Here is a 57,671-nt window from a genome sequence, read left to right on the forward strand (position 1 = left end):
ATTCACTGCTTTTCCATATAAAACAGCAGATGGACAATTTCCTTTGGATATAATTTCATCCATAGCTCAGGATAAGGAAGGAAACATCTGGATTGCAGGTAATAACCAAGGGCTTTTCAAGTTTGATTTTGAGGAAAAGATGCTTGAACTTCTTTCTCATGATCCTACTAAAAAAGGAAGTATTCCTGCGGGAAATGTTTCATCTGTGAAAGTAGATGATCAAAATGTGGTTTGGGTGGGTTTGATAGATAAAGGGGTAGGTAGATTCCTCGAAGAAAGCGAGACTTTTTCTATGTATATGGATGAGGAAGGCAAGCTAGCCCAAGACCAGGTTTTAGGCTTGCAGGATTGGGGAGATTTTATGCTGATCGGCACAAAAAATAGCGGTGTTAAAAAGCTAGAGAAAAGTAGTGGAAAGATTACAGATCTCCTCACTAAGGATGAAAATGGTAACCCGATATACGTTCGTGATATGTTCCAATTCAGCCAAAATGAACTAGGAATTGGAACTGAATCCGGGCTTTTCATTTTTGATTTTGTGACCAATACTTATCAAAACCTCAAAGAAAATTCGGACGACCCTTATTCCCTTTCCAACAATGCGATCTATTCCTTATGGAAAGATACAGAAGGTGGTATTTGGGTGGGAAGCTATTTTGGAGGAGTAGATTTCCTGCCTAATCAATCCGTCAAATTCGAAAAATACTACCCCATCACCAATGCCAATACGATTAGTGGGATGCGGGTTCGGGAAATGGTCGGGAACGGGGACGGAAGGATTTGGATTGGAACTGAAGACGCTGGTTTAAATCTATTTGATCCACAAACCGGTAAGTTTGAACAATTGCCTATAGGAGACTCGGATCGTGAGTTGCCCTACAGAAATGTCCATGGCTTAGCAAAACAAGGGGATAAACTTTGGATAGGGACATTTAATACTGGCGTAAATATTCTAGATACCTCTACCGGGAAAATCAAAAAAATCACGTCTAATACTCCAGGGTCAGGATTGACGAACGATGATCCTTTTGCAATTCTCTCCGATAGCCAAAATAGAATCTGGATAGGCACTCCCTCTGGGCTGTTTTTGTATGAAAGCCAAAATGATAAGTTTAGGGAAATAGAGCAGTTTAGAGATTACTTTGTTTACGATCTACTTGAAGATAAAAGCGGTACGATCTGGGCAGGGACATATAATGATGGTTTGTTCAGTTTTAAACCAAATACAGAAGAGCTAAGACAGTATCTCCCCGATCCATCCAAACCAGGAAGTATTCCACATCAGACAGTCATCGATTTGTATGAGGATTCTGAACGCACACTTTGGATCGCTACTGCAGGTGGTGGATTTGCAAAATTCAATGAGTCAGATCAATCATTTACATCCTTCACCATTGAAAAGGGATTTCCTGCAAATACCTATTTTAAGATTCTAGAAGATGATTTTGGAGCGCTTTGGCTCACGTCTAATAAAGGTCTGATCCAGTTTGATCCGGAGACAGAAGCTTTAAAATTATTTGATGAGAAAAGCGGACTGATCCCCAGTCCTTTTAACTACCGCTCTGGCTACAAGGCGGAAGATGGTACTTTATATTTTGGATCACAGGGAGGATTTATCTCCTTTCAACCTGACAAAATCGAATCAAGTAGCTCCCCTTCCAAACTTGTTTTCACCGGGATAGAGTTGTTCAATGAAGAAATCCCCATAGATCCAGTAGATGGAATTCTCAAAAAATCCATCTTATACACCGACAAAATCTCATTGATGTCTCATCAAAATTCGCTCACTTTTGAGGTGGCGTCCTTGGGCTACACGAATTCTCAGAATTGGAAGTTCCTCTACAGATTGAAAGGCCTGGAAAAAGACTGGAAGCAGATTTCTGATTCCCAGGCCATCTCTTACTCTTATTTGCCTCCTGGTAGCTACACGCTGCAGGTCAGGACTCCTCAGTCCCAAGGTTCGGATACTTATCAGGAAACGCAGCTAGAAATTGAGATTCTACCTCCTTTTTATAAGACGTCTTTAGCTTATGCCATTTACCTGTTGCTCATTATCCTGCTCGCATATTGGATTATTTCCTTGTATAAAAACCGGGTCAATAATCGTCATCAGGTTCAAATCAACTTGCTCGAAGCGGAGAAGGAAAAAGAGCTTTACGAAGCTAAAATCGAATTTTTCACGAATATCACTCATGAAATAAGAACACCGTTAACGCTGATAAAGGGGCCTTTGGAAGATATTCTCAGCAAGGATAGAAATACTGATCCTGAAGTAAAAAATGATTTGTTGATCATCGAGAAAAATACAAACCGCCTGATCGACCTCAGCAATCAGCTGCTTGACTTTCGGAAGACCGAGCAGCGGGGATTTAAGTTGAGTTTTCTCAAAACTGAAATAAGTGGCATTCTACAGGAACTTCATGACAGATTTAAGGTGACTGCAGTACAATCTGGCCTAAACTTCACCATGGAGAAGTCCACATCCACCCTGTTCGCAGATGTGGATAAGGAAGCCGTGATCAAAATTCTGAGCAATCTACTGATCAATGCCCTGAAGAATGCAGGGACTATGATTCATATTCGGTTAGCTTATGATCCTGCACATCCTTCAGTTTTCCAAATTGAGATATCCAATGACGGAAACCTTATTCCGGCTGAAATGGCAGAGAAAATCTTTGAGCCTTTCTTCCAAATTGCAGATACTAATGCCTCCAAAGCAAATCAAGGAACTGGGTTGGGATTGCCTTTGGCAAAATCACTGGCAGAAATGCACCATGGAAAATTGGCAATGGCTGATAATCGCGAGCTGAATCGATTCGTCTTGGAGCTTCCTGTCAAGCAGAAAGATGCCATTCATTTTGAAGAAGAGAATGACCTGGAAGCTGTAGTAAAAGAACGTGAAGAAGATCAAAATATACCTACCAAGTCGAAGAAGAAAGGCAGCCTTCCGGCTATTTTGTTGGTAGAGGATAATAAGGAGTTGCTTCAGTTTTTAGGTGAAAAGCTAAAAGGGAAATATGTGATACATAAGGCTGCAAACGGTATTTTGGCGCTGGAGATCCTAAAAAGGGAACCGATAGATCTGGTGATTTCGGACGTGATGATGCCAGAGATGGATGGCTATAAACTATGCGAGCACATCAAATCGGATCTTACCACCAGCCACATTCCTGTCGTGCTTCTGACCGCAAAAAATAACATCAACGCCAAAATCACTGGGCTGGAAATGGGAGCTGATGTGTATCTGGAAAAGCCTTTTTCTCTGGAGTTTCTTTACCTACAGATCAAGAATTTATTGCTGCATAGAGATCAGATCAAAAAAGCTTTTGCCAGCCTTCCGATGGTGAATTCGGATACCATCGCCCACTCCAAAGCAGATGAGGAATTTTTAAGGAAAATTAATGAGGCGATTTTGGAAAATATTGAAAACGAGCTTTTTGGAGTGACTGAACTTGCAGATCAGCTGCACATGAGTCAGTCCAGCTTGCTTCGCAAAATCAAAGGAATTTCTGAGCTGACCCCAAACGGCTATATACGACTGGTGCGATTGAAGAAATCTGCCGAACTGCTAAGCGATGGATTGCATAGCATTGCAGAGATCAGCGAGATGGTTGGCTTCAATAGTCCTTCTTACTTCACGAAATGTTTCCAGAAGCACTTCGGGGAGCTTCCTAAAGATTTTGTAAAGAAAGCGGATGTGCTGTAGAAATAGGCGCTTTAGGTGACTGGTGGCTGTTGCAGATTAAGCAAATCCAAGTTGTAAGAGAAGAAGCTGGAGACTGTATATTGATAGATTGAATTCCTTCTAAAGGATTTAACCAAACGTTAAATTCACACGTTTCCCTAGTCCAAACTCAAAAATTCTGTAAAGTGTAGAGAGTTGAATATCGCATTTCCCGTTTTCAAGGCGAGAAATATAACTTTTTTTAGTACCGACTTTATTAGCCAATTGTTCCTGTGTCATATTGGCTTCTTTACGGGCTTGTTTCAACATTTCACTAATCACAAAGTATTGAGCTTTTTCTTCAAATTCGTCTCTTTTCTCAGTGCCGATTTTTCCATACTGGATGTCTAACAACTCGTCAAAGTTTCTGGCATTTCTAATTTTTTGTTTATCCATTATTTTTTCGTGTTGAAATATTCTTCTTTCAATTTCAAAGCTTGGTCAATTTCCTTTTTTGGAGTCTTTTGTGATTTCTTTTGAAAACCGTTAAACAGAACGACTAAATTTCCTTTGTCAAAGCAGCAAAAGATTCTGTAAATATTGCTCTCAAATTCAATTCGTATTTCATAAAGTCCCTCAGTTCCACTCATATGAGAGAGGAATTTCTTAGGGATGTTTTGGACATTCATCAAAATTTTGAAAACATATGCAATTTTTTCCTGTACTTTTTCAGTCTGCTCCAAATAGAAGTCTGTGAAATAGTGCCTGTAAAAAATGATTTGCCTTTCAGAATTCATTCTTCGAAGTTAACTCGAAAGTTAACATCTTGGTTTCTTTTTAGCCAATAATTTTAACCTTGATTTTTTTTCTCCAAAATCATTTTAGCCTTTCCTAGCATAGGTGAAAATATAATACCCTGCTCTACTCCTAGAATTCTTTGTTCAGGGTGGTTAAATACCTCTTGAAATAACTTTGAATTGGTAATCAGTCTATTACAAAACACAGATCTTCCAAAAAGAAGGGAATTTGCTATTTTTTGAAGATTTGGGACTAATTGAAAAGTATGCCAATTGGTAGTTTTACTGCCCAAGTTGGATTAAAGTGAAGTCTTTGCTTCAACATCATTTTGATAAACCCCGATAAACCGAATTAATCATGCGATTAAGTAGAAACATCAATGTTCTATTCCTGATTCTTGCGACTTTTTTCTTAAGTCTCAATTTCTCCCCAATTGCCCTAGCATCTACTCCAAAGCCAGAACCTCGCCGCGCAGAAGTGCTTTTCTTAGGACATGTCAGCGAACATCACAATTCCCGTCTGTACGCACCTTGGCTTGCCACAGCGCTTTTTGCTAGTGGCATTAACATAACTTATACAGAGAAACTAGAGGATCTGAATAAGGAAAATCTCTCGAAATATGATGGTTTGGTTATTTATGCAAACCATGATGTTCTCTCCAAAGAGCAGGAAGCAGCGATGAAGAGTTTTGTAGAGGGAGGAAAAGGATTGATTCCACTTCACTCCGCTGCGGGATGTTTCAAAAACTCAGATTGGTATATAGAAACTATCGGTGGACAGTTTGCTTCACATGGCGAAGGGGATTTCACAGGAACTATTGTAGCTCCCAATAATGCAATTATGAAAGGATTAGAACCTTTTGAAACTTGGGACGAAACATATGTACATCAGCGCATCAACCCTGATATGACCGTGCTTATAGAGCGAGTTGATGGGGATCATAAGGAGCCTTACACTTGGACTAGAAATGTGGGAAAAGGCCGCGTTTTCTACACCGCTTATGGTCACGACGAACGGACGTGGAAGAACGCAGGCTTTTTAGCCTTGGTGGAAAACGGCATTTTCTGGGCAATGGGTGATGATGTCAAAGCCAGTGTAGCTGCCTTGAATATTCCTGATGTTTCGATTTACGGTGAAACAATTTCTGATTTTACCGCTAGATATGAGGTGCCGAAAATGCAGGATGCCTTGGCTCCTGAAGAATCCAAGAAGCTAATCCAAAAACCAGTTGATTTCTCCATTGAGCTATTTGCGTCTGAGCCGGATATTCAGAATCCCATCGCAATGGCTTGGGACGAAAGAGGCAGATTGTGGATTGTAGAATCTGTGGATTATCCGAATACCTTTAAAGAAACCGACGGACAGGCAAATGACCGAATCAAAATCTGTGAGGATACCGATGGCGATGGCAAAGCTGATAAGTTCACCGTGTTTGCAGACGGATTGAACATTCCTACCAGTATGGTATTTTCAAATGGGGGTATTGTCGTATCCATGGCTCCCGATTTTGTCTTTATGAAAGATACTGACGGGGATGACGTGGCAGATGTGAAAGAAGTCATCATGACGGGCTGGGGCAAGAACGATACGCACGCTGGCCCATCAAATCTGCAATACGGATTTGATAATAAAATCTGGGGAGTGACAGGCTACTCAGGTTTCAATGGTACAATCAATGGGGAGCAGATGAGCTTCCCGCAGGGAATCTATCGATTCGATCCAGACGGAAAGGACTTTGAATACCTGGCCGGTTCCAGTAATAACACTTGGGGATTAGGCTTCTCTGAGGACAACAACGTATTCATGTCCACGGCAAACAATACCCATGCTGGTTACTATTCCATTCCTGCGAAGTATTTACAACGTGTTTTCACTAAAGCTGGGGAAGGTGAAGTTGCTCCAGAATTTGAAATCCAACCGATCCAGAAAATCGATGGCCACTACGATGCGCATGCCATGACTCCAAACCTGAGACAGGTTGATGTGGTCGGAGGATTTACTTCTGCTGCGGGATTTAGATTATATACAGCTCGTGATTTCCCGAAAGAATATTGGAACCGAATCGCTTTTGTCAATGAGCCTACGATCCGATTGACGCATAATGCCATTGTAGAGCCAAATGGAGCAGGTTTTAGTGAGAAAGATGGCTGGAATTTCCTGGCAAGTTCTGACGAATGGTTCGGTCCTGTGCAGGCAGAAGTTGGGCCTGATGGTGCCGTTTGGATAGCTGACTGGTACAATTTCATCATCCAACATAATGTCTTCGTGGAGCGTCAGGCTCCATCCAGGATGATCTTGCCTTTCGAAGATCAGCCACATGGGCAAGGCAATGCCTTCCAGAGTAAGCTTCGCGATACCAACCATGGCAGAATCTACCGGGTAGTTTATAAAGATGGCAGCAGTGATAAACCAATTAAGCTTTCTAAGGAAGATTCAAAAGGTCTTATCGCAGCATTGAAAAATGACAACATGTTCTGGAGAATGACTGCTCAACGACTGCTTGTAGAGTCTGGAAACCAGAAAGTATTCGGCGATTTGTACAAGATTGTCAACGATAAATCTGTGGATGAAATTGGGCTGAATAGTCCGGCAGTTCATGCGCTCTGGGCAATTCATGGCTTGGGAGCTTTCGAATCGAATAATGCTGAGGCCATAAAAGTGGCTACTTCAGCGCTGTCACATCCTGCTGCCGGCGTAAGAAAAGCGGCTGTAGCTGTTTTACCGAATAGTCAGGCGACTACAAACGCAATCAAATTCGCTGGGCTGACTCAGGACAAAGATCTGAATGTAAGAATGCATGCAATCTTAAAGCTGGCAGAAGTTCCTGGAAGTGCAGAAGCTGGCGCAATGCTCTATCAGGCAAGTTTGGATGAAGCAAATGCCAAAGACGACTGGTTGCAAAAGGCGATTTTCGCGGCAGCGGCTGAGCAGGGTAAATTCTTCACAGATGCTATTGACTCTGACAAAACCGATCTTACCAACCGATTGATGACTTCTGTTGCAAACGAGAAGTATGACTTGGGAAGAAGAAGTACACTTCAATATTCTCCGGATGTAGAAGGCAAAGCAATTTCCATTTCTACCCAGATTTCCAAAAGGAGAGAAGAAGAACCATTCGGGGTGATCACTGCTCACGGTGATGTACAAAATGGCTATACTTTCTATCTCGAAGAAGGAAAGTTGCACTGGGTAGTGAAGCAAAACGGGAAATCTTTTGAAGCTGTAACGAGCTCAGCCTTGCCAGAAAGCTATGAGACCGAAGCCATCATTTCCCAGGATGGAAAAATGGAAATCTTGGTTGATGGAAAATCTGTGGCAACAGCCAAAGCAAACGGAGCTTTCACCGGAACACTTGCACCAAGTGTGCGATCTGGTCGTGATTTCGGAGGCAACAGAAATGTAGGTTCATACAAAGACGAATTTAGCTTTGAAGGCAACCTGAGAAATGTAGTATTAGAGTTAAAATAAGCATACCATGATTAAAGCAACCTTATTTCCCATGGCAGCTATACTGCTGCTAGGGAATTGGTTTTCTCCGATAGAGATGAAATCGTCTGAAGCGATTGCTCTTTGCGAAGCTAAACCAACTAGAAAAAACATAGACCAATCAACAAGTAACTTCCGATTTGAAAGAAACGCGGAAAAGCGGGAAACGACGATTTTATTAGAAATCGTACCGGAAATGATGAAGTTTGATCAGGAATCTTTCAAGGTAAAAGCCGGGGATAAAATCATCCTGGAAATTGACAATCTGGACGGCATGGAGCATAATCTGCTGATTGCCAAACCTGGAACTTTGGACAAGGTAGGTGCTGCGGCAGATGCGATGCTTAGGGATCCCAAGGCTTCGGAGAAATTCTATGTTCCTGAAATTCCGGAGGTGCTTTTCGCCACGAAAATGATCGGGCCGCAGGAATTGTACACCTTGACTTTTACTGCTCCAACCGTTCCCGGGAAGTATCCTTTTGCATGCACCTTTCCAGGTCATTGGAGAATGATGAATGGGATAATGGTGGTAGAATAAAGGCTGAATGTCAGATGTTGCCGTCTTCCATCTCCAGTCTTATTTCTGATATTTAATAAAACAACTTACAACCCAAAAATATGAACCTTAAAAAAACACTCATTCCTTTCTTAAGCCTGATGCTGGTTTTCGGAATCGGAACCAGCCTTTTGGCCAACGGAGCCCCCTTAAAAAAACCAATCAAAGTCTTGATGGTTGGCGGTGGATCTTCTCATGATTTTGACAAATGGTACAAAGGCGCGGACGTGGCTACGCTGGAAAAAGACGGCTTGGCAGAGGTGACTTACACCGACGATCCTTCCACTATTTTGCAATACTTGGATCAGACCGATGTGCTCTTTTTGGCTAATAATCAGCCGATTCCTGATGAAGATACGCGCAAGGCGATATTTGCTTTCGCCGATGCGGGAAAAGGAATTGTATTGGCTCACCCAGCACTTTGGTACAACTGGAACGACTGGCCAGAATACAATAAAACCATGGTCAGTGGAGGTTCCAGAGGCCATAATGCCTACGGAAATTTCAATGTAGATCTTACTGCCAAGCATCCCGTGACCAAAGGATTGCCGAAAAGTTTCTCTTTGGATGATGAGCTGTATTATTTCAAAGTGGATCCTGCTGGACCGGGAGTGGAAATCCTTGCGCAGGCAAGCAATGCTGAAACGGATCCTTTTCCTTCCATTTTCATCGTGAAAAATCCCAAAGCCAAAATCGTCGGCATTGCACTTGGACATGATGCGGCTTCCCATGAACTGGAAGCCTACCAAACACTGATTCGAAACGCAGTTAAATGGGCTGCGAAATAATGCGCTCAACCTATTAAACCTATCTTTTTCAACAATAAAATCAAAACCTAAAGCATATACTAATGAGTCAAAAGCAAATCACTGTAGTTATAGTCGGACTGGGTTTCGGCAAGGAGTTTATCCCAATTTATCAAGCGCATCCAAATATCAAGGCAGTTGGTATCTGTACCAGAAATCCAAAGACCATTGATGAGTTGGCGACCAAATTCAACCTGGACAGAAATCTTTGCTTCACCAACTGGGAAGATGTTCCTAAGCGTGAGGATGTGGACGCTATTCATATCGTAACGCCTGTTCCTGATCACGCCAGAATGACCTTGGCTTCTCTGAATGCCAACAAACACACGGCTTGCACCATTCCAATGGCGATGACCAAAGAAGATTGTGCTGCTATCGTGGACGCAAAGAGAAAGTCTGGGAAAGTCTATATGATGATGGAGACTGCACTTTACACCCGTGAGTTTTTGTACGGATTGAAGTTGGCAGAAACAGGACAGCTAGGAAGAATCCAGATGGTAAGAGGTTCGCATATTCAGGATATGAGCATGCCGGGCTGGGATGAATACTGGAAAGGTTTCCCGCCAATGCTGAACGGTACGCATGCGATTTCTCCGCTTTTGAGAATCAACAATACAAAAGCTGAGACGGTAGTTTGTCACGGTTCAGGACGTTTGAGCGAAGATTTGGCAAGCCGTTATGGTTCTCCATTCGCAATGGAAACGGCAACTTTCACGCTTAAAAACTCAGACGTTATAGCAGAAGCGACTCGTTCTCTTTTTGATGTAGTTCGACAGTATCGTGAGTCATACGACGTCTATAGCACCAAGATGTCCTTCGAATGGGAACAGCTGGAAGATGAAAGTCATGTGATCTTTGATGGGGGAGAAAATGCGCGAAGAATCGATGTGCCGGATACTGATGAGTTGCTGATCGAGCCGATCAAGCATTTCACCAAAAGACAAACTATAGATGATCCTAATCACGTGTCATTCCTACAGGGAGCTGGACATGGCGGATCTCACCCGCATTTGGTGCAGGAATTCGTTGCCGCCATCGTAGAAGGAAGAGACTCTGCTGTAGATGCTGCCATGGCTGCAAACTATACCTGCGCAGGTATTTGCGCACATGAATCTGCAATGAAGGGTGGAGAGAGAATTCAAATTCCAACTTTTGACTAAGATGAAGTTTGGAGTAAGTACATTTTTATGGGTATCGCCTTTCGATACCCATTCTTTTGACCTTGTGCATAAAGTGAAGGAGATGGGCTTTGATATCATCGAAGTTCCAGTGGAGGACAAAGATTTGGTGGATTGGGATGCGTTGAAAAAGCTGACTGATGAATTGGGTTTGAAAGTAAGTATAAGCGGAGCTTTTGGAGCAGATCGGGATATCTCGAGTGAGGATCCTGCTATCCGTGCAAATGGACTGAAATATATAGAGGACTCCATTAAAATCGCTGCGAAAATGGGAAGCCCATTATTCGGTGGGCCACTTTATTCTGCTGTCGGTAAGCTTCGTTCTATTTCGGCTGAGCAAAAAAAGCAAGAGTTTGACTGGTGTGTGGATAACCTAAAGAAAGCCTGCAAAACAGCCGAGGAATATGGGGTTACTTTGGGGTTGGAACCGCTTAACCGCTTTGAAAGTGACATGGTGAATACTGTGAATCAAGCACTTGAAATCGTCAAAGCGGTGGGTTCTCCTTGGTTAAAAATCCAGTTGGACACCTTTCATAATAATATAGAAGAGAAAAATATTGCGGCTTCTATCCGGAAAGTTGGAAAAGACTTACTTTGCCATGTGCAGGGGAATGAAAGTGATAGAGGTACTCCTGGTACTGGAAATCTGGCTTGGGATGAGATCAAGGGAGCATTGGCAGATATTGGATACGAAGGAGCGATAGTGATTGAAACTTTTGGTGCAGTATCTAAAGAAATGGCCAAAGCTACCTGCATCTGGAGACCTTTGGCCGAAAGTCCTGATGTTTTGGCTAGCGAAGGCCTTGCTTTTTATAAGAGTCAGTTTGTTAACTAGATTTTAAAACCAGTCTCCGTGGTCTGTGTCCTCACAGACCGAGGCGCAGGAGTCCTTCTAACTATTCCAAAGTTCGAAACTTTGGAATAGTTTTTTAACAGAATAATCCATCAAACCATGAACCTTACCCATATCCTTATTACCACATTTTTGATTAGTCTAAGCTTTTTTTCAGCGACTGAGAAAAGTCCTATTCTTCTTGCCGACCCAACTATTTTCTATCACGATGGTACATACTACCTCTATGGTACCAGCGGAAATGATAAGAATCTGGGTTTCGAAGTCTATGTTTCCAAAAACCTAAAATCCTGGAAACGCTCGGATAAAAACGATGGCTATGCACTCAAAAAGGGCGATTCCTATGGGGATATGGGATTTTGGGCACCTCAGGTTTTCGAGTATGAAGGCAAATTTTACATGGCTTACACGGCCAATGAACACATCGCCATTGCGTCTTCAGATAGCCCTTTAGGACCTTTTACCCAAGCGGTAAAGAAGGATTTAAAAGCGCCTGTGAAGCAAATTGATCCTTATATTTTCATAGATGATGATGGGAAAAAGTATATGTATCACGTGCGTTTGACTGAAGGAAACCGACTGTTTGTGGCAGAAATGGAAGATGATTTCTCGGGAATTAAAGCCGAAACTTTGACCTATTGTTTCCATGCGGAAGAGCCATGGGAAAATACTCAAAATGTGGATTGGACAGTTTCTGAAGGCCCCGCAATCATCAAGAAGGATGGTTTGTATTACTTTATTTATTCCGCCAACGACTTCCGAAATCCGGATTATGCTGTCGGCTATGCAGTAAGTGAAAGCCCGATGGGTCCTTGGACGAAAAGTCCGACCAACCCTATTTTTGACAAGGCTGACGCAGGGATTAACGGCTCAGGACATGGAGATTTTTTCTTTGATGCAAAAGGTAAACTTCAGTATGTGCTGCATACCCATAACTCGGATGAGAAGGTGTCTCCAAGGAAGACTGCGTTGATTGAATTGGAATTCAAGAAAGATGGAAACGAACCGGATTTTTTGGAAGTAAAGAAAGGGAGTTTTAAATTTCTAGAATTGAACTGAAATGGTGAAAGGGTCATTTCGAAGGAAGGATGACTGAGAAATCCAACGCCGTGGTCTGAGAGTCCAAACTAAAATTCATCGTAGTAAACAAAAGAATTAATTACACAAAGATTTCGGTCTGTGACACAGACCGAGGCATGATAATACTGTAAACCATGACCCAAAAACCTACCATCTTGATGCTAGGCTGTTTTGACACGAAGGGGGAAATCTTCTCTTTTCTTCGAGACTGTCTCCTAACACAGGGAGCTGAAGTGATTGCTGTAAATGTAGGAGTCATGGGATCGACAACGCTCTTTCCAATAGAAGTGGAGGCAAATAAAGTCTGTGAAACTGCCGACGAAAACCTTGACTCTCTTCGAAGTAAAAACGATCGCGGGCATGCCATGGAGGTCATGGGTCGTGGTGCAGCCAAAGTTTTAGCAAACCTTCAAGATCAGAAGAAATTTGATGGAGTGATCGGAATGGGAGGCGGAAGTGGAACTTACGTTACGTTAAAGTCCATGCAAGGACTTCCCTTAGGAATGCCGAAAATCTGTATTTCTACCTTGGCGAGCAAGGATCTTTCAGATCAGATTGGTGTGAAGGATATTGTGATGATGCCTTCTGTGGTGGATGTAGCAGCTCTGAATAGCATCATCAAACCAATTATCCAGCAGGCTGCCGCAGCAATTGTGGCTATGTGCGGTGTGCATATTCCTGAAAATGCAGCTACTTCTAAGCGCATTGCAATCAGCATGTTTGGGAATACGAGTGTCTGTGTAGATCACTGCACCTTGTTACTAGAGGCCGAAGGCTATGAAGTGATGACGTTCCATGCTAATGGTTTAGGGGGAAAAGCGATGGAAAGCCTTATCCTTGAGAACTGTTTTGCAGGGGTGTTAGATATTACTACAACAGAGCTTGCAGATGAACTTTGTGGGGGTGTCTGCAGTGCAGGGCCAAATCGGCTAGAAGCTGCAGCTCAACTAGGAATTCCACAAGTAGTTGTACCTGGTTGTATGGATATGGTCAATTTTGGCACCATGGAATCAGTGCCTAATAAATATAAAAAGCGTCATTTGTACAGTTGGGTGCCAACGGTAACACTGATGAGAACAAATGAAGATGAAAATAAAGCTTTAGGAGAGAGACTTGCCAATAAACTAAATCAAGGGCTAGGGCCGACAGCGGTTCTTTTTCCGCAAAAAGGACTTTCCCAAATAGATGCTGCCGGAAATGTATTTTATAATCCTGAATCAACTCAAGCACTTTCAAAATCTATTCAGGATAATTTGACATCTGAGATACCTTTTGTCAACTTGCCTTTTCATATCAATGATCAGGAATTTGCCAAGGCTGCAGTGGAGAAGTTGTTGGAAATGATGAAGTAGAAGTCAGTGCATGTTTCGTTCTGTGGAGACCTGCCTACCGGCAAGGCAGGCACAGACAGAGGCTGTGGAGATTAAGAGAATAAAATTGATGTCACGATTTCAATAACATATCCTGCTTCTCCAGAAGCAGGATAACTGGAGAATAAATTTTCAAAATCCGTGTACTCCGCGAATCCCGATAGCTATCGGGACTTTGCGGTCTCCGCGGTTAAAAAACGATAAAGTAGAAAATATGCCAAATCCATGGACAGGAAAGGGAAATCCCTACACCAGACAGGAAGTAAGAGATCGACTTAAAGCAACTTTAGCTCAGAAGAAAGCTATCATAGCAGCAGGCGCGGGCACCGGCATCTCAGCCAAATTCATAGAAAAAGGTGGTGCTGATTTGCTTATTATTTACAACTCTGGAAGATTTAGAATGTCGGGACACGGTTCCACAGCTGGATTGATGGCGTATGGCGATGCTAACGCTGTAGCTATGGAAATCGGTGAGTTTGAAGTGTTGCCTGTGGTAGAAGAGATTCCTGTCATTTGCGGGGTTCATGGTTCAGACCCGAGAAGACGCATTTGGCACCACTTATTAAAAGTGAAAGAAATGGGTTTCTCTGGAATCAATAATTTCCCTACCCATTCCATAGTCGATGGACATTTCCGTCAAGTCTTGGAAGAGACTGGCATGGGCTTCGAAAAGGAAGTCGAAATGGTACGAATTGCCGATAAGATGGACCTTTTTTCTATTGTCTATGTAGCCACGGCAGAAGAAGCTCGTCAAATGGCAGAAGCTGGTGCAGATGCGATTATTTCCCATGTCGGCACCACGGTAGGAGGATCTATTGGAGTTACTGGCGCGAGCTGCAGCATGGATGATGCGGTAGCGAGAACCAATGAAATTGTGGCTGCGGCCAAAGCGGTCAATCCTGATCTATTTTTCCTAGCTCATGGTGGCCCTATCAATACACCTGAAGATGTTCGCGAAGTCCTAGAGAAAGCTGATGTTCATGGTTTCGTTGGTGCTTCTTCTCTCGAGAGAATGGGAGTGGAAGAGTCTTTGACGAATTTGACCCGGGAGTTTAAAAAGTTGACGGTTAAGTAATTTTCTTGGAGCCAAGATTATTCTTTTGGGGAGGTAAAGTTGTTCAAATATAAAACTTTACCTCCCCATTTTTTATTCTAAAGACCTTTTGCCATTTATGGATTAAATCTATCGGGATGTAATTCTGAGTATTTTTTCTCCTCAGATAAACCCATGAAAACAGGATCCATCAGGGACATTTCCCATTCCTTGATTAGCTGTTCTATTGCTTTCACACGATCTTCCTGACTTACGGCTAAATTCACCTTTTCAGCAATGTCTTTTTGAATGTCAAAGAGATAGGTTGTTTCCCTCTCCATAATTTGCTTGCTGTCCAATGTTCTGATCGCAAACTTATTGGCATTATAGTTTCTCCAGTAGAGTTCTTGGTGAGGAACTCCTTTGTCCTCGCCAGTAAGGTATGGAATCAGGTTTACTCCATCAAGTTCGTTTTTTGGGGTCACCTTTGCCAAAGCTACCGCAGTAGAAAAAATATCCAATGAACTTACCGGGTAGTCGTAAGTTGCGCCAGCAGGGATCACGCCTTTCCACTGCACTGCAAAAGGGACTCGAATTCCTCCTTCAAAAAAATCACCTTTAAATCCTCTGAGCGGAGTATTATCGGAAGCATTATGGCTAGTTGGACCTCCATTGTCAGACAAGAAGAAGACTACGGTGTTTTCGTCAATATCCAATTCCTCCAATTTATCCAGCAATTCACCTACTCCATCATCCACTGCGCTGACCATGGCAGCGTAAGTGCGCCGTTTGAGATCTTTGTTGTGTAAAAATCTGTTGAGATATTCATCTGTGGCTTCCATTGGAGCATGGGGAGCATTGTATGCCAAATACATTAGAAAGGGCTCTTTCTGATGCCTCTCTACAAAATCAACTGCTTCACGGGACAAGGCATCTGTGAGATATTCTGTCTCTTCCACGCGCTCTGTGTTTCTAAGTAATTTTGTATTGTAAGCATCGTACTGCGATTTGGATTGCTCTATGTCTGCTAAGACAAAATCCTTTGGAAAGTACTTGTGTCCCCCGGATAAAAATCCATAAAACTCATCAAAACCCCTTTTATTTGGTCTCAAGCTTGGGTGAACACCCATGTGCCACTTTCCAAAAGCAACCGTGGAATATCCAGCTTTTTTCATGGCAGCTCCAATCGTCTCTTCGCTAGGCGGAAGTCCCATTAGGGAATCCTTGGGTGCCATCAGTGGATTTTTTGAGAAGCCAAACTTATCCTGGTATCTACCAGTCAGTAATCCCGCTCTACTAGGTCCACATACTGCATAGGTCACATAGCCTGAGGTAAAAACCACCCCGTTATTAGCGATGCGATCAATGTTAGGAGTAGGAATTTCGGTGCTTCCATTAAAGCCTACATCTGCATATCCCTGATCGTCCGTCAGGATGATAATCACATTTGGCTTCTCCGTTGTAGGTCTTTGCTGGGCAAATGAGGAAAAGGATAAGACAAAGAATAAGACTAGGGCAATATTTCTCATAGGTATAAATTCAAATTCCTTTAGATAATTGAAGGAGAGACGAATTTATATCTTTTGGCTGTCTAAGGTTATTCTATTTTATTAACAGCTATTGTTTGGTGATAATTGGGCTGATGGCCTAGAATGTAGTTTGTTTGGGGGGTATTTTTACTCTTTTATATTCTTCGAAGGTCACTTTATCTATTGAAAAGTTCTACTAAAAAATCTTCTGATAAACCTCCTCTAACTTGCTAACTGCCATCACCTCGATTTTGTATTTGGCTAAGTCAAGCCCTTTCACAGCATATTTTGACACGATTATTTTCTTAAAGCCTAATTTTTCAGCTTCTGCAATACGATTTTCTATGCGATGAACGGCACGTATTTCTCCACCCAAACCAACCTCTGCCGCAAAGCAAATTTGCTCGGATACCGGAGTGTCTTCGTAGCTGGAAATCAAGGATGCGCAGACAGCCAAATCCAATGCCGGGTCATCCACTCTTAACCCTCCAGCCACATTCAAAAACACATCCTGCTGACCTAGTCTCATTCCGCCCCGCTTTTCCAAAACTGCCAATAACATATTCAATCGCTTGGCATCATGTCCGGTGCTACTTCGCTGTGGCGTACCGTAAGTTGCTGGACTTACTAATGACTGGATTTCTATCAGCAATGGACGATTCCCTTCCATCATGGCTCCTATGGCTACTCCGTTCAGCACTTCTTCTCTTTGAGTTAATAAAATTTCTGATGGATTTGCGACTGGACGAAGACCTTCCACCCGCATCTCATAGATTCCAAGTTCGTGCGTGGACCCAAAACGGTTTTTGGAAGTTCTCAGGATTCTATAGCTCATATGCCTATCTCCTTCAAACTGCAAAACCGTGTCCACCATATGCTCCAGCACTTTTGGTCCGGCGATAGATCCGTCTTTGGTGATATGTCCGATCAGGAAAACTGGAGTTCCGGTTTCCTTGGCAAATTTCATGAGCTCGGCAGTGCACTCACGCACCTGAGAAACTGAGCCAGCGGCTGATTCTACATATTGAGAAGTAAGTGTTTGGATGGAATCTATTACCAGCAAATCAGGCTTCAGAGCTTCAATTTGCTGGAAAATCTGCTGAGTATTCGTCTCAGAAAGCACATAACAATCCGGATTTTTTGCAGACATACGATCTGCACGCATCTTGATCTGTGCTTCACTTTCTTCTCCCGAGACGTAGAGTATCTTTTTGCCTTCTAGGATCAGGGCAATCTGAAGCATCAAAGTGGACTTCCCGATTCCTGGCTCTCCACCAATCAGCACCAGTGATCCTGGCACGATTCCGCCACCGAGTACTCGATCAAGTTCATCATCACCCGTCACATATCTCGCTTGCTCCTCATAATTTACCTCCTGAATTTTCTTGGGAACACTGGCTTTTTTGGTGCCAGTTGTAGGTGTCTTCCAAGATCCTTTGCCAGATTCTTCCTTTTGAATTACTTCTTCTACGTAGGTATTCCATTCCCCACAAGCAGGGCATTTGCCAAGCCATTTCGGGCTTTGCGCCCCGCAGTTTTGACAGAAGAAAGTGGTTTTTAATTTAGCCATTTTTGATGCTATGAAAGTTTGCTTAATTCTCGTATTAAGTAATTCTGGAATTTCTCTTTTGTAGGAAGGTTAATCAAATATTGTTGGATGAAAAGATTTGGATCCATTCCTCCTGTAGCATATTTCACTAATGCATTATCTTTTTCCGCTACCAATAAAATCCCTATTGGAGGATTGTCACTTGACTCACTTATTTCTTGTTTGAAAAAGTTCACATAGGTGTTGAGCTGTCCAAGATCACCATGGTCAAAGGAACCGATTTTTAGTTCTACAAGGACATGACATTTCAATACTCTATGGTAAAACACTAGATCAATGAAATAATAGTTTTCACCAATTAGTATCCGCTTTTGCCTCGCTTCAAAGCAAAATCCATGACCCAGTTCTAAGATGAAATCCTGCAAATTATTGATTAAAGCTTGTTCTAGATCAGACTCTTCAATTATCTCCTGGCCATTTAAGTTCAGAAAATCAAATGCATATATATTCTTGATAATGTCGGTAGGAACTGCTGGGAGGTTTCCTTGCGAGACCTTATTCATTTTCCCTGGATCTGAGGCTAGTCCTGATCTTTCAAAGAGTAAACTGTTAATATTTCTTTTCAGCTCTCGTACGCTCCAGGTTCCCTTTATTGCTTCTATTTCGTAGAAAGTTCTCTTCATTTGATCTGTTATTGGCAAGAGAAGTTCTAGATGTGAATAGGAGAGCTTAGAAAGTAACTTTCCTCCGGGAAACAAGAGGTCTGACTGGAATTGTGGGGACAGCGTCCCCACAATCTGAGAAGAGTTTAATTGTGGGGACAGCGTCCCCACTTTTTCTAATCCTTCTATTTGCTGAATTACAGGGAGAAAAGGATTGGCTTTTTCCTTCAGAAAGTATCCGACCTGGGGGTAATAAAGATAAAATGTACGAAACCTGAATAAAGACCTCCTGTCCAGTCCCTTGATTGAAGAGATTCTTTTTACTATCTGATCAATAAGTCCCTCACCATAAACAGCACGGTCTTTACCCTCCAATTCAAATTCTACGATATAAAACCCTATTATCCAATTCCGAACAGTCAACGCTTGATTTACTGAGTTAGATGCATAGGACTGCATTTGTAAGTGAATCTCTCCTATTTGTGAAAGTAGATTTTCAAAATCTTTCATAAGTATAAAAATCCAATGTAGAACTTTTGTTAAAGACGCTTAGCCAATCAAGTGGATCCGTTCACAATTTTTCAATCTTGAAAATTTAATATGAATGTCAAATTTCGGGTGGTGAATATTGAAGTACTTGATACTTATGTCTTGTCTCAATACTTACTAGTGCGCCTGCAGCCAATCCGTTCCGGTTCCTACTTCTACCTCAACCGGTACGGACATTTTGATGGCATTTGACATCAGTCCAGGAACGTTGGCCTTTAGGATTTCCACTTCATCCTTATGCGCATCAAAGACCAATTCATCATGAACCTGTAGGATCATTTTTGATTTGAGTTTTTCCTTTTTCATCCACTTATGCACATCTATCATGGCCACTTTGATCAAGTCGGCAGCCGAACCCTGAATCGGTGCGTTGATCGCGTTTCGCTCCGCAAAGCCACGCATGGTAGCATTTCGACTATTGATATCTCGCAGGTATCTACGTCTCCCAAGAATAGTCTCCACGTATTCGTGTGTTTTGGCTTTTTCTATCGCTCCATCCATGTACTCTTTCACGGCTGGGAATTCTTTAAAATAGGAATCAATAATCTCCTTTGCTTCGCCTCTGGAAATCGATAATCTCTGAGAAAGTCCAAAAGCAGAAATGCCGTAAATAATCCCAAAATTGGCTGTTTTGGCTTTTCTACGCATATCTGAAGTCACTTCTTCCAATGGTACTTGGAAGATCTTAGCGGCAGTAGTAGCATGAATATCTCGACCTGTTCTGAAAGCTTCTATCATGGATTCATCACCTGAGAAAGCAGCCATAATGCGTAATTCAATCTGGGAATAATCCGCTGCCAGAAGAATGTGATTTTCATCTCTTGGGACAAAAGCCTTACGGATTTCACGCCCTCTTTGAGTCCGGATAGGGATATTCTGAAGGTTAGGATTGATGGAAGAAAGTCTTCCAGTCGCTGCCACAAACTGATTGTAAGTCGTATGAACCCGACCAGTTTTGGAATTGATCATAGTTGGAAGCGCATCCACATAAGTTGATTTCAACTTCACCATCTGGCGGAAATCAAGAATGTTCTGGATGATTTCATGTTCATGGGCAAGTTTGCTCAGCACTTCCTCTCCAGTTGCGTATTGACCTGTTTTAGTCTTTTTGGCTTTAGGATCCAGCTTTAATTTATCGAAAAGGACTTCTCCTAACTGCTTTGGCGAAGCCAGATTAAATCGAACTCCAGCCATCTCATAGACCGTGTTCTCGATCTCCTTACTTTCTTTTTCCAGCAAAAGAGACATCTCAGCAAGACTTTCCATGTCTATCCGCACTCCCTCAAATTCCATATCCGCGAGCACGTTGATCAGCGGATTTTCAACCTCATCAAAAAGTTTTTCCAGCTTGTTTTCCTTTAGCAAAGGATCAAATTCTGCCTTCAATCTCAGCGTAATATCTGCATCTTCAGAGGCATAAGCAGTCACTTCGTCCTCGTCCACGTCTCGCATACTTCCTTGATTTTTGCCTTTCTTGCCAATCAATTCAGTGATGGAAACAGGCTCGTAATTCAGGTATTGCTTTGCCAACCAATCCATGGAATGCTTCCCATCCGCATCGATCAGGTAATGCGCAAGCATGGTGTCATACAGGACTCCTTTGACTTCTACATCGTAATTCTTGAGTACCAAAATATCGTACTTGATGTTTTGGCCTATCTTAAGAATGGCTTCATTTTCAAAGACGGGCTTCAAAAGGGCCAAAATTTTCAATGTTTCTTCACGACTTTCTGGACAAGGAATATAGTAAGCTTCTCCTGTGACATAGGCGAATGAAATCCCGACTAATTCAGCTTCCATAGGATTGACTGAAGTAGTTTCTGTATCAAAGCAAAGCTCTTTTTGGATCTCTAAAAATTCGACGAGCTCAAGGATCTCAGCTTCTCCTTTGACTTTATGGTAATTCTGGATATTACTATGAATGGTATCAGGAGCTTTTTGCTCAGCCACATTCACAGATTCCTCTTCAAATTCAATTTGTGGACTTGTCGATGCAGTCGGAGCAGGAGCTTCACCAAAAAGTCCCAATTGATCATTTTTCTGAACAGCTGCTTTTTTATCTGTTCCCTTGAAAACTCTTGAGGCTAAGGTTCTAAACTCAAGTTCTGTAAAAATTGCCCGTACTTTTTCCTCATCAATTCCCTCGTATTTCAAGTCTTCTTTGACATATTCTATGGGCACATCGCATTTGATGGTTGCGAGTTCTTTGGAAAGAATCCCCTGCGCAGCAAAGTTTTCCACATTCTCTTTTTGCTTGCCTTTGAGATCTGCAGTATTCTTCACCAATTCCTCTACCGTACCATAAGTCTTCAGAAGTTTAACCGCGGTTTTTTGTCCTATTCCCGGGATTCCTGGGATGTTATCCACAGCATCTCCCATCAGCCCTAAAATGTCTCGAACTTGATCTACACGCTCAATATCCCATTTGGCACATATCTCTTTTGGCCCCATGATATCTACACCGTTACCCATGAAGGCCGGTTTGTAAAGGAAAATATGATCGTCCACGAGCTGACCGTAATCCTTGTCCGGAGTCATCATATACACCGTAAAATTTTCCTTCTCAGCCTGCTTGGCCAAAGTTCCGATCACATCATCCGCCTCGTAACCATCCAGTTCCAAAATCGGGATATTGAACGCCTTCACGATCTCCTTTACCCAAGGAATACCAACTGCAATATCTTCGGGCTGTTCCTGACGATTGGCTTTGTATGCTTCAAACTGCACATGGCGGAATGTTGGGGCATGTGTATCGAACGCCACCCCAATGTGGGTAGGTTTTTCCTTGTCTATTATCTCAAGCAGGGTATTGGTGAAGCCTAGCATGATGCCAGTATTCAATCCTTTGGAATTTATTCTCGGGTTTTTGCTGAAAGCAAAATGCGCTCTGTAGATAAGCGCCATGGCATCAAGTAAAAAAAGCTTACAAGGCTGTTTTTGGGACATTTGAGGAGAATTTATGGTAAAAAGGAAATCGAATTTTAGCTGCGTAAGTTACAAATTTTAGACTAGTGCCCGTCTAAAATTAGATGATATACTGTGTAGGCCGACAGAGTTTGGCGGTAATTTTGACTCCTAGGTTTACCTGACTTAAAACAAACAACCTTATGAAAAAATTATTCGCAATTCTTGCACTGGTATTTTCTGCGCACATGCTAGTTGCAGCGCCAACCAATGATAAGGACTCTAAAAAAGAGAAAACTGAATTAACGGAAGCTCAGAAAGAGCGTCTTGCTGAGATTGAAGCTAGAGTGGATGAAATCAAAGCGATGGATTTTGGCGCTATGAGTAAGGAAGAAAGAAAAGATGTACGCATGGAGCTGAAGGAAATGAAGGAAGAGGCCAAGCGTGCTGGTGGCGGAGTTTATATCTCAGTTGGTGCGATCATTATTATTCTTTTGATTTTGATTTTAGTAACCTAATCACCGGTTTTAAAGAAATTCTAGAGGAAAGCTTACCAAAGCTTTCCTCTTTTTATTTTTCGGTATTCTGGGCTAGGTAATTTTTAACCTGACAGCCTCTTAGAAAAACCAAAATCAGTGGAATTATCCACAGAATCTCATTAAATATCAATTGAAATACTGTTCGCTTGTTCCAGCCAAGTACCGGGATAAAGTCTAATCCAAACCAGATAGCCAAAATAATTTTTCCAGCAATCCCGGCAATAATCAGGTAAACCCAGCTGACCGGGTAAAAGGCACTAAAAAAAATCAGTAGTCCAACCAAAATCCCTAATCCTCCATAATAAGTAACCGGCAAGGAGGCACTGATAGTGGTTCCATCTGCAAGCCATCCTAAAATAGAACCTCCCATCAGCCTGAAAATAGCAGACCAGGCAATGGAATACATACCAGCAAGCAGTAGAATTCCACGAAAATGCATGGGGAATACAGGAAAGGGAGATTTTTGATCCATAGGTTGATTATCTTGGGTAATTGATCATGCACTTAGCATGCTTAGATTACATTATTACAAAACTATTCAATGGAATCAAAAAATACCCTTTCATCAAGAGCTTTTATACTCTTAGGAGCTACTTCTTGCTTGCTTCTAGGCTTTACACTCGGTCGTACTGCTGGAGAAATTACCCCAATTTCCATCGAGGGAGCCTCTGAGATCTTAGGATTGTCTTTTACGCCCGCAGAAAAAGACAGCATGATCGGCTCTTTGACTAGTCAGCGAAGCCGGTATGAGTCGCTGCGGGAAATAAAATTGGATAATTCAGTTTCCCCCTCCTTGGTTTTCAACCCTCTTCCTAAAGGTTTTCAGCCTGATCAGAACCAAAAGCCACTAGAATGGGGCTTGCCTTCAAACGTATCTCTTCCTGAGAAAGAATCTGATATAGCCTATTTACCAGCGAATGAATTGGCGGTTTTGATCAAATCAAAGAAACTTTCAAGCGAGCGGCTGACCAAAATCTATTTGGACAGAATCAAGACTTATTCAGATACGCTCCAATGCCTGATTACTTTACTTGAGGATTCTGCCTTGGAAAAAGCAAGGGCGATGGATGCAGAAATCGCAGCCGGAAAATATAGAGGTCCGTTACATGGAATTCCCTACGGAATCAAGGATCTCTTGGCGGTAAAAGGCACCAAAACCACTTGGGGAGCTATGCCCTTTAAAGACCAAGAAATCGATATGACAGCAACTGTGGTAAACAAATTGAATGATGCAGGAGGAGTTTTGGTGGGCAAATTCACCCTTGGAGCTTTGGCTATGGGAGATGTGTGGTACGGTGGGGTGACTAAGAACCCATGGAATCTGAAACAAGGATCAAGCGGCTCATCGGCTGGTTCGGCATCAGCTGTTAGCGCGGGATTAGTTCCTTTTGCCATTGGTACTGAAACCCTGGGATCGATTGTTTCTCCTTCCACCAGAAATGGCGTTACAGGACTTCGGCCAACTTACGGTCGGGTGAGCAAAAATGGCGCAATGGCTTTGAGCTGGTCTATGGACAAAATTGGGCCGATATCACGATCTGCCTTGGATGATGGGATAGTCTTGTCGATAATAAACGGCGAGGATGCAATGGACGCCAGTACGATCAAAGCTGCATTTAACTACTCTTCCAAAACTGATGTCAAAAAGCTAAAAGTTGGTTATTTCAACGCATTTTTTGAAGGAGATGGCTCAGGGATGCAAAACAACAAGGACGTATTAGACCTTTTGAGAAATCAAGGATTTGAACTTCATCCTGTAGAGTTGAAAACTTCTGTAAATCCTAGAGCAATACAAATTATGCTTTCTGTGGAAGGTGCCGCAGCATTTGACGAACTGACTAGGTTGGGTTGGGATGATCAGCTAGTGGCTCAGCATAAAAATGCCTGGCCAAATACCTTTCGTGCAGCGAGATTTATCCCGGCCGTAGAATATGTGCAGGCAGCCAGGCAACGCACCATCCTTATCGAAGAAATGCATGAACTCATGAAAGACTTTGATGTGATTGTTACGCCGAGCTTTGGTGGTGCCCAACTTCAGATCACCAATCTTACTGGACATCCAGCACTCTGCCTTCCCAATGGTTTTAACGATGAAGGTGGGCCTACTTCCATCACTTTACTAGCCAACCTTTTCGAAGAAGAAAAATTGGTAATGCTGGGTGATTTAATTCAAAAAAATAGCGATTGGCAAGCCAAGCGTCCTCCTATGTTTGACAAGTAATTCATTAAAAAAGGACTGAAGATATTATTCAGTCCTTAAATTTTTCATTCTAAATGCCCGTGCATTTACGGGACTATTTTCCCTTGAATTTTCATGTTATTCTCATCCAAAAACCAAATCTTCTGACTGGTCTGGATGGAGTAATGTTCCATCAATTTTGTAGAACTGTTAATGTGTATTTCTGCCAAAGTCGTAGATGCGTAAAACAAATTATCATCTGCTATCTTGATAGAAACGCTACTTACGGCACCATTTTCATAAGTGACCTTGATGTATTTGACTTTTTCTTTTGACTTAGGCAATGCCTCATGAACCAGAAGATCATCCGATTTCGAGGTTTTATAGGATTGAAGCATAGAAGCCTTATTGATATCAGCATCTTTGAAAATGCTAAGTTCCTCCTCCCAGTCTTTTTTAGAGTAAATCACCTCAACTTCTTTTTCTTCCCCTTGAATCTGAGATGTTTTGGTGACTTCTGCCTTATCAACTTTTTGGATATGCTCTTCAATAAATCCCTTCAGATCAAAATAGGGGTCTGTTTCCATGTTGTTTGAAATCTCATCCACGCAGGAAGAAAACCCGAACAAAACGATAAGGATGATCCCAAAGGAAAAACTTTTGTGATGCTTCATCACTTCAGGAGAACATTTCCAGTCATGTCCGCTGGTTTTTCTATGCCCATAAGTTGAAGGATAGTTGGAGCCAAATCTCCAAGTTTACCATCATTAATGGCAAGCTGGTCATTTTTGTCCACCATGATACATGGTACCAGGTTGGTGGTATGAGCTGTATTTGGCGTGCCATCTTCATTGATCATCATGTCACTATTTCCATGATCGGCAATGACGATTATCGTGTAATCATTTGCCAAAGCCGTAGTAATCACGCTGTCCGCACATGCATCTACTGCTTCACAGGCTTTCACTGCAGCATCGAAGTCTCCTGTGTGACCCACCATGTCTGCATTGGCAAAGTTTAGGCAGATGAAATCAGCACTTTTCTTTTTCAGCTCTCCGTTGATTTTGGATGCGATTTCAAAAGCGCTCATTTCTGGCTTTAGATCATAAGTTGCCACTTTTGGAGATGGGCAAAGTAGCCTGCTTTCGCCGATAAACTCCTGCTCTCTTCCTCCTGAAAAGAAGAAGGTCACGTGAGGATATTTCTCAGTTTCAGCAATTCTTATCTGCTTTTTATTGGCTCTTTCTAGAACTTCGCCAAGCGTATTATTCAGATTGTCTTTTTCGAAAAGAACTTCTACTCCTTTGAAAGTCGCATCATAATTCGTGAACGTGACATAGTCAACATTCAGTTTTTTCATGTTGAAATCATCGTAATCCCGCTGTGTGAGTGCCTGGGAGATTTCTCTACCGCGGTCAGTTCGGAAGTTAAAGCAAATGACCAAATCACCTTCTTCTATGGTTGCAAGCGGCTTGTTATCTGCACCAACATGGATGATTGGGCGTATAAATTCATCAGTTACACTGTTTTCATAGGATTTGCGCATGGCGGCGATGATGTCCTTGGATTTTTCCCCCTCACCTTTGACCATAGCATCGTAAGCAAGCTTCACCCGCTCCCAGCGATTGTCTCTATCCATTGCATAATATCTTCCTACCACGGAAGCTATTTTACCTGAAGAATGAGTCAAATGCTCCTGAAGATCTTCCAGATATCCAATCCCGCCTTTAGGATCTGTATCTCTACCATCTGTAAAGGCATGAATAAACACATCATTCATTCCATTGAATTTTGCCGCATCGCAAAGACCTTTCAAATGTGTGATATGCGCATGCACGCCACCGTCGGAAAGTAATCCCATGAAGTGAGCTTTCTTGTTTGCAGCTTTAGCTTTAGCAAATGCCTCTACCAAAACCGGGTGTGTGTTTAGCTCCTTATTTTCTACGGCAAGGTTGATTTTCACTAAATCCTGATAGACCACCCGGCCGGCACCGATGTTCATATGACCGACTTCAGAATTTCCCATTTGGCCTGCTGGTAAGCCTACTGCAAGACCAGAAGCTTCCAGTTTACCATGTGGATATTTAGTGTAAAGGCCATCTACAAAAGGGGTTTTTGCTTTGTCTATAGCAGAAACAGAAGGATTGGTGGCGATTCCCCAGCCATCCAAAATCATTAAAAGTACTTTCTTATCCATACCGCAAATATATTATAATTAAGAGTAAAGTAGTCCCGAAATTCCGATAACACCAAACTTCCAGAAATTGCCTTTCATAAACTCATAAATGCAGAACATGATTCCTTTTTTGGCTTAGTATTTGCCTAGCAAGGGCAATGACCTCAGTATTAAGTTTAATCGTTTCGATATTCCTGTTTTTCCAATCTCCCGTAAAGGAAATTGAAAACGCGAATTCAATAGAAACGGTTATTTCTGCTATTGAAAGTGGCTCCAGCAGCGATTTGGCAAAATATTTCGATTCCAGCATTTCCTTAAATGTCAACGGCTTGCAGGGAGATTATTCTAAAAATCAGGCAGAAGTTGTATTAAAAGATTTTTTCAAGAAAAACCCATCAATGGGATTTAGCCTTGTTTTTCGAAGTGAAAATAATCCAATTCTGAGCTCTTATATCGGTGATTACCAGACAGGTCAGGGGATGTTTAAGGTTTTTATAAAAGTATCCCAACAGGCTTCAGAGTTTAGGATTTACAGCCTCGAATTTGTTAAAGGATAGATGATTTGTTTTAACTGTTAAGTGTAAATAATTTTTCGATCAGTAAAAGAAATTTGAGCTATTGCGACTTTGCGGGAGCTTCAAATCCCTATTTTTGGGCATGAATCCATCCTATCTTACCGAAGAAGCCATTACGAACTTTATTGCAGCAGCTTTTGCAGAGGATATCGGCCCTGGTGATTACTCTTCACTTTCTTCTATTCCGGAGGGAAAAACTGGCCAAGCAAAACTATTAATCAAAGACGATGGTATCATCGCCGGTGTAGAATTGGCGGAAAAAATTTTTAAGGCTTTTGACTCAAATCTTGAGGTAGAGTTGCTGATTAAAGACGGTGATCAAGTTAAGTATGGTGACATAGGTTTGATCGTAAAAGGCGCTTCCGCTTCCATACTTTCCTCAGAGCGGCTAGTGCTTAATTGCATGCAGCGCATGTCAGGCATCGCAACTTTAACCCACCGATTGACTGAAAAAATCCTCCATACCAAAGCTCGTCTGATGGACACCCGCAAGACCACTCCTAATTTCCGATTGATGGAAAAATGGGCTGTTCACATCGGTGGAGGGGTAAACCATCGATTTGCATTGTATGATATGGTCATGCTGAAGGATAATCATGTGGATTTTGCCGGAGGCATTTCTCAAGCTATTGAAAGTTGCAATGATTACCTGAAAGCGAATAATCTGGATCTTAAAATAGAGATAGAAACGCGTAATCTGGATGAAGTCAAGCAAGTGCTGGAAGTAGGTGGAGTTGATCAGATTATGCTGGATAATATGGATTATGCCACGATGCGTGAAGCAGTAGCTATGATTGGAGACCGCTATAAAACGGAAGCTTCAGGGGGAATAACTGAGGAAACTCTTGTTGATGTTGCGGAATGTGGCGTGGATTATATTTCCATGGGAGCATTGACTCACTCGGTGAAAAGCCTGGATATCAGCTTGAAGGCATTCTAAACGGGAGGTACGGAACAATTTGGCACGATTTAGGTCTTATTAGTAGCAAATCACCCAATTATGAAAAACATATTCCTTGCTTTCACTCTTTTGATTTTAGCCTCCTGTAGCTCCAAATCTTACCCAGATTCTAAATGGGGGAACAAACAATGGACTCTTATTGAAATTATGGGAGTTCCTGTTCAGACTTCAGGATCTGTTCAAGACGCACATTTAGTCTTTGATGCTGACGATCAGCAAATCACAGGATCTGGAAGTTGCAATCGAATTTTTGGGCCTTACGAGATTGGGAAGAAAAACACCTTGAAATTTGGGGAAATAGGGGCAACAAGAATAGCCTGTCAGAATTCTGCTTTTGAGAACACGTTTTTGGAAACACTGAAATCTGTTCGATATTTTCAGCAGACAGGAGGGCAACTTTTACTGAAAAACGGGGAGAAGAAAGTAATACTGAAGCTTCAGTAAAACTGATGATTTCACAAACCGGCGAAACAGGTTTACTTCCATTCGCTCTTGAATGTATATTTCAATAAATATGGATTATTCTCCTCAGAGCCATTTTCAATTTCATCAAAGGCAAATTCACTGTTTGAATTCTTCAATAGTCTATCGATAGTCTGCAACCTCAACCTATTGGTAGGCCCTACAATTCCATCGCTCAAAAGAACTACTGAATATTCTGGCACATAGTCATACAGAATTTTATACTCCTCGGATTCTTTTTGGTAAAGAATAGTACCCAATTTACCTTTCAAAAAATACTGGGCAAAGATAAAGTCTTCGTTTTCATAGAAATTGCGTAATGAGCTAAAACTTTCTATTATTTTCCTTCCTTGCTCCATAATCTTTTCCTGTGGGTCATCTACCTTTATTCCACCATCATCTACGACGTAATCTCCAAAGTCCCATTGGTAATCAAATTCAAGCCCATCTAATCCAATGCGGTACACAGAATTATAAAAGGGAACGCAAAAAAATAAACCTTCAGGAGTATTTATTAGTGGGTTTTCTAGCATTGAAATAGTAACAGAGTTATTACTTTCAAAAACTGATTTTTCCGGTTGTTTCATTTTATTTAGGTGCCTTTTCTCAGATCTAGAATACAGCATGAGATTGTGATCCCGGTCATACCTACTAAAAAGTAAAATCACATCTTCGGAAAAATAATCGAATTGGGTTGCACTCACTATGTCCGGGAAGTCAAATGTCTCTACCCATTGAAAATTTTTATTATAGATAAAAAAGCTTCCATAGCCTGACAGCAGTTCAATATTACCTGTATAAGGATTGATAGAAACATCATAGATCAACTGATACTCACCAGGACCTTCACCTGATTTGTCCAGTTTTGATATGTAATTTCCATCTAAGTCAAATTTGTAAATAACCTGAGCTTTCTTATCAAATACTAAATAAGAGTCATCTTGAATTAGAATCTCATCTACCGCAGTAAGCATAGATTCTTCTGTGAATTCCAAGGGAATAACCTCCACTTCTTGGAATAAGTCCTCCCATCGAAGACTGTCTGTAATTTCCAGATCAATGAGTAATTTGTCAGATGCAACCTCTGTATTACTCTTACTAGAACAAGACCAGAAAGTAATAGCAAGCGGTGCTAATATAAAAAATAGCTTTTTCATAGCTTAATGATAAGCTTTTCAAGAAGTAATAAAGCTTTAGGGAAATATATTTTAACCAATTTTAAACTCCTAAAAGAAAAAGGAATCGACCTCAGGTTGATCTATAACCAGCCTTTCTTTCGAAAGAAAAGCAGCATTCCTATCACGGCAACAGTCATTCCGCCCATGACGATGAAATATCCATACTTGTAATGAAGCTCGGGCATATTGTCAAAGTTCATCCCATAGACGCCCGCCACAAAGCTCAGCGGAATAAAGATCGTGGAGATGATGGTCAGCACCTTCATGATGTTATTCATGCGGTTGGAAAGACTGTTCATATATAGATCCAGCACACCCGATGACATATCACGGAAGACTTCCATAGTTTCAATTACCTGGATAGTATTTTCATACAAATCCCGGATAAATGGTCTGGTTTCCGGGCTGATTTTGTCATCCGCATATTTGTCAAAAGATCCGATTACTTCACGAAGCGGATACACTGTTCTTCTCAAGTCCATCATCTCCCGTCTCTGACTATAAAGTGCATTCAGCGTTTCATTGCCTGGAGCAGTCATAGCTTGTGATTCCAGATTTTCGATCCGCTCCCCGATATTTTCCATCACGATGAAATAGTTGTCGATTACAGCATCAAGAAGTGCATACAACAGATAATCCGCTTTTCGCTGACGAATAGCCCGTTTTGTGTCTGCTAGTCGGTTCCTTACAAATTCAAAAACATCTCCTTTTTTCTCTTGAAAGGTCAGTAAAATTCCATCTTTCAAGAGAAAACTTATCTGCTCGTCATCAATCGGTGATTCTGGGGTTGGGCATTGAATCATCTTCATTGCTGCAAAGAGATAGTCCTCAAAAGCTTCCATTTTGGGGCGCTGATCCGTATTGACAATATCCTCCATGGTGAGTTTATGTATTCCGAAAAGCAACCCGATTTTCTCCAACAATTCTACATCATGCAGACCAATGATATCAATCCAAAGCACTTTCTTTTTCAGCTGTAAATGCGCTTCCAATTGATCTATAGAAATGGACTCCTCATATAAATCAACTTCATCATAGGTTATCAAGTTGATTAGTACTGTATCAAGTTTCTTTTCCCCAGTATATACTAAGGAGCCTGGAGGCAAGCCCAACTTAAAATTCTTCTTTTTCCTTTTCTTGGGCTTGAAAAGCTTCTGTACTGCTTTTAGGTTTGGAGCTTTAGGACTAATAGAACTCATAAAATCTCAGATGTGGTTAATTGGATTTCAGAAAATCGACATTTCTTTTCAGTCCAGCAAGTTTAGTGCGCTTTACTGCCGATTTTTTGAAAACCTTCCGGAAGGTTTCCTCTGTGATCTCCTGCCAATCTCTATTGGAAAATCCTGCTAGTTCAGGATGTGCTTGAAACCTGGGTTCTTGATGAGGTTTTGAAAAGCGATTCCAAGGGCATACATCTTGGCATATATCGCAGCCAAAAGCCCAGTTTTCCATTTGACCTTTGAATTGGTTGGGAATAGAATCTTTCAACTCGATTGTTAGATAAGAAATGCACCGGGATCCGTCAACTACCCCATTTTCCACTATTGCATTTGTGGGGCAGGCATCGACACAGGCGGTGCAGGTTCCACAGTAATCTTTTGCCAAAGGAATGTCCGGTGTCACCTCAAGGTCAATGATCAATTCGGCCAAGAAAAAGAAACTGCCCATTTCCCTATTAAGTAGCAGACTGTTCTTCCCGAGCCAACCAAGCCCTGCTTTTTGTGCCCATTGCCGCTCCATGACCGGAGCAGAATCCACAAAACCACGTCCGTCGATTTCACCGATTTCCTCCCGTAGGATTTCCAGAAACTCATTGAGTTTATCCCGGATTACAAAATGGTAATCCTCTCCGTAGGCGTATTTGGCAAGTTTTATGTCTGAGCTTTCAGAAGACAGCTTTTCCTCAGGATAGTAATTGTAAACGAGTGAAACCACCGTTTTGGCGCCTTCCACGAGTTTGGTAGGATCTAGCCGCTTGTCAAAGTGGTTCGCCAGATAGCCCATTTCGCCATTATAATTCCCATTCAGCCAGTCCTCTAATCTAGGCGCTTCCTCCTCCAAAAATCCTGCTTTAGCTACCCCGCAAAAGTCAAAGCCCAGCCGCTTGGCGGTGGATTTGATAAGGGAAGCGTTTGTTTCGGCGGGAGTCATTGGGTAAAGATACAAGTCTTTATTATTTCGAAGATTGCAATTGGATTTAAGGAAAATTACTCTTCAGAATTTTGATTTATCGGTCGAAATCAATAAACTAAAGAAGTTTTATAGACAGTCAACTAATTAAAATTTTATGAAAAACAATTTACGCCCCCCCTAAATGCAATTGTCTGAATAAGTCACTTGGTCGATTATTTTTGGCATTTCTTTTTACCCAAATAGTTTTTTCCTGTACGCAGGAACAGGATATGGAGATTCCCCAGGATGAGCTTCAGCTGATCCGTACATACATGGAAGGGGAATTGACTGGGAAAACTACCTTTGACAATCAACCTCTGGAGATGGATTGGGATAACGCGGTTTATTCTGAAGGGCATTATGAAATTCCATTGCTTAGTCCATTGAATGGCTTTGTTCCTAAATACCAAGATGTGGAAACGAGACTATTGGTTCCCTGCAGAAAAATGGAGGAATATTCTTTTATGACTTTAGATACTGAGGAGATTATTGATGGATTCCGCTTTAGCGAATTGAGTTCCGATACAGACGAAACGTCTCTGGATACTTACAGGTATATGAATTTTAGTAAAGATCTACAGCCTGGAGACTTTGTATATAAAAGAGCTACAGCTTCCGATCCCAACGCCTATATGCCTGTACAGTGTGAACCTGCAACGATAATTTATTATGAAAAGGACTGTACCTGGATTTCGAATCTATTGCAGAATTGTAGTGGTTGGAGAGAAGTGGGGCGGCAGGAAATTGAAATATGCGGAACGGATGGTATTATTGGGGGGAATTACAATGAATATTATATCGTTAAAAGAGACTCAACTTTTATAGACACAAAAGCCGATTGTATATATGAGAAGTTGAGAAACTCAAGCGAAGGATTTAAGAAAATGATACAGAAATTTGATTATACTTTTTCTGTAAGTGATTTATTATTTACACAAAACAATAACTTGCCTTCTGGAAATTATGGAAGGGTGTTGCCTCCACAAAATGGAAATATAACAGTTGAATTTAGTAATATGAATTTAGGCATGATTTCAGATCTCGGATCGGCAGTTTCATTCGCACATGAAATTATACATGCGGAAATTTATAGAAAAATGCTTTCTGCGGCAAAAACTGGGAGTCTTGATCCAAACAATATGAGCCCACAACAACAGATAGACTATGTAAATAACTTGAGGCAGAATTTTCCAGGATTGTATGATTATTATATTGACAGGTTTAAACCCACTTGGAATCATAATATGATGGCTCAACACTATATTCATAGCATTTCAAATATTATTAAAGAATTTGATAATAATCGACTACCTTCTCAGGTTTATGATGATATTTCCTGGGCTGGTCTTAAAATTTTAGAAGATGAAAGCGAATCAATTGCATGGAGTAATCTTTCAGGAACCGACCAAGATAGAATACTATTAAACTTAAATAATTATTTTCACAATGGGCCATCTACTTGTAATTAAACCATTTATACTATTTCTTATTTCTATGTTTATACCAATTTTGGTATGTTTTAGCCAAGCTAGTGAATATTATTCTTTATATAAAGGTGGAGATTCAATTAAAAAGAGAGAAGTGTGTTTAATACTTGATTTCAGTTCAGTTAATATCACTAATGATGGACAAATATTAATTATAAATTATCATAATAATACATTTCGGCATAATCCCTCAATCCATATATCAAAGGCTATTAAGAACGATTTCCAAGAAGATGGGGAGTGTGTTGGGATCTCGGAGTTATATAAAATTGAAGGAGCTGAATTAAAACGTGAATTGGACAAAGTAGAGATGGAGAAGGGTTTCCGCCCGCCTCCTCCAATCAGGCATGTGGTATTGAATGTTATTATAATATTGAAATTCGAAAATGAAAACCTTCTTTACGAAGTTGAATGGATATAAGATTTTAATTCTCCAAAAATCGCGCTTTTGCTATTCCACAAAAGTCAAACCCCAGCCGCTTAGCGGTGGATTTGATGATTGAGGCATTTTTCTCTGAGGGGGTCATGAGGTAAAGATACAGGTCTTTAGTTTTTTTGAAGACCATGTAAGGAATTAAGGAAAATTACAATTTCAGATTTTGATTTATCCTTGAAAATCAATAAAATAAAGAGTTTTTAAGACAGTCAACTAATTAAAATTTTATGAAAAACAATTTACGCCCTACCAAATTCAATTATCTAAAAAAGTCAGTTTGCCTTTTACTCTTAGTGTTGCCTTCGGGACTAAAGGGAACAAAGTGTAATTGAAACACCTATGAAAAAGATAAAATCATTCTTCCTTATTATTTGCTTGATGTTGTTTTCAGACTTATATGCGCAAGATCAAAACAGTGAAACTGATTTTAGAAGTATTGTTCAGAGACGTGTCAGTTGGTATCCACTATCCATTAATGACTGGGAACAGAATACTAATAAATATTTTGGCTACTATTTAAAATTAACCCTACAAGATAATGAGGTCATTGGAGCTGAATTCTCTAAAGAAACACCTACTAGAGTAATACAAGTAAATAAAGAGCTTTGTCAAAAGTTAAGTAACTACATTTTTGAAGAAAAATTAAGTAATATTCCAGATGGAACGCATGTTTTTCCAGTCATCTGCGAGATGATCACTATACCTAAAAAAGAGCTACAAAGTAATCTGGAAAGTCAATTGGAAAACATGATTCCCGAGCCAGAGATGATTCATAGTAATGAAGTTTTGTTCAATAAACCAATTCTTGTTAAGATTTATCCTCCAACGCGATAGTTAATGGATTGAATATTTGGAGGGTTTTCACTCGCCCATTGGCGCTTAGATTATTTTCTATTTTGAATCCATCGTTTTGGCGCCACCCGTGGCTTTGTTAGACTCCAGCCGCTTAGCAGTGCATTTGATAAAGGAAGCGTTTTCCTCGGCAGGAGTCATGGGGCAAAGATAGGGGAGTTTGGCTTTAAGGAAGAATCTTAAACCATTGTGGAACTTTTTTCCATAAAACACACGTATATTTAATCAAAACACGTGTAATCATGAAAACCAAACTCACGCTCACTGTAGAAAAGGAAATTGTAGAGAAAGCCAAGCTTAAAGCTGCCAGTAGGGGTATATCGCTTTCAAAAATGTTTGAGGAGATTTTTGAAAAGGAAAATCCGGAAGTAGAGAAAACCCCGGAACAGTTTGCTGCTGCACGATTTTTAGAAAGATTAAAAAGAGAGGCTCCAATCAAAGCCCTTGAAAAGTCTGACAAAGAATTAATCCGGGAACACCGAAATAAAAAGTATGTATAGGATATTTTTGGATTCGAATGTTGCACTCGATTTGGTGGCAAATCGGGAGCCATTTGTTGAGGACTCTAAGCCATTTATTTCTTTGGTAGCAGAAGGAGAAGCTCAACTTTTTATTTCTGAAGCTTCATTAGCACTCCTTATTTATATGTCTTTTGACCGCTACAAACTTGATAATGCCAAAGAAAAACTGATTCAATTCACTGAATTTTGTTCAGTGATTTCGGGAGGAAAAGTTGCTTTTTTAAACGCGCTGAATTCAGATTTCAAAGACAAAGAAGATGCCCTTCATTATTTTACTGCTGTCGCAAATAAAATGGATTTTGTGATTACGCGCGACATCAAGGATTTCAAAACAGCAGATCAAATTCCCGTTATGACTCCAAAAGAATTTTTCAAACCCTGAGATTATTTTTCTGCTTTTCAAGCTCGATTTCATCTTTTTTGCCTTTTTCCTCCCTTTATTAAACTACCACACCTGTCTTCTTGTTATGTCCCTGGTTGGAGCGTAAAGGATGACTATAAGTTGAACCAGACCTTTTCCCTATGTACTTTACTTCACCAAGATCGTTGACAAAGTCTTGTGTCTTGAATCTTGATACTAAAATCTCACAATGAAAGGATTTCGATTTACTCAGTTCGTACCCACTCAGGATCCTGAGAAGAATACGTTTGAGAATCTGCTGAATATATTTTTGCAACTCGTCACTATGACTGGCGGTGATGTAGCTGAAGCTTTGAGTTGGCTGACCAACTTGGACAATCGCTATGGAATGACCAATCCCAATTACGGAATTGGAGACTTTATCGAGGATTTAAAATCCAAAGGGTATCTAACCGAGGAAAACCAAAAAGGGGAATTTAAAATCACCGGAAAAGCAGAGCAGACCATTCGAAAGTCAGCTTTGGAGGAAATTTTTGGAAAGCTCAAACGTGGGAAGTCCGGGCAGCACAAAACCACACATTCCGGTCAGGGCGAAGAGCGGGGCACAGATCGTCGAGCCTATGAATTTGGGGATAATCTGGATCAGATCGCTTTGACAGATTCCTTGCGTAATGCACAGGCCAATCATGGTTTTTCTGGAGATTACCTATTGACCGAAGATGATCTTGAAGTGGTAGAAAATGAGTTTCGTTCCCAAACTTCCACTGTGCTGATGATTGATATTTCTCATTCAATGATTTTGTATGGAGAAGATAGAATTACTCCGGCGAAGAAAGTTGCCATGGCTTTGGCAGAACTCATCAAAACCCGCTACCCTAAGGACACGCTCGATATTATAGTATTCGGAAATGATGCCTGGCAGATTGAAATCAAGGATTTGCCTTATCTGCAAGTTGGTCCATATCACACGAATACTGTTGCTGGACTGGAATTAGCAATGGATTTACTTCGAAGAAGGAAGAATCCAAACAAGCAGATTTTCATGATCACCGATGGAAAACCGACTTGCTTGAAAGTGGGAATCAAGTACTACAAAAATGCTTTTGGCATTGACAGTAAGATCCTCAGCGAAACGCTGAAGCTGGCTGCACAATGCCGAAAATTGAAAATACCAGTGACTACCTTTATGATTGCTTCAGATCCGTATTTGAAGGAATTTGTAAAGGAATTTACCAAAGTGAATAATGGGAATGCCTACTACAGCAGTCTGAAAGGGCTCGGCGACCTGATTTTTGAAGATTATAGACGAAACAGAACGAAACGCTTTTAAGCCATATGGACTACCAAAAACTGACACCACAGGAACTCACACAGATAAAAACCCTCGGTCAACTCAAAGCCGCCGGATACCAATCCAAATCCATCAAAGAAGAACTTCGCGACAATTTGATCTTGAAGATCAAGCGGAAAGAGAATGTCTTTGAAGGAATTTGGGGTTATGAGGATACGGTGATTCCTGATATCGAGCGGGCGATTTTGTCCCGACACAACATCAATTTACTCGGTCTGAGAGGACAAGCGAAAACGAGGATTGCCCGAATGATGACCCAATTGCTGGATGAATATGTTCCGGTGGTTTTTGGTTCAGAGCTGAATGATGATCCGTTGGCTCCCTTGAGTACTTATGCAAAAGACAAAATCGAGGAGAAAGGGGATGATACACCAATCATTTGGTGGCATAGAAATGATAGATATACAGAAAAATTGGCTACTCCAGATGTTTCTGTGGCCGATTTGATAGGTGATGTTGATCCTATCAAGGCAGCCACGATGAAATTGAGTTATAATGATGAGCGAGTGATTCATTACGGACTGGTACCCAGATCACATCGTTCTATTTTCGTGATCAATGAATTACCGGATTTACAAGCCAGAATTCAGGTTGCCTTGTTCAATATCCTGCAGGAAGGCGACATTCAAATCCGTGGATTCAAATTGAGATTGCCACTGGATATCCAGTTTGTGTTTACTGCAAATCCGGAAGATTACACCAATCGAGGAAGTATAGTTACGCCGCTGAAGGATAGAATTGAAAGTCAGATCATCACGCATTATCCTAAGTCAATTGAGATCGGTAGAAGAATTACGGCTCAGGAAGCCAATCTGAAAGGCAAGCCTGTGGATAATATCTATGTGCCGGAACTGATGAAGGACTTGATTGAGCAGATTGCTATCGAGGCCAGAGGTTCTGAGTTTGTGGATGAGAAAAGCGGTGTTTCGGCACGATTGACGATCTCGGCTTATGAAAATCTGATTTCAGCCGCAGAGCGTCGAATGTATATGAATGGAGAAAAAAATACTAATGTTCGTATTGCTGATTTGATTGGGGTGATTCCCGCGATTACAGGAAAGGTAGAATTGGTCTATGAAGGCGAACAGGAAGGCGCAGGTTTAGTTGCATACAATTTAATTGGAAAAGCTATACGTTCTCAATTTGTAAACTATTTCCCTTCCCCTGAACAGAAGAAAAAATCGAAAGACGGAAATCCATACGTCATCCCTCTGGCATGGTTTGGAGAAGGAAATGAGCTGGATATTCTAGCCTCTCAAGCTGATAAGGACTATAAAACGGCACTTCATTCAGTACCTGGATTAGAGGAGGTAGTTACGCAGTTGGTGAAAGATTTACCAGAAAAAGAGAAGGAATTCTTTATGGAATTTGCGCTACATGGATTGGCGGAATTCTCTCAACTCAGCAAAAAAGTGCTTGATACTGGGTTGCAATTCAAAGACTTGTTCAGCTCCATGTTTGATATGGGACCTGGAGATGAGGACGATTTTGAGGAGGATGATTTGTAATTGAATTCCCGCAGATCAGCGCAGATAAAAGTCGCAGATAATCGCTGATTTGAAACAGTCAGCAATTATCTGCGAAATGATTAGCGTAAATCTGCGGGAAAAGCATTCCTTATTTTTATATCAAATGAAGTAAAATCAATGCAAGCAAAGCTGGTAATCCCTGTACCCAAAAGATTTTTTTGCTCGCTGTCACTGCTCCAAAGATTCCAGCGACCAATACACAGCTAAGAAAGAAAACTGCTACATAAAAAGACCAATTCGGATCTTCAATCAGCAAAGACCAAACTAATCCGGCCACCAAAAAACCATTGTAAAGCCCCTGGTTGGCAGCTAAACCCTTGGTTTTTGGAAATAATTCAGGAGGTAATGATTTGAAGGTTTTTCGCCCGATTGTCTCCCAGGCGAACATTTCGAAGTAAAGAAAATAGAGGTGCAGAGCGGCAATGGCAGCAATTAGAATATCAGCAAGGAGTTCCATAGTGTGAAATTTTCCAAATAAGATAAGCATTAGTAATCAGTGTACAGTCTCAGTAAGCAGATCCTGAAATAATCAGCCAAATTTACTTCACAATTAATCTGCTTAATTTACTATTACTGGGACTGATCACTGTTAGCTGATCTCTTATCTTTGCCCCATGCCAGAAACCAATCTTCCTAAGGACTTCGAGTCTCAGATGCTCGAATTACTCGGTCAAGCCGAATTTGAGCAATTTAAAGAAGCTATTAACAAGCCATCCCGAACTTCTATAAGATTAAATTCTGCGAAAACTTTTTCCACATCCTGGCCAAAATCTCCAATTCCATGGACTCGGAACGGTTTTTTTCTCGACGAACGACCTTCTTTTACCCTTGATCCTGCCATTCATGCCGGCGCATATTATGTGCAAGAGGCATCATCTATGTTTATTGAGCATATTCTGAATTCTGTGGAAATCCCTAAGGGGATTTATCTTGATTTGGCCGCAGCTCCTGGAGGTAAATCCACCTTGCTTTCTAGCTATTTGGGTGATGAAGGAATGCTGGTTGCCAATGAAGTGATACAGTCTAGAGCCCAGATTTTGAAGGAGAATATCATCAAATGGGGACTTGGGAACAGCATAGTGACAAATAATGATCCAGAGCATTTTGATCCGTTGGAAGGCTTTTTTGATCTGGTTTTAGTTGATGCTCCTTGTTCTGGAGAAGGCATGTTTCGGAAGGATCCTCAGGCTCGGGAAGAATGGTCTATTGACAATGTGCAACTTTGCTCCGCTCGGCAGAAACGTATTATGGACCAAGCTGGAGCTTTGGTGAAAGCTGATGGTTACTTGGTGTACAGCACCTGTACCTTCAATGAGCAGGAAAATGAAGATATGATCCGATTTATGACTGAAGAGTTTTCCTATGAGCCTGTTAGAATTTCGCTGGATGCGGATTGGAATATCAAGGAAACTGAGGTAGAAGCCGAAGGAAAGACTTATTACGGCTATCGATTTTTTCCACACTTGGTGGAGGGCGAAGGCTTTTTTATCACTGTTTTAAAAAGATCTGAAGAAGCTTACATTCAAGAACCAAAGCGTATTAAGGACTTCAAACATCCTTTTCTGAAGGAAGTATTCAATCGGGAATCAAGCGATCTGGATGAAGAATTGGGCTTCGATGGAATTGGGAAATATTACACACTGAATGATTCTTACTTCAGGATATCGAAGGATTGGAATCTGCATTTCCAGAAAATTTCGCACCATTTAAGCTTGAAGTATTTTGGAGTGGAGATTGGTAAAAAACAGAAAAATGACTGGATTCCAAATCATGAATGGGCCCTTTCAATTTTACCTAAAAAAGATTTTCCTTCACACGAGCTTACTGAAGCTGAATCCATCGAATTTTTGCGTAAAAATGACCTAGAACTTCCTGATTTACCCCTAGGCTGGGTGTTGATAACTTACAGAAATCTTCCCCTTGGCTGGATCAAAAATCTCGGAAACCGTGTGAACAACTACTACCCGAAAGAGTGGAGAATTAGAATGTAAAGTCTGAGGTAGGAAGCGTACTACTGTCTTCTGTCTCCCGTCTCCTGTCTTCCGTCCAGATCAACCCAGAGAATAAGTCTGATGGCATCCTTACCGATAATCACATAAATTTCACTACTTTCACGGCTGAAATAGTTCTTAACTTTATTTCTTAATCAACCGGAAGAGGTTTTACTTAGCTGTAGATTAATAGGGAATCGTGTGTAAATCACGAACTGTCGCGCAACTGTAAGTAGCACACCAAAGACGATCATCCTCGCATGTCCACTGTCTCCCACACCACGAGGGACGGGAAGGACGATGAAAGTCGCTACAAGTCAGGAGACCTGCCTATTCCGTTCTGACGATGCTTCCGCGAAATGAGGCCTTTTAGTCAAGTTTGATACGTTTTCTTATAGTTCTGTTTATCTGTGCCCTTCGGCTCAGACCATTCCTGCTATGCGCGTATTTCACTTTACTTTTTGCTCCATATCGCAGGCAAAGTGAAATCTAGCCAAAGAGCTTTTAACTCATTATTCATCATTAAAAGTTAAAAGAGATGCAAACGCATAATCTTGGCTATCCGCGAATTGGTAGCCGTCGAGAACTCAAAAAAGCCTGTGAACAGTATTGGTCAGGCAAAATCGCACTTTCTGACCTGCACACTGCTGGAGAAAGTATCCGCAAAGACAACTGGATTCTTCAAAAGGATGCTGGAATTGATTTGATCCCCTCCAATGATTTTTCCTACTATGACCAAGTCTTGGATATGTCCCTGACGGTCGGCGCCATTCCTGAGCGCTATCATGAGGTGATTCTCCAAAAAGGAGGCAATGAACTGGACTTGTATTTCGCTATGGCGCGGGGCTACCAGCAAAATGGCTTGGACATTACTGCCATGGAAATGACAAAATGGTTTGATACGAATTACCATTACATCGTCCCGGAATTCACCAAGAATCAAGAATTCAAGCTGTTCTCCACCAAAGTGATTAAGGAATTTTCCGAAGCAAAGGAGTTGGGAATTACGACCAAGCCAGTGTTGATCGGACCAGTTTCCTATTTGCTTTTGGGAAAGGAAAAAGAAGAAGGTTTTGAACGGATCGACCTGATCAAAAACCTGCTTCCGGTATATCTGGAAATCCTTAAAAAATTGGATGCGCTTCATATTGAATTTGTGCAGTTCGATGAGCCATTTCTAGCGATGGATTTGACTGAGAAAGAGCAAAAAGCCTTTTCATACGTTTACGCCGAGATCAAAAAAGCTTTCCCTTCGCTTAAAATCATTTTGGCTAATTACTTCGATTGCTTCGGAGAAAATCTGGAAATGGCTCTTTCTCTTCCTGTACACACACTTCACCTAGACTTAGTTAGATGCGCATCCCAGCTAGATGATATTCTGGATTTGGGGAAATTGAAAGCCAACGTCAACTTGTCTTTGGGAGTAGTAGATGGGAGAAATATCTGGAAAAATGACTTCAAGCACTCACTTTCTCTCATTAAAAAAGCGGCAGATAAAATCGGTAATGATCGTGTTTGGATAGCTCCCTCTTGCTCGCTGATCCATTCTCCATGTGATTTGGATTTGGAGGAAAATACAGCATCTCTTCCTGCTGAAGTGAAGCAATGGTTGGCTTTTGCGAAGCAGAAAATCGCAGAAGTTGTGACCTTGAAAAAGTTGGTAGAAAACGATAAAGATTTAGAGGTTTTGGAAGCTTTTTCGCTGAATGTGGTAGCAATCGCCAGCCGAAAATCCTCAACACTAATACATAATCTACAGGTCAAAGATCGGTTAAAAGCTATAGTAAAATCTGATGACCAGCGTAAAAGCGGGTTTTCAATTCGCCAATCCAAGCAAAAAGTGGCATTAAACCTCCCACATTTTCCCACTACTACAATTGGCTCCTTTCCACAGACTACCGAAGTACGCTCTTGGAGAGCAAGATTTAAGAAAGGTGATTTGACCCAAGAAGCTTATGAAAAACTCTTGGAAGATGAGACCAAAGATTCTATCCTGTGGCAGGAAGAAATCGGAATGGATGTGCTTGTACATGGGGAATTTGAGCGCAACGACATGGTGGAGTATTTCGGTGAGCAGTTGGCGGGATTTGCTTTCACCAAGTTTGGCTGGGTGCAGAGTTACGGTAGTCGATGCGTGAAGCCGCCGATTATTTACGGGGATGTACAACGTCCTCAGCCGATGACGGTTCGCTGGTCAGCTTTTGCGCAGTCGCTTACTGACAAACCTGTAAAAGGGATGCTTACTGGGCCGGTGACGATCTTGCAATGGAGCTTTGTGCGTAATGATCAGCCTAGGTCTCAAACGTGTACTCAGATTGCTTTGGCTATCCGTGACGAAGTAGTGGATCTGGAGAAGGCTGGAATCGGAGTGATCCAGATCGATGAGCCTGCGATCAGAGAAGGGCTTCCACTGCGAAAAGCGGACTGGAAGGCGTATCTGGAATGGGCAGTTCGCGCATTTAGGATTTCCGCCAGCGGGGTAAAAGATGAAACGCAGATCCATACACACATGTGTTATTCAGAGTTCAATGACATCATTCAGAACATCGCTGACATGGACGCGGATGTGATTACAATAGAATGCTCCAGATCCCAGATGGAGCTGTTGGATGCCTTCGCGGAGTTTAATTATCCAAATGAAATTGGTCCTGGTGTGTATGATATTCACTCTCCACGGGTGCCGTCTAAAGCCGAAATGATCGCATTGATGGAGAAAGCAAAGGCGGTAATCCCGGCAGCAAATCTATGGGTAAACCCGGATTGTGGCTTGAAAACCCGCCACTGGGAAGAAACCAAAAAAGCGCTGATCGAAATGGTGTCTGCAGCGAAGAAACTGCGTGAAGCGGTGACTGAGCCTGTGAGCTAAAAATAAGTTGCCTGGCGGAGTAAGATTCCGCTGGGCGATTTTTTAACAATTAGGATTTCATTTTTGAGGGATTTTGTCTAGAATCGAAAAAATCAGTTATATACAGCTCATCCTCTTCAATTCTATAAATTATTTTAATATTCATGTAAAAAATACGGCGATGATTTTTGCCCAAATGAGATAAGAATGGTTCCTTCTGACCCAGATAAGGATTTTCAACCAGCAGTTGCACTTTTTTTAATAATTCTCTAATAATTTTATCTACAATGAAAGCAGGGATATCAAGTTCAAAAAGATAGAAATCTGTTGTTTTATCTAGTGAATTCCAAGCTTCTTCTGTAAAATGGATTCTCATTTATTTAGTTTATTGGACATTCTTCTCTTTATTTCCTCAATATCCATTACTCTACCATATTTTATATCCTCCTCGCTTACCTGTGCAGAAGAATTTAATCTAGCCTCATAGTCTGCTCGATTGGCCAAAAATAGTTTGATTTCTTCAAGCCATTCTTCACTCTCCACATCTGCTATCATGGAATATATATCTGATCTTAATTTTTCCTTTTTCATAACCTGCTGATTTTGTCTCTCTAATTTAAGGCTTTTACCAATCAAATCTCCTCAATTACACTTTCTCCCTTTGAACGATCACCAGAGGTCCATTCCCAGGTTTCATGGAGGCGAATTTTTCCGTTTTCCAAAATTTCAGGCTTAGAATGGCAAATTCCCGTCATCAATTCGCCCTTGTTATTCACCTGATGATAGCGCATGTTGATGTTTCCGGACTCGTCCACCAAACCGATCAGATGACCCTTTAGAATTTTTCCGCCAGCATAGCCTGCCGTCAGGATATTGCCTTCCTGATGATAGTGGAAAATTGTTTCGGAAGAAGTCTCTCCATTTTCCGTGTTCTGTACCGCATGGAATTTGCGATTATTGTAATTGATCACCGCCTGTCCATTATGTTTATCCATGATTTGAATAGGTTCTTTTCACTAAAATTAAGTCCTTTCGTGGAAATGTATGCCTTTTCAATTGATCCTTCCAAGTATCTTGGGGCTTCAAATCCCAAATTTTGACTTACGTATGAGATCTCTATTACTTCCTGTTTGCCTTCTCTTTTGCCTAAGTGCTCAAGCACAAATGTTTCCTCATGGAGAGGAATTCACTCGTCAGGACACCCTTCGCGGCACGATCACTCCAGAGAGAGCTTGGTGGGATTTGCAGTATTATCATTTGGAAGTAAAAGTGGATCCTGATACCAAGTCACTTTCTGGGAAAAATACTGTCAAATACAAAGTCTTGGAAGATCCAAAACGCATGCAGATTGACTTGCAAGCGCCTATGAAACTCATAAAAGCTGAGCAAGACGGAGCTGAATTGGAAATTGAGCATGAGGGAAATGCACATTTCATCACCTTGAAAGCAGCCCAGCCAATTGGTGAAGAGAAGGAATTGGCGCTTACGTTTTCAGGAACTCCAGTGGAGGCAATTCGTCCTCCTTGGGATGGTGGCTTGACTTGGCAAAAAGACAGTAATGGCTTGCATTTTATTGCAAATTCCAATCAAGGTATAGGAGCTAGTATTTGGTGGCCAAACAAGGATCATGGCTACGATGAGCCGGATCAAGGCGTATTGATGTCAGTGACAGTTCCGGAAGATCTAATGGACGTGTCAAATGGCCGACTGATAGGAACTGATCATGACAAAGAAGCCAAGACCAAAACCTATCACTGGGAGGTGAAAAACCCAATCAATAATTACGGAATCAATATCAACGTAGGTGATTATGTTCATTTTGGCGAAAAATATAAAGGGGAAAAAGGCGAGCTGGACATGGATTATTATGTGCTTCGTGAAAACCTGAAAAAAGCCAAAAAGCAGTTTGAAGATGCTCCAAAAATGATGGAAGCATTCGAGCATTGGTTTGGCCCGTATCCATTTTATGAAGACAGCTACAAACTAGTGGAGGCTCCTTATTTAGGCATGGAGCATCAGAGTTCGGTGACTTACGGCAATGCTTATGCAAATGGCTATTTGGGACGAGATCTCAGTGGAACAGGCTGGGGTCTGAAGTTTGACTTTATCATTATCCATGAGTCGGGGCACGAGTGGTTTGCCAATAATATCACTTACCGAGATGTGGCGGATATGTGGATTCATGAGAGTTTCACTGCCTATTCCGAGAATCTCTTTCTGGACTATTTTTATGGAAAAGAAGCAAGCAAGGAATATGTCCTAGGTACCAGAATGGCCATCAGCAATGATATTCCGATCATCGGCACTTACAACGTAAACTCCGAAGGCTCTGGGGATATGTATTATAAGGGTGCCAATATGTTACATACCATTCGTCAGATTGTGAATGACGATGAGAAATGGAGAAGTATTCTGCGCGGATTGAATGAAGAGTTTTATCATAAAACAGTTTCTACCCGACAAATTGAAAGTTATATTTCACAAAAAGTTGGTATCAATCTTACACCCGTTTTTAATCAGTATTTAAGAGATATCCGCATTCCTATTTTCAGCTATAATATCATGGACGGCGAGCTATTTTACCGTTGGGAAAATGTAGTTGTAGGATTTGAGATGCCGGTGAAAATCTATGTTGATGGAAAAGAAATGAGTTTGAAGCCTACGCAGCGCTGGCAGCAAGTCGAGGTTTTGCAGGAAAATGCGAAAATCAGCGTAGATGAAAATTACTACGTGGGTTCGTTTAATATTTCGGGGAATTAATTTATCTGATTATCCGCAATGATGCCAGTAACCATATTTTCCGTGGTTTATTAGCTTGAAGACCGATGCTTCGACTTCTCTCAGCACAGGTGACGGATGATTCCCGCAGGAGCGGGACAGGCTGAAGTAGCCTCAATGCTAGGGTTGACCAAATCCTATGATGCTTTAGTCTCTTTACTGGCAGAAAAGCGGATATACAAATTAATTCAAAAATGGAATGAGTATTTCCTTGGCTTTTTCTTCGGTAAAAAGTACCAGACCGGTAAGACTATCCGGATATTTGAATACGATCATTTGATTGCCTAAGCATTTTACCTCAAAGCGGAGCGGAGGATCTAAATCATCGATGAATTCAAGGATACCTTCGGAGCTAAGTTTCCAATCCAGTTCATAAACCTCTCCTTTTTCTGTTTTGGAGGAGGTGCCATCTTCTCGAAAGGTATAATAACAGTCAATCTTTCTGGATTCGTCTAAACAATACCAAGGATTCGCAATTAACAATTCCCGGGTTATAACCTTCCCGAAAAAAATGATGTCAACGGATAACAGATTGATAAAGTCAAACATAGCAAAACAATTTACTAATTCGTTTCAACTTTATCGTAATAAATTCTCGAGCTTTTTTTTCTGAAAGTCTATTTGTTTTTCCCGCCGATATGCGCAGAAAAAGTAGCTGACCTGCTCTGATTCTGTAAATTACTATTATGCTTCTTTAATCTTCGTTTGTGAAGTTCTAGCTCAGGAACGTTTCTAAGGGAAACTATGCTAACCTTTGATTTTGTAGATTTTTCCTTCTGTTTTACTCATGATATAAACTTGCCCACTAGCATCCTGGCCAAACTTTAGATCTACCCGTTCTCCACCGCAAAGCTCCAAAAGACTGATTTCTTTGCCCTCATAGCTTACACCCCAGGTTTGCACTTCTGAATTTCCCGATTTTTCTAAATCGGCAAAAAACAATCTCCCCGATAAGATATCTCCAAAGATAAATTTGTCCTCAAGTGGGCCATAAGGCATGATATACCCGGCAATGATAGCGGCTAATTCATCATGATCTAGCTGAATGATCGGGTAGCTTATCCCAAAACTTGCATCATTCTCCTGAAGAGGGAAAATTTCATTGAATTTTCCATAAGGGTTGATTACAAATCGTCCTTCACGAATCGGCCAGCCGTAGAATTTACCTTTTTCTATTTTATTTAACTCTTCAATGGAGTGCTGACCAATGTCGGTGGCAAACATGTTTCCTTCTTCATCCCAGAAAACCCTGTTGGGATTTCGGAAACCGTAAGCATAGACTTCACCGGCTTTTCCTTCAATGCCTGAAAAGGGATTGCTCGCTGGTATTCCATATTTTCCGTTAGGGCTATCATTCCCTTGAGGATCTATACGAAGTATGCTGCTATAGACTTTAGCTCCTTTATTGTCCGAAAGATAGCCGAAGCGCTGTTCCGTGAGCCCGCCGTCTCCAAATCCTATGAAAAGCAATCCATAATCTTCATCTCCAGACTTTGCATTGGGATTGAAGGTCAGCTCCTGCATTCCGTGTGCTTGGGAGGGAATATCTATCCTGAGTAGTTCTCGGGAAGAGCCGGCAAAAGTAGCAGCAGCTGGATTCTCTGCTTTCCACTCCGTGACAATCCACTGCATAAATACGCGGATACTATCAGCATAGCCATAGTCAGGTGCCTGAGTGCCTCCAGGTTCGGTGTGGGCGGTATAGAAAAGACCATTCTCGGCGAACTCAGGATGGAAAGTGAAACTAGCCATTCCCGTAGCCCATCCGGGTTTGCTGACAAGCTCAGGTTTCAGTTCCTTGATTGGCAGGTAGAGCTTGGGTTTATTGTCCACAAGTTCATAAAGTCCTACCCGCTGATCATTGACAAAGAGTCGCTCAGTTCCTGGAGCTGTCTCCATTTTGGTCATCTTGGCCAAGGGGTGAGCAGAATCCGAAGCAGGTAATTGACTGTAAAGCTCTATTTCTAAGCGAATTCCAGAATCAGATAAGGTGTCAGGGATGGGATCTTCCAGCCCTAGGGGAGGAATGGAATCCGGCAGATTTTCATACGTGTGTAAATAGGCCAAGAGTGCATCCAGCTCAGGTTCTTCCAGTCCCGGAAATGGAGGCATATACGTTTTGTATTTTTCCAGGAGTTGAAGTGCTCTTGGGTCTTTTGCTTCGATGGTAGCTGAGGGGTTCTTTATAAAGTTCCTGATCCAGTCAGATTCTACCGAATGAGTAACTCCGCTCAGATTTGGCCCGATACCGTCATGGTCAAAGCCATGGCAGGTGCTACAGTTATTTTCAAAAAGCACTTTTCCAGCCTCTATTTGCTCTTTTTCAGTGCTTATTTCACTTCCGAATGGCTTTTTCTTGGAACAGGAAAAAATGATCAGTACTATCCCAAAACTAAGAATCACAGATTTTTTCATCAATGCTAAGATGTGGTTTTTTGTATATTATGCCAAATAAGATAGTATTAATGGCTTAGCTGTCCTGCGTTATCGTTGGATTTATCCATTTTTTCAGGATAAATATTGCGTCAGGAATTTAGCGTAATGCGGAAGGTAGTTCCCTCACCAAGTGTGCTCTCCACGGCTATAGTACCGCCAAGGGTTTTTACATGATTGTAAACTAAATATAGTCCGATTCCCTGGCTGTCTTCCCTATTATTGAATGTTTGCTGGAATCCAAAAATTTTATCCCCGATTTTTTCCATATCGAAGCCAAGTCCATTGTCAGAAAAACTAAGCTGAATCTTATCTTTTATCACTGTAGTAGTAATGGCAATCTCTGGAGGAATTCCGGGCTTTTTATACTTAATCGAATTGGTGATCAGGTTTAGAAAAATGCTCTCCAGGTAATTAGGGTTTGAATGGATCTTTCCTAGTTGGCTAAAATCACCTGTTATCCTTGCTTCGGATTTTTTTATCAGTGTACTGATTGATTTTGATACGTTTTCAACAATTCTATTCAGATCAACTTCCTCGCTTGGTATGTATAGGGATTGTTTGTCCCGAAGTTCTTTGGAGTAAAAATTCAATTTATCTCTTAAATCTTCACAGGACATCTTAAAGACCTCCATGAGATCCAAGGTCTCTTTGTCCGTAATTTTTGAAAAATCTATTAATTCATAAAGCGACAGCAAGTTATTCACAGGAGACCTGAGATCATGTGAAGTCATGTGTCCAATATGACGAAGATCTTTATTAATTTCAGTTAAGCTAGTCAAGAGTGTGTTTCTTTCAGCTTCGAGCTCTTTTTTTGGCGTGATATTCTTCGCTATTGCAAACACTAATTTGGCTTGCTCCATTGGTTGGGATGTCCAGGAAAGCCATACTAACTCTCCTGATTTTGTTACATATCTGTTTTCAAAATCAACAAGGGGTTCTGAATTGAGCAATGACTTCCTTACCATCGCAGTCTTTTCTTTATCCTCCTCGTACACAAAGTGGTTTACTGGCTTTGCATATAATTCTTCATAACTATAACCTAAAACATCTACAACTGCAGGATTTACTTTCTTGAAATACCCATCAAAACCAGCAATACAAATTAAGTCAGGAGTCAGTTCAAAGAAGGTATCGTACTGGGATATTTCCGAATTCATTCTATTAGGATTAGCTGGGTGTGCCGCTTAAAAGTTTAAGCGAGAATAATGAAAAAATTCAATAATTGGGAGAAAAAAATTAAACACCAATGAAAAAATGGCCATCAATCTGCTGATAGCCATTTTGTGTTTTATTCTTCGATGGAAAAGGTCTCATCTTCCAAGTAATGTGGATATATTTTTCGATGCTGTTTTTTTACCTCAGCGATCAATGTTTGACGAAACTCTTCCACATTCTGACCACTAGCCGCAGCCATAAATACCGGCGGAATTCCGGTTTTTTTCTGATAGGCTTCTGCGAGTGCATCGAAGTCTAGAAAATTGGCCTCCTCTAACTCCAGCTCAGTCATTTTCATGCTTTCTTCCTCACTAGGCATGGTTTCTACCAGGTCTATTTTGTTGAAAACAAGAAGAGTCGGTTTATCTCCCGCCTTGATTTCATTCAGTGTCTGAGTCACTACAGCGATATGCTCCTCAAAATGTGGATGTGAGATATCCACCACATGCACGAGCAAATCAGCTTCTCGGATCTCGTCCAAGGTAGATTTGAACGCTGCAATTAAGTGCGTTGGGAGTTTTCGAATGAACCCGACTGTGTCAGACAGTAAGAAAGGCACATTTTCCAATACTACTTTTCTTACCGTAGAATCAACGGTAGCGAAAAGTTTATTCTCAGCCAGAATGTTCGTCTTTGTGATGAGGTTCATCAAGGTGCTTTTTCCCACATTGGTGTAGCCGACTACTGCCACCCGGACAATTCCTTTTCTACCTTTTCTCTGGGTTTCACCCTGTTTTTCTATTTCCCGAAGCTTTTCTTTCAACAGCGTGATTCTTCCTCGGATATCCCGTTTATCGGTTTCTATTTCCTTCTCACCTGCTCCACCTCGCGTTGTCGTACCACCTCGCTGTCGCTCCAAGTGCGTCCACATATTAGTCAGGCGTGGCAATAAATATTGGAAACGAGCCAACTCAACCTGTGTTTTGGCTTGGGCAGTTTGCGCTCTTTTCAGAAATATATCTAGAATCAAAAGCGATCGATCATAGATCGTCACCTTCAGTTCATTCTCCAAATTCCTCATCTGAGAAGGAGAAAGATCATCATCGAAAATGACCATATCGACTTCAAAATGCTTGATGTATGCTGCGATTTCTTCCAATTTCCCTGTACCTACAAAAGTCTTGATATCAGGCTTTTCCATTTTCTGGGTGAAGCGATACACAGTTTTTGCACCTAAGGTCTCAGTCAAAAAAGCTAACTCATCCAGATATTCCTCCGTTTGTTGCTCTGTTTGGTATTGCCGGACGACACTTACTAAAATAGCAGTTTCCTCTTTTGGAGCTGTTTCGTAAAGTTTTTGAAGTTTGCGTGAATGTTTACTCATAAGTTGAATTCTATGTCAAAGCAATGCAGAAAACTGGAATATAGTTTCCTCAGGTTCGTAAAAGCCGGTAATTGAGGTGTTGTTTTTACGAATTGTAGCGTCAGATGCTACAAAGTTCGACATATTTCCTTAGAATTGATTAGGATAGTGTTTTCTCTCTTGGTTATTTTGCCCTTTAATGCCAGCATTAACAGTCACCTAATGGCCCAACTAATAAAAGCACCCTTAGCAGGCGTGTTAGAGATTTTTCCTAGAATTTTTGAAGATCAAAGAGGATATTTCTTTGAATCTTACCGAGAAGATTGGCTACAAGCTGAAGGGGTAGCTCACGGATGGGTGCAAGACAATCAGAGCTTTTCTCAAAAAGGAACAGTTCGTGGCTTACATTTCCAGCGAGGTGAGCATGCACAGGCAAAATTAGTGCGGGTCATTCAGGGAAAGGTGCTGGACGTGATCGTAGATTTGAGGAAAGGCTCAGCGACCTTTGGGGAGAAATATGAAACTATTCTCGATTCCCAAAGAAATAATTTGATGTATGTGCCAGCAGGTTTCGCACATGGTTTTTCGGTACTGGAAGACTCGATTTTCGCTTACAAATGCTCCAATTATTATAATAAAGCGAGCGAAGGTGGAATTCTTTGGAACGACCCCACCTTGGCGATTGATTGGCAAGTAGCTGTACCGATTACCTCAGAGAAAGATGCAGACTGGCCAACTTTAGAAGCATTTAAAATTAGTGAAGGAGGATTGTAATGGGGATTTTAGATCTATTTAAAAGAAAGCCGGAGGTGGTAGAAGACCTTGAACTTAGCTGGTTGGAGGTAGATATGCATTCGCATTTGATTCCTGGAATTGATGATGGATCCAAGACCATGGAGGAATCTCTCCAGCTGATCAAACGTCTATCAGATTACGGCTTGCGCAAAATAATTACCACTCCGCATATCATGTCAGAGTACTATCGCAATACTCCAGAGATAATCAGGATGGGATTGGAGGATTTGCGTAAAGCGGTGAAAAAGGAAGGGATTTCCATAGAAATAGACGCAGCCGCAGAGTACTACATGGATGAGATATTCCTCGAAAAAATAAAGGACGGTGAAGAAGTTCTCACGTTTGGAGATAATTATATTCTAGTTGAGACGGGCTTTATCAACAAGCCTCAAATGCTTCTGGAAATTATTTTCCAGCTCGAAATGGCAGGGTACAAACCTATCCTCGCACATCCAGAGCGCTATCAATACCTAATTTCTGACAAAGGACTACTACAGGATTTGACGGATAGAAACATTCTTTTTCAGGTGAATATGCTTTCACTGACGGGATTTTACTCCAAACCGGTAAAGGATTTTGGAGAAATGCTGGTAGAGACTGGACAGGTGAGATTTTTTGGAACAGACTGCCACAATCCACGTTACCTGGATATGATGGAGGCTTTACCAAAGTCAAAACTGTATCAAAAAATCAAGCAACTCGATTTGCTCAATTCCTCTCTTTGATTTGTGTAAAAGTCAATGAAAATTCTTATCACAGGTATTACAGGGTTGTTTGGAAGCTACTTGGCCAAGGAATTTGCAGGTCTGGGAGAGATCCATGGACTTCGTAGAATCAACTCTTCGACCAGACTGTTGGATGATGTGGGTTTTCCTATCACCTGGCATGAGGGGAAGCTTTCTGATATAGAATCTCTTGAGGAAGCTATGTCCGGTATCGATTTGGTGATACATGCTGCAGGCAAAGTTTCATTTGATTCAAGGGAAAAGGATAGCCTCTATAGAATCAATTCGGAGGGCACCAAAAATGTGGTGAATGCCATGCTGAACACGGGTGTAAAAAAGCTAGTGCATGTGAGCTCCGTGGCCGCGATAGGAAGAAGCCCTGAAGTGATGCAACTCGATGAGAACTTCAAATGGGTGGAAACACCACTCAATACGGATTATGGCGTTTCTAAGTATTTAGCAGAATTGGAGGTGTGGAGAGGAGAGCAGGAAGGGCTTGATCTGATCGTGGTGAATCCTTCCATTTTGCTAGGAAAAATCAGCGATGACCGAAGCTCCACAGATATTTACCATTACGTACTTGATGAGAACTCCTATTACCCAGCGGGAGATTTGAACTACATAGATGTGCGGGATGCTGCCACTCAGGTGCGGCAATTGGTAGAAAAAGAAGCTTGGGGAGAGCGATTTATCCTGAATAATGAAAGTATCTCGTATAAAGAGTTCTTTGAAAAGATGGCTTTGGCCTTTGGTAAAAAAACGCCCAATAAGGCGGTAAATCCAGTAATGCTCAAGGTTGTAGTATTCCTAAATACTGTTTTCAGAAAACTCGGATTAAGCAAAAGCCCTCTGAACAAGAAGACTGCAATGATTTCTCAGCAAAAAGTCTTTTTCGATAATAGCAAAGTGAATAAAGTACTTCAGACCTCTTATCACTCCCTGGAAGACACCTTTGAGTGGTCAAAGTAAACTTATTTTTGATCCTATTCGTTTGTTCCAAAAGCCTAGAGTAGAGATCACGCAATTTCTCTTCACTACAAAAATAAAATTTAACAAATCGAGATTTTGAGAGACCAAATTTATTGGTAACTTAAATAAACCATAACGCATCCTAATGACCGGAGATCACGATCACGATTGGGAAAATGACAAGAAGCTGGTAGAGCGATTTGAAAATTCCCTACAATCCAATCTGGACCTTTATTTCGAAGAGGAAGAATTGGAAGATATCATCCGATTTTACTTTGATCAGCAGAAGTTTCTGAAAGCGTTGCGCGCATCTGAATTTTCCCTGGAAAGATTTCCTTTCTCTGTGGAAATTAAGCTCTTGAAAGCCCAATGTTTGATTTTCAATGATGAATTGGAAGAAGGTCAAGAGATTCTGGAAAACATCAATAATATTTCGCCGAACAATGAAGAGATCATTCTTGCGTTGGCGAATGCCTATATTTTAAGTGGGACACCCAAAGATGGGATAGAATTATTGGAGAATTTCCTGCCCTTAGCAGAAGATAAAGCTGAGGTTTTTTATTCCTTAGGAAACCTATACCGTGTCCAGAACAACAATGAAAAGGCCAGCTACTATTTCAAAGAAGCCGTAAAAAACCGCATCAATCACGAAGACGCACTTTTTCAGTTGGCAATGATCACTGAGGAAGAAGGTTCTTTTGATGAGATACTGGATTTTTATCAGGAATTCATAGATCAGGATCCCTATAGCGCAGGAGCATGGTATAATTTAGGCGTGGTCTATAACAGACTTGGTAGATTTGAAGATGCTATCAAAGCCTATGATTATGCGATTATAATTGATGATTCCTTTGCCTCAGCCTATTTCAATCTTGGAAATGCGCTGATGAATACACAGCAATATGAGTTGGCGTTGGAAGCATACCAAAACACGATTAATTGTGAAGGTGCAAATGCTGAGAATTGCTGCTACATGGGTGCCGCCTATGAGAAGCTGGATAAAATTGATGAGGCTTTCAAGTATTTCAAGAAGTCCGCGAAGTTTGATGAGGAATACGACGATGCTTGGTTTGGCTTAGGAATGTGCATGCTAAAGAAGGAAAAATTCTTTGAGGCCATACATTATTTCAAAAAAGCGTTAAATCTCACAAAAGAAAATTCAAATTATTGGGTAGGTCTCGGTGATGCAGAATTCAATTTGGGAAATATGCAAGCCAGTTCCGAAGCCTACGAAGAAGCCATTAATCTAGAGCCAGGAATTTTGGAAACCTATGTGAATCTGGCACTTATATATTTTGAGCAGAACCGCTTTGAAGAAGCTATAGACGTCACTCGGGAAGGAATAGAAGAAATGCCGGAGGAAGCTGAGCTGTATTATCGCTTGGTAGTCTACCTGATCAAAATGGGCAATTACAAAGAGGCGTTTTCATTTTTGGAAAATGGGTTAACTTTGGACTTCGAAAAGCATACCATCATGTATGATTTGATGCCGGAGCTGAAACAGCAGAAGGCCTTATACAAGATTATTGCCCAATATCGAGAGGAAAACCTCGAGTCTTAACATTAAAACCTCGCTAATGAATTATGAGCTGAATAATATCCCTGTTCGGACTGAAAAGCCACGAACCAAAGGATTTACCATGGCCATGGACAAAGGCCTTAGCCTACGTGCCACAGAAGATTTTGTAGAAAGTTGTTCCGATTTTGTAGATATAGTTAAACTTGGGTGGGCTACTTCGTACGTAACCAAAAACCTGAATGAGAAACTAGCGATTTATAAGGAAGCTGGAATTCCAGTTTACTTGGGAGGGACTCTTTTTGAAGCTTTTATTGTAAGAGGCCAGTTTGACGATTACAGAAAAGTATTAGATAAATATGATCTTTCTTTCGCTGAGGTATCAGATGGGTCTATTTCTCTAAATCATGATAAAAAGTGTGAATACATAACTACACTAGCCAAGCAAGTTACGGTACTATCCGAAGTTGGATCCAAAGATGCTGCTAAGATCATTCCTCCTTATAAGTGGATTGAGCAGATGCAGACTGAACTGGATGCAGGTGCTTGGAAAGTAATTGGTGAAGCGAGAGAGGGCGGAAACGTAGGTCTTTTCAGAGATTCTGGAGAAGTAAGACAAGGCCTAGTCGAAGAAATTCTAACCCAGATTCCTGAAGAAAGAATCATCTGGGAGGCTCCAATCAAATCTCAGCAAGTTTGGTTTATCAAACTGATCGGCGCCAATGTGAACCTTGGAAATATCAGTCCTTCCGAAGTAATTCCTCTAGAGACAATTCGATTGGGCTTGAGAGGCGATACATTCGATCACTTTTTGGGAGAAATCAAATTGTAATACAACTCAACTCATTACAGGCTGATTGGAATATTCCGATCAGCCTTTATTTTTGACCAATGGATTTTATCAGAAAATATGTGCTCACTTACCTCAAAGGTATGGCTATGGGTGCAGCAGATATAGTACCAGGAGTTTCTGGCGGTTCGATAGCCTTGATTACGGGGATCTACGAGGAACTACTCGATAGTATAAATTCCTTCAATGGGGAGAATCTAAGGCTCTTGCTCAAGTTTGAGTTCAAAGCATTCTTTAAAGCGGTGAATGGAGCTTTTCTGCTTAGTTTACTCCTAGGAATTATGACCAGTATTTTCTCCTTATCCAAGCTTATCACCTATTTGATGGCCGAGCACCCCATTCCGCTCTGGTCATTTTTCTGCGGATTGATTTTGATCTCTGCTTTTCTGATCCTGAAAGACATTGAGAAATGGACTGTAGGAGTATTGCTTATGCTGATTATCGGTACTGTTGCGGCCTATTATATCACTGATTTGCCTCCTACAAGCAGTCCGGATGCGCTTTGGTTTACTTTTGTAGCTGGAGCCATAGCGATCTGTGCGATGATTTTGCCCGGAATTAGCGGGAGTTTTATTTTGCTGATTTTGGGGAAATACGAGCAGGTTTTGCAAGCAGTTTCAGAGCGTGATATAGTTACGTTGGCTGTTTTTGCCTTTGGCTGTGTGGTGGGACTTCTATCTTTTAGTAGAGTGATTTCTTGGTTGCTGAAGCGCTATTATTCTATTACCATCGGACTGCTTTCTGGCTTTATGCTGGGCTCTATCAATAAGCTTTGGCCTTGGAAAATCGTCACAGCCTGGCGAAATTCATCCAGTGGGGAAGAAAAGCCATTTTTGACCAAGAATCTCTTTCCAAGTGACTATTTAGAGCAGACCGGTTTTGAACCAAAACTACTTTTGGCTATAGTCGCTTTTCTCTTTGGGATAGTATTGGTGTTTGGACTTGATCGCCTTGCTGCATATTTAAAGAAATCATGAGGAAATTCGGACTGATAGGACATCCACTTACGCATTCTTTTTCGAAGAAATTCTTCACCGAGAAATTTGAAAAGGAAGGAATAGAAGGCTGTTCTTATGAATTATTTGACATTCCGAATGCTTTTGAGCTGGACGAAATTCTCAACGAAGATCCAGAAATCGAAGGCATCAATGTCACGATTCCGCACAAAGAAGATGTGATCGCATTGATGGATGATCTCGAAGAAGCCTGTGAGGAAATCGGAGCGGTTAATTGTATTCATATTCAGGATGGGATCCGCACTGGTTACAATACCGATTACATAGGATTCAAGAATTCACTATCTCCATGGCTAGGTGATGCGAAAGTAAAAGCCTTGATTTTAGGAACTGGAGGGGCATCCAAAGCAATTAAACAGGCTTTGATAGATTTGGATATTGATTTTCTGTATGTATCCAGAACGGAAGATGAGGAGCAAATTACTTACGATGACCT

General features: G+C 41.3%; 51 protein-coding genes and 1 riboswitch (2 of these 52 running past the window's edge). Of the genes, 31 read left to right on the forward strand and 20 right to left on the reverse strand.

Annotated features, from left to right (window positions below; all coding sequences use genetic code 11):
• On the forward strand, positions 1-3,706 hold the 3' portion of the coding sequence (locus BM386_RS17055; RefSeq protein WP_091696489.1) for a hybrid sensor histidine kinase/response regulator transcription factor. 365 nt of this gene lie to the left of the window's left edge; the window shows 3,706 of its 4,071 coding nt (coding positions 366-4,071); its start codon lies off the left edge, out of view; it ends in the stop codon at positions 3,704-3,706.
• A 108-nt stretch (positions 3,707-3,814) separates the two neighbouring features.
• On the opposite strand, the gene BM386_RS17060 is transcribed toward BM386_RS17055, so the two are convergent.
• Positions 3,815-4,120, reverse strand: a complete 306-nt coding sequence (locus tag BM386_RS17060) for a helix-turn-helix domain-containing protein (protein WP_091696491.1) — start codon at positions 4,118-4,120, stop codon at positions 3,815-3,817.
• Entirely contained in the window at positions 4,120-4,461 is a 342-nt protein-coding gene (locus BM386_RS17065; RefSeq protein ID WP_091696492.1) for a type II toxin-antitoxin system RelE/ParE family toxin, read from the reverse strand. The genes BM386_RS17060 and BM386_RS17065 overlap by 1 nt, the downstream gene beginning before the upstream one ends.
• Positions 4,462-4,855: 394 nt before the next feature.
• Between BM386_RS17065 and BM386_RS17075 the strand changes: the two genes are divergently transcribed.
• The 8 genes from BM386_RS17075 to BM386_RS17110 all read left to right on the forward strand — a co-directional run bounded on the left by BM386_RS17075 (position 4,856) and on the right by BM386_RS17110 (position 14,866).
• The gene (locus tag BM386_RS17075; RefSeq protein ID WP_091696755.1) at positions 4,856-7,930 is read left to right on the forward strand and encodes a PVC-type heme-binding CxxCH protein; all 3,075 of its coding nucleotides are present in this window, start codon (positions 4,856-4,858) and stop codon (positions 7,928-7,930) included.
• Between the two features lie 7 nt (positions 7,931-7,937).
• Positions 7,938-8,486, forward strand: a complete 549-nt coding sequence (locus tag BM386_RS17080) for a plastocyanin/azurin family copper-binding protein (protein ID WP_091696496.1) — start codon at positions 7,938-7,940, stop codon at positions 8,484-8,486.
• An 80-nt stretch (positions 8,487-8,566) separates the two neighbouring features.
• A complete protein-coding gene (locus BM386_RS17085; protein WP_091696498.1) occupies positions 8,567-9,292 on the forward strand; it encodes a ThuA domain-containing protein in 726 nt (241 codons plus the stop codon).
• A 62-nt stretch (positions 9,293-9,354) separates the two neighbouring features.
• A complete protein-coding gene (locus BM386_RS17090) occupies positions 9,355-10,470 on the forward strand; it encodes a Gfo/Idh/MocA family protein (protein WP_091696500.1) in 1,116 nt (371 codons plus the stop codon).
• 1 nt (position 10,471) lies between these two features.
• The gene (locus tag BM386_RS17095; RefSeq protein ID WP_091696501.1) at positions 10,472-11,323 is read left to right on the forward strand and encodes a sugar phosphate isomerase/epimerase family protein; all 852 of its coding nucleotides are present in this window, start codon (positions 10,472-10,474) and stop codon (positions 11,321-11,323) included.
• 117 nt (positions 11,324-11,440) lie between these two features.
• Positions 11,441-12,400 carry a glycoside hydrolase family 43 protein gene (locus tag BM386_RS17100; protein WP_091696503.1) on the forward strand — a complete coding sequence of 320 codons (960 nt, stop codon included), beginning with the start codon at positions 11,441-11,443 and terminating at the stop codon, positions 12,398-12,400.
• Between the two features lie 155 nt (positions 12,401-12,555).
• Positions 12,556-13,773: a Tm-1-like ATP-binding domain-containing protein gene (locus BM386_RS17105; RefSeq protein WP_091696505.1), complete on the forward strand. Its 1,218-nt coding sequence runs from the start codon at positions 12,556-12,558 to the stop codon at positions 13,771-13,773.
• A gap of 232 nt (positions 13,774-14,005) precedes the next feature.
• Entirely contained in the window at positions 14,006-14,866 is an 861-nt protein-coding gene (locus BM386_RS17110) for a phosphoenolpyruvate hydrolase family protein (RefSeq protein WP_091696506.1), read from the forward strand.
• Positions 14,867-14,961: 95 nt separating this feature from the next.
• Here the strand turns inward: BM386_RS17110 and BM386_RS17115 are convergent, their stop codons facing one another.
• From BM386_RS17115 to polA, 4 genes are all read right to left on the reverse strand, one after another.
• Positions 14,962-16,353 carry a sulfatase-like hydrolase/transferase gene (locus BM386_RS17115; RefSeq protein ID WP_091696508.1) on the reverse strand — a complete coding sequence of 464 codons (1,392 nt, stop codon included), beginning with the start codon at positions 16,351-16,353 and terminating at the stop codon, positions 14,962-14,964.
• Between the two features lie 196 nt (positions 16,354-16,549).
• Positions 16,550-17,923, reverse strand: a complete 1,374-nt coding sequence (radA, locus tag BM386_RS17120) for a DNA repair protein RadA (protein WP_091696510.1) — start codon at positions 17,921-17,923, stop codon at positions 16,550-16,552.
• 8 nt (positions 17,924-17,931) lie between these two features.
• Complete coding sequence (locus BM386_RS17125) at positions 17,932-19,074, reverse strand: PDDEXK nuclease domain-containing protein (protein ID WP_091696511.1); 1,143 nt, start codon at positions 19,072-19,074, stop codon at positions 17,932-17,934.
• A gap of 156 nt (positions 19,075-19,230) precedes the next feature.
• Positions 19,231-22,059, reverse strand: a complete 2,829-nt coding sequence (gene polA / locus BM386_RS17130) for a DNA polymerase I (protein WP_091696513.1) — start codon at positions 22,057-22,059, stop codon at positions 19,231-19,233.
• 161 nt (positions 22,060-22,220) lie between these two features.
• Here polA and BM386_RS17135 point away from each other — a divergent pair, with 161 nt between their 5' ends.
• Positions 22,221-22,535, forward strand: coding sequence for a hypothetical protein (locus BM386_RS17135; protein WP_091696515.1), 315 nt, complete (start codon positions 22,221-22,223; stop codon positions 22,533-22,535).
• A 52-nt stretch (positions 22,536-22,587) separates the two neighbouring features.
• Here the strand turns inward: BM386_RS17135 and BM386_RS17140 are convergent, their stop codons facing one another.
• The gene (locus BM386_RS17140) at positions 22,588-23,028 is read right to left on the reverse strand and encodes a hypothetical protein (protein WP_091696517.1); all 441 of its coding nucleotides are present in this window, start codon (positions 23,026-23,028) and stop codon (positions 22,588-22,590) included.
• A 69-nt stretch (positions 23,029-23,097) separates the two neighbouring features.
• Here BM386_RS17140 and BM386_RS17145 point away from each other — a divergent pair, with 69 nt between their 5' ends.
• Complete coding sequence (locus BM386_RS17145; protein WP_091696518.1) at positions 23,098-24,777, forward strand: amidase; 1,680 nt, start codon at positions 23,098-23,100, stop codon at positions 24,775-24,777.
• Between the two features lie 65 nt (positions 24,778-24,842).
• Here the strand turns inward: BM386_RS17145 and BM386_RS17150 are convergent, their stop codons facing one another.
• Both BM386_RS17150 and gpmI read right to left on the reverse strand, forming a co-directional pair.
• Positions 24,843-25,409 carry a hypothetical protein gene (locus BM386_RS17150; protein WP_091696520.1) on the reverse strand — a complete coding sequence of 189 codons (567 nt, stop codon included), beginning with the start codon at positions 25,407-25,409 and terminating at the stop codon, positions 24,843-24,845.
• Complete coding sequence (gene gpmI / locus BM386_RS17155) at positions 25,409-26,932, reverse strand: 2,3-bisphosphoglycerate-independent phosphoglycerate mutase (RefSeq protein WP_091696522.1); 1,524 nt, start codon at positions 26,930-26,932, stop codon at positions 25,409-25,411. The genes BM386_RS17150 and gpmI overlap by 1 nt, the downstream gene beginning before the upstream one ends.
• Positions 26,933-27,069: 137 nt before the next feature.
• Here gpmI and BM386_RS17160 point away from each other — a divergent pair, with 137 nt between their 5' ends.
• The 3 genes from BM386_RS17160 (at position 27,070) to BM386_RS17170 (ending at position 28,891) form a co-directional block, all read left to right on the forward strand.
• Positions 27,070-27,468 carry a DUF4783 domain-containing protein gene (locus BM386_RS17160; protein WP_091696524.1) on the forward strand — a complete coding sequence of 133 codons (399 nt, stop codon included), beginning with the start codon at positions 27,070-27,072 and terminating at the stop codon, positions 27,466-27,468.
• Positions 27,469-27,568: 100 nt separating this feature from the next.
• Positions 27,569-28,426: a carboxylating nicotinate-nucleotide diphosphorylase gene (gene nadC, locus BM386_RS17165; RefSeq protein WP_091696526.1), complete on the forward strand. Its 858-nt coding sequence runs from the start codon at positions 27,569-27,571 to the stop codon at positions 28,424-28,426.
• A 60-nt stretch (positions 28,427-28,486) separates the two neighbouring features.
• Positions 28,487-28,891, forward strand: coding sequence for an META domain-containing protein (locus BM386_RS17170; protein ID WP_091696528.1), 405 nt, complete (start codon positions 28,487-28,489; stop codon positions 28,889-28,891).
• A 32-nt stretch (positions 28,892-28,923) separates the two neighbouring features.
• Here the strand turns inward: BM386_RS17170 and BM386_RS17175 are convergent, their stop codons facing one another.
• The 3 genes from BM386_RS17175 to queG form a co-directional block, all read right to left on the reverse strand.
• Positions 28,924-30,066 carry a 6-bladed beta-propeller gene (locus tag BM386_RS17175; protein ID WP_091696529.1) on the reverse strand — a complete coding sequence of 381 codons (1,143 nt, stop codon included), beginning with the start codon at positions 30,064-30,066 and terminating at the stop codon, positions 28,924-28,926.
• 101 nt (positions 30,067-30,167) lie between these two features.
• Positions 30,168-31,286, reverse strand: a complete 1,119-nt coding sequence (gene corA / locus BM386_RS17180) for a magnesium/cobalt transporter CorA (protein ID WP_244545555.1) — start codon at positions 31,284-31,286, stop codon at positions 30,168-30,170.
• Between the two features lie 16 nt (positions 31,287-31,302).
• Positions 31,303-32,238: a tRNA epoxyqueuosine(34) reductase QueG gene (queG, locus tag BM386_RS17185; protein ID WP_091696531.1), complete on the reverse strand. Its 936-nt coding sequence runs from the start codon at positions 32,236-32,238 to the stop codon at positions 31,303-31,305.
• A gap of 293 nt (positions 32,239-32,531) precedes the next feature.
• On the opposite strand from queG, the gene BM386_RS17190 reads away from it, so the two are divergent.
• From BM386_RS17190 to BM386_RS17220, 7 genes are all read left to right on the forward strand, one after another.
• Positions 32,532-33,728, forward strand: a complete 1,197-nt coding sequence (locus BM386_RS17190; RefSeq protein WP_139235936.1) for a hypothetical protein — start codon at positions 32,532-32,534, stop codon at positions 33,726-33,728.
• Positions 33,729-33,753: 25 nt separating this feature from the next.
• Positions 33,754-34,167: a hypothetical protein gene (locus BM386_RS17195; protein WP_139235937.1), complete on the forward strand. Its 414-nt coding sequence runs from the start codon at positions 33,754-33,756 to the stop codon at positions 34,165-34,167.
• Positions 34,168-34,521: 354 nt separating this feature from the next.
• On the forward strand, positions 34,522-35,016 hold the full coding sequence (locus tag BM386_RS17200; protein ID WP_139235938.1) for a hypothetical protein: 495 nt from the start codon (positions 34,522-34,524) through the stop codon (positions 35,014-35,016).
• 260 nt (positions 35,017-35,276) lie between these two features.
• Complete coding sequence (locus BM386_RS17205; protein ID WP_091696537.1) at positions 35,277-35,534, forward strand: DUF6364 family protein; 258 nt, start codon at positions 35,277-35,279, stop codon at positions 35,532-35,534.
• Complete coding sequence (locus tag BM386_RS17210) at positions 35,527-35,937, forward strand: type II toxin-antitoxin system VapC family toxin (protein ID WP_091696538.1); 411 nt, start codon at positions 35,527-35,529, stop codon at positions 35,935-35,937. The genes BM386_RS17205 and BM386_RS17210 overlap by 8 nt, the downstream gene beginning before the upstream one ends.
• A 208-nt stretch (positions 35,938-36,145) precedes the next feature.
• Positions 36,146-37,246 carry a vWA domain-containing protein gene (locus BM386_RS17215; RefSeq protein WP_091696540.1) on the forward strand — a complete coding sequence of 367 codons (1,101 nt, stop codon included), beginning with the start codon at positions 36,146-36,148 and terminating at the stop codon, positions 37,244-37,246.
• A 5-nt stretch (positions 37,247-37,251) separates the two neighbouring features.
• Entirely contained in the window at positions 37,252-38,775 is a 1,524-nt protein-coding gene (locus BM386_RS17220; RefSeq protein ID WP_091696541.1) for a P-loop NTPase family protein, read from the forward strand.
• A gap of 115 nt (positions 38,776-38,890) precedes the next feature.
• Here BM386_RS17220 and BM386_RS17225 read toward each other — a convergent pair whose 3' ends face one another.
• Positions 38,891-39,253 carry a DUF1304 domain-containing protein gene (locus tag BM386_RS17225; RefSeq protein ID WP_091696758.1) on the reverse strand — a complete coding sequence of 121 codons (363 nt, stop codon included), beginning with the start codon at positions 39,251-39,253 and terminating at the stop codon, positions 38,891-38,893.
• Between the two features lie 157 nt (positions 39,254-39,410).
• On the opposite strand from BM386_RS17225, the gene BM386_RS17230 reads away from it, so the two are divergent.
• Together BM386_RS17230 and metE are read left to right on the forward strand one after the other, a co-directional pair.
• Complete coding sequence (locus BM386_RS17230) at positions 39,411-40,787, forward strand: methyltransferase RsmF C-terminal domain-like protein (protein ID WP_091696543.1); 1,377 nt, start codon at positions 39,411-39,413, stop codon at positions 40,785-40,787.
• A 149-nt stretch (positions 40,788-40,936) separates the two neighbouring features.
• Positions 40,937-41,135: riboswitch (cobalamin riboswitch) on the forward strand.
• Positions 41,136-41,325: 190 nt separating this feature from the next.
• Entirely contained in the window at positions 41,326-43,653 is a 2,328-nt protein-coding gene (gene metE / locus BM386_RS17235) for a 5-methyltetrahydropteroyltriglutamate--homocysteine S-methyltransferase (protein WP_091696545.1), read from the forward strand.
• Between the two features lie 49 nt (positions 43,654-43,702).
• Here metE and BM386_RS17240 read toward each other — a convergent pair whose 3' ends face one another.
• Genes BM386_RS17240 through BM386_RS17250 form a run of 3 tightly spaced genes read right to left on the reverse strand, consistent with a single transcriptional unit; the run spans position 43,703 to position 44,627 of the window.
• Positions 43,703-44,008, reverse strand: a complete 306-nt coding sequence (locus tag BM386_RS17240) for a type II toxin-antitoxin system RelE/ParE family toxin (RefSeq protein WP_091696547.1) — start codon at positions 44,006-44,008, stop codon at positions 43,703-43,705.
• Positions 44,005-44,223 (reverse strand): hypothetical protein, encoded by a 219-nt coding sequence (locus tag BM386_RS17245; protein ID WP_139235939.1) that lies wholly within the window; start codon positions 44,221-44,223, stop codon positions 44,005-44,007. Before BM386_RS17245 ends, BM386_RS17240 begins: the two co-directional genes overlap by 4 nt.
• Positions 44,224-44,264: 41 nt before the next feature.
• Positions 44,265-44,627 carry an avidin-fold protein gene (locus BM386_RS17250; RefSeq protein ID WP_244545556.1) on the reverse strand — a complete coding sequence of 121 codons (363 nt, stop codon included), beginning with the start codon at positions 44,625-44,627 and terminating at the stop codon, positions 44,265-44,267.
• 112 nt (positions 44,628-44,739) lie between these two features.
• Between BM386_RS17250 and BM386_RS17255 the strand changes: the two genes are divergently transcribed.
• Positions 44,740-46,392, forward strand: coding sequence for a M1 family metallopeptidase (locus BM386_RS17255; RefSeq protein ID WP_091696761.1), 1,653 nt, complete (start codon positions 44,740-44,742; stop codon positions 46,390-46,392).
• 201 nt (positions 46,393-46,593) lie between these two features.
• Here BM386_RS17255 and BM386_RS17260 read toward each other — a convergent pair whose 3' ends face one another.
• From BM386_RS17260 to hflX, 4 genes are all read right to left on the reverse strand, one after another.
• The gene (locus tag BM386_RS17260; protein WP_091696550.1) at positions 46,594-46,959 is read right to left on the reverse strand and encodes a hypothetical protein; all 366 of its coding nucleotides are present in this window, start codon (positions 46,957-46,959) and stop codon (positions 46,594-46,596) included.
• A 198-nt stretch (positions 46,960-47,157) separates the two neighbouring features.
• Complete coding sequence (locus BM386_RS17265; protein WP_091696552.1) at positions 47,158-48,825, reverse strand: PQQ-dependent sugar dehydrogenase; 1,668 nt, start codon at positions 48,823-48,825, stop codon at positions 47,158-47,160.
• A 110-nt stretch (positions 48,826-48,935) separates the two neighbouring features.
• Complete coding sequence (locus tag BM386_RS17270; protein ID WP_091696553.1) at positions 48,936-50,003, reverse strand: PAS domain-containing sensor histidine kinase; 1,068 nt, start codon at positions 50,001-50,003, stop codon at positions 48,936-48,938.
• A gap of 131 nt (positions 50,004-50,134) precedes the next feature.
• The gene (gene hflX / locus BM386_RS17275) at positions 50,135-51,385 is read right to left on the reverse strand and encodes a GTPase HflX (protein ID WP_091696555.1); all 1,251 of its coding nucleotides are present in this window, start codon (positions 51,383-51,385) and stop codon (positions 50,135-50,137) included.
• Positions 51,386-51,586: 201 nt separating this feature from the next.
• Between hflX and rfbC the strand changes: the two genes are divergently transcribed.
• The 7 genes from rfbC to BM386_RS17310 all read left to right on the forward strand — a co-directional run.
• Positions 51,587-52,138 carry a dTDP-4-dehydrorhamnose 3,5-epimerase gene (gene rfbC, locus BM386_RS17280; RefSeq protein WP_091696556.1) on the forward strand — a complete coding sequence of 184 codons (552 nt, stop codon included), beginning with the start codon at positions 51,587-51,589 and terminating at the stop codon, positions 52,136-52,138.
• The gene (locus tag BM386_RS17285) at positions 52,138-52,884 is read left to right on the forward strand and encodes a tyrosine-protein phosphatase (RefSeq protein WP_091696558.1); all 747 of its coding nucleotides are present in this window, start codon (positions 52,138-52,140) and stop codon (positions 52,882-52,884) included. The genes rfbC and BM386_RS17285 overlap by 1 nt, the downstream gene beginning before the upstream one ends.
• 15 nt (positions 52,885-52,899) lie before the next feature.
• A complete protein-coding gene (locus BM386_RS17290) occupies positions 52,900-53,853 on the forward strand; it encodes an NAD-dependent epimerase/dehydratase family protein (protein ID WP_091696560.1) in 954 nt (317 codons plus the stop codon).
• A 145-nt stretch (positions 53,854-53,998) separates the two neighbouring features.
• Entirely contained in the window at positions 53,999-55,414 is a 1,416-nt protein-coding gene (locus BM386_RS17295; RefSeq protein WP_091696561.1) for a tetratricopeptide repeat protein, read from the forward strand.
• A 16-nt stretch (positions 55,415-55,430) separates the two neighbouring features.
• Positions 55,431-56,201 (forward strand): phosphosulfolactate synthase, encoded by a 771-nt coding sequence (locus BM386_RS17300; protein WP_091696563.1) that lies wholly within the window; start codon positions 55,431-55,433, stop codon positions 56,199-56,201.
• A gap of 59 nt (positions 56,202-56,260) precedes the next feature.
• Positions 56,261-57,196, forward strand: a complete 936-nt coding sequence (locus BM386_RS17305) for a polyprenyl-phosphate transporter (protein ID WP_091696564.1) — start codon at positions 56,261-56,263, stop codon at positions 57,194-57,196.
• On the forward strand, positions 57,193-57,671 hold the 5' portion of the coding sequence (locus BM386_RS17310) for a shikimate dehydrogenase family protein (RefSeq protein WP_091696566.1). It continues 259 nt past the right edge of the window; only the first 479 of its 738 coding nucleotides appear in the window; the start codon lies at positions 57,193-57,195; its stop codon lies off the right edge, out of view. Before BM386_RS17305 ends, BM386_RS17310 begins: the two co-directional genes overlap by 4 nt.

This window comes from Algoriphagus locisalis, assembly GCF_900116615.1.
Classification (GTDB): Bacteria; Bacteroidota; Bacteroidia; order Cytophagales; family Cyclobacteriaceae; genus Algoriphagus; species Algoriphagus locisalis.

What these genes read in the sequence shown, in the direction of transcription:
- BM386_RS17060 (WP_091696491.1), bottom strand. Translation starts at nt 4,120, where the DNA reads ATGGATAAACAAAAAATTAGAAATGCCAGAAACTTTGACGAGTTGTTA.
- BM386_RS17065 (WP_091696492.1), bottom strand. Translation starts at nt 4,461, where the DNA reads ATGAATTCTGAAAGGCAAATCATTTTTTACAGGCACTATTTCACAGAC.
- BM386_RS17080 (WP_091696496.1), top strand. Translation starts at nt 7,938, where the DNA reads ATGATTAAAGCAACCTTATTTCCCATGGCAGCTATACTGCTGCTAGGG.
- BM386_RS17085 (WP_091696498.1), top strand. Translation starts at nt 8,567, where the DNA reads ATGAACCTTAAAAAAACACTCATTCCTTTCTTAAGCCTGATGCTGGTT.
- BM386_RS17090 (WP_091696500.1), top strand. Translation starts at nt 9,355, where the DNA reads ATGAGTCAAAAGCAAATCACTGTAGTTATAGTCGGACTGGGTTTCGGC.
- BM386_RS17095 (WP_091696501.1), top strand. Translation starts at nt 10,472, where the DNA reads ATGAAGTTTGGAGTAAGTACATTTTTATGGGTATCGCCTTTCGATACC.
- BM386_RS17100 (WP_091696503.1), top strand. Translation starts at nt 11,441, where the DNA reads ATGAACCTTACCCATATCCTTATTACCACATTTTTGATTAGTCTAAGC.
- BM386_RS17105 (WP_091696505.1), top strand. Translation starts at nt 12,556, where the DNA reads ATGACCCAAAAACCTACCATCTTGATGCTAGGCTGTTTTGACACGAAG.
- BM386_RS17110 (WP_091696506.1), top strand. Translation starts at nt 14,006, where the DNA reads ATGCCAAATCCATGGACAGGAAAGGGAAATCCCTACACCAGACAGGAA.
- BM386_RS17115 (WP_091696508.1), bottom strand. Translation starts at nt 16,353, where the DNA reads ATGAGAAATATTGCCCTAGTCTTATTCTTTGTCTTATCCTTTTCCTCA.
- radA (WP_091696510.1), bottom strand. Translation starts at nt 17,923, where the DNA reads ATGGCTAAATTAAAAACCACTTTCTTCTGTCAAAACTGCGGGGCGCAA.
- BM386_RS17125 (WP_091696511.1), bottom strand. Translation starts at nt 19,074, where the DNA reads ATGAAAGATTTTGAAAATCTACTTTCACAAATAGGAGAGATTCACTTA.
- polA (WP_091696513.1), bottom strand. Translation starts at nt 22,059, where the DNA reads ATGTCCCAAAAACAGCCTTGTAAGCTTTTTTTACTTGATGCCATGGCG.
- BM386_RS17135 (WP_091696515.1), top strand. Translation starts at nt 22,221, where the DNA reads ATGAAAAAATTATTCGCAATTCTTGCACTGGTATTTTCTGCGCACATG.
- BM386_RS17140 (WP_091696517.1), bottom strand. Translation starts at nt 23,028, where the DNA reads ATGGATCAAAAATCTCCCTTTCCTGTATTCCCCATGCATTTTCGTGGA.
- BM386_RS17145 (WP_091696518.1), top strand. Translation starts at nt 23,098, where the DNA reads ATGGAATCAAAAAATACCCTTTCATCAAGAGCTTTTATACTCTTAGGA.
- BM386_RS17150 (WP_091696520.1), bottom strand. Translation starts at nt 25,409, where the DNA reads ATGAAGCATCACAAAAGTTTTTCCTTTGGGATCATCCTTATCGTTTTG.
- gpmI (WP_091696522.1), bottom strand. Translation starts at nt 26,932, where the DNA reads ATGGATAAGAAAGTACTTTTAATGATTTTGGATGGCTGGGGAATCGCC.
- BM386_RS17160 (WP_091696524.1), top strand. Translation starts at nt 27,070, where the DNA reads ATGACCTCAGTATTAAGTTTAATCGTTTCGATATTCCTGTTTTTCCAA.
- nadC (WP_091696526.1), top strand. Translation starts at nt 27,569, where the DNA reads ATGAATCCATCCTATCTTACCGAAGAAGCCATTACGAACTTTATTGCA.
- BM386_RS17170 (WP_091696528.1), top strand. Translation starts at nt 28,487, where the DNA reads ATGAAAAACATATTCCTTGCTTTCACTCTTTTGATTTTAGCCTCCTGT.
- BM386_RS17175 (WP_091696529.1), bottom strand. Translation starts at nt 30,066, where the DNA reads ATGAAAAAGCTATTTTTTATATTAGCACCGCTTGCTATTACTTTCTGG.
- corA (WP_244545555.1), bottom strand. Translation starts at nt 31,286, where the DNA reads ATGAGTTCTATTAGTCCTAAAGCTCCAAACCTAAAAGCAGTACAGAAG.
- queG (WP_091696531.1), bottom strand. Translation starts at nt 32,238, where the DNA reads ATGACTCCCGCCGAAACAAACGCTTCCCTTATCAAATCCACCGCCAAG.
- BM386_RS17190 (WP_139235936.1), top strand. Translation starts at nt 32,532, where the DNA reads ATGGAAGGGGAATTGACTGGGAAAACTACCTTTGACAATCAACCTCTG.
- BM386_RS17195 (WP_139235937.1), top strand. Translation starts at nt 33,754, where the DNA reads ATGTTTATACCAATTTTGGTATGTTTTAGCCAAGCTAGTGAATATTAT.
- BM386_RS17200 (WP_139235938.1), top strand. Translation starts at nt 34,522, where the DNA reads ATGAAAAAGATAAAATCATTCTTCCTTATTATTTGCTTGATGTTGTTT.
- BM386_RS17205 (WP_091696537.1), top strand. Translation starts at nt 35,277, where the DNA reads ATGAAAACCAAACTCACGCTCACTGTAGAAAAGGAAATTGTAGAGAAA.
- BM386_RS17210 (WP_091696538.1), top strand. Translation starts at nt 35,527, where the DNA reads ATGTATAGGATATTTTTGGATTCGAATGTTGCACTCGATTTGGTGGCA.
- BM386_RS17215 (WP_091696540.1), top strand. Translation starts at nt 36,146, where the DNA reads ATGAAAGGATTTCGATTTACTCAGTTCGTACCCACTCAGGATCCTGAG.
- BM386_RS17220 (WP_091696541.1), top strand. Translation starts at nt 37,252, where the DNA reads ATGGACTACCAAAAACTGACACCACAGGAACTCACACAGATAAAAACC.
- BM386_RS17225 (WP_091696758.1), bottom strand. Translation starts at nt 39,253, where the DNA reads ATGGAACTCCTTGCTGATATTCTAATTGCTGCCATTGCCGCTCTGCAC.
- BM386_RS17230 (WP_091696543.1), top strand. Translation starts at nt 39,411, where the DNA reads ATGCCAGAAACCAATCTTCCTAAGGACTTCGAGTCTCAGATGCTCGAA.
- metE (WP_091696545.1), top strand. Translation starts at nt 41,326, where the DNA reads ATGCAAACGCATAATCTTGGCTATCCGCGAATTGGTAGCCGTCGAGAA.
- BM386_RS17240 (WP_091696547.1), bottom strand. Translation starts at nt 44,008, where the DNA reads ATGAGAATCCATTTTACAGAAGAAGCTTGGAATTCACTAGATAAAACA.
- BM386_RS17245 (WP_139235939.1), bottom strand. Translation starts at nt 44,223, where the DNA reads ATGAAAAAGGAAAAATTAAGATCAGATATATATTCCATGATAGCAGAT.
- BM386_RS17250 (WP_244545556.1), bottom strand. Translation starts at nt 44,627, where the DNA reads ATGGATAAACATAATGGACAGGCGGTGATCAATTACAATAATCGCAAA.
- BM386_RS17255 (WP_091696761.1), top strand. Translation starts at nt 44,740, where the DNA reads ATGAGATCTCTATTACTTCCTGTTTGCCTTCTCTTTTGCCTAAGTGCT.
- BM386_RS17260 (WP_091696550.1), bottom strand. Translation starts at nt 46,959, where the DNA reads ATGTTTGACTTTATCAATCTGTTATCCGTTGACATCATTTTTTTCGGG.
- BM386_RS17265 (WP_091696552.1), bottom strand. Translation starts at nt 48,825, where the DNA reads ATGAAAAAATCTGTGATTCTTAGTTTTGGGATAGTACTGATCATTTTT.
- BM386_RS17270 (WP_091696553.1), bottom strand. Translation starts at nt 50,003, where the DNA reads ATGAATTCGGAAATATCCCAGTACGATACCTTCTTTGAACTGACTCCT.
- hflX (WP_091696555.1), bottom strand. Translation starts at nt 51,385, where the DNA reads ATGAGTAAACATTCACGCAAACTTCAAAAACTTTACGAAACAGCTCCA.
- rfbC (WP_091696556.1), top strand. Translation starts at nt 51,587, where the DNA reads ATGGCCCAACTAATAAAAGCACCCTTAGCAGGCGTGTTAGAGATTTTT.
- BM386_RS17285 (WP_091696558.1), top strand. Translation starts at nt 52,138, where the DNA reads ATGGGGATTTTAGATCTATTTAAAAGAAAGCCGGAGGTGGTAGAAGAC.
- BM386_RS17290 (WP_091696560.1), top strand. Translation starts at nt 52,900, where the DNA reads ATGAAAATTCTTATCACAGGTATTACAGGGTTGTTTGGAAGCTACTTG.
- BM386_RS17295 (WP_091696561.1), top strand. Translation starts at nt 53,999, where the DNA reads ATGACCGGAGATCACGATCACGATTGGGAAAATGACAAGAAGCTGGTA.
- BM386_RS17300 (WP_091696563.1), top strand. Translation starts at nt 55,431, where the DNA reads ATGAATTATGAGCTGAATAATATCCCTGTTCGGACTGAAAAGCCACGA.
- BM386_RS17305 (WP_091696564.1), top strand. Translation starts at nt 56,261, where the DNA reads ATGGATTTTATCAGAAAATATGTGCTCACTTACCTCAAAGGTATGGCT.